44 protein-coding genes, 2 tRNA genes, 1 rRNA gene, 2 pseudogenes and 1 other annotated feature (1 of these 50 running past the window's edge) are annotated in these 57,671 nt (G+C 44.8%); of the genes and pseudogenes, 10 read left to right on the top strand and 39 right to left on the bottom strand.

Annotation, left to right across the window (positions count from 1 at the left end; all coding sequences use genetic code 11):
• Positions 1–147: 147 nt before the first annotated feature.
• The 4 genes from NQ489_RS07030 to NQ489_RS07015 all read right to left on the bottom strand — a co-directional run bounded on the left by NQ489_RS07030 (position 148) and on the right by NQ489_RS07015 (position 6,393).
• The gene (locus NQ489_RS07030) at positions 148–981 is read right to left on the bottom strand and encodes a cell wall hydrolase (RefSeq protein ID WP_021652924.1); all 834 of its coding nucleotides are present in this window, start codon (positions 979–981) and stop codon (positions 148–150) included.
• 486 nt (positions 982–1,467) lie between these two features.
• Positions 1,468–3,414, bottom strand: a complete 1,947-nt coding sequence (locus NQ489_RS07025) for a DUF2142 domain-containing protein (RefSeq protein ID WP_021652925.1) — start codon at positions 3,412–3,414, stop codon at positions 1,468–1,470.
• Between the two features lie 124 nt (positions 3,415–3,538).
• Entirely contained in the window at positions 3,539–5,194 is a 1,656-nt protein-coding gene (locus NQ489_RS07020; RefSeq protein WP_173776119.1) for a 2-isopropylmalate synthase, read from the bottom strand.
• Positions 5,195–5,290: 96 nt separating this feature from the next.
• Positions 5,291–5,564: a binding site (T-box leader), on the bottom strand.
• Between the two features lie 148 nt (positions 5,565–5,712).
• Complete coding sequence (locus tag NQ489_RS07015) at positions 5,713–6,393, bottom strand: VanZ family protein (RefSeq protein WP_021652927.1); 681 nt, start codon at positions 6,391–6,393, stop codon at positions 5,713–5,715.
• Positions 6,394–6,649: 256 nt separating this feature from the next.
• On the opposite strand from NQ489_RS07015, the gene NQ489_RS07010 reads away from it, so the two are divergent.
• The 4 genes from NQ489_RS07010 (at position 6,650) to NQ489_RS06995 (ending at position 11,140) form a co-directional block, all read left to right on the top strand.
• A complete protein-coding gene (locus tag NQ489_RS07010) occupies positions 6,650–8,920 on the top strand; it encodes a glycoside hydrolase family 3 C-terminal domain-containing protein (RefSeq protein WP_021652928.1) in 2,271 nt (756 codons plus the stop codon).
• Between the two features lie 569 nt (positions 8,921–9,489).
• Positions 9,490–9,930 carry a hypothetical protein gene (locus NQ489_RS07005; RefSeq protein ID WP_021652930.1) on the top strand — a complete coding sequence of 147 codons (441 nt, stop codon included), beginning with the start codon at positions 9,490–9,492 and terminating at the stop codon, positions 9,928–9,930.
• Between the two features lie 134 nt (positions 9,931–10,064).
• Positions 10,065–10,138, top strand: a tRNA-Pro gene (locus NQ489_RS07000).
• A gap of 105 nt (positions 10,139–10,243) precedes the next feature.
• The gene (locus NQ489_RS06995) at positions 10,244–11,140 is read left to right on the top strand and encodes a LysR family transcriptional regulator (protein ID WP_021652931.1); all 897 of its coding nucleotides are present in this window, start codon (positions 10,244–10,246) and stop codon (positions 11,138–11,140) included.
• 163 nt (positions 11,141–11,303) lie between these two features.
• Here the strand turns inward: NQ489_RS06995 and ilvC are convergent, their stop codons facing one another.
• From ilvC to NQ489_RS06980, 3 genes are all read right to left on the bottom strand, one after another.
• The gene (gene ilvC / locus NQ489_RS06990) at positions 11,304–12,323 is read right to left on the bottom strand and encodes a ketol-acid reductoisomerase (protein WP_021652932.1); all 1,020 of its coding nucleotides are present in this window, start codon (positions 12,321–12,323) and stop codon (positions 11,304–11,306) included.
• A gap of 96 nt (positions 12,324–12,419) precedes the next feature.
• Positions 12,420–12,917 carry an acetolactate synthase small subunit gene (gene ilvN / locus NQ489_RS06985; RefSeq protein ID WP_021652933.1) on the bottom strand — a complete coding sequence of 166 codons (498 nt, stop codon included), beginning with the start codon at positions 12,915–12,917 and terminating at the stop codon, positions 12,420–12,422.
• 164 nt (positions 12,918–13,081) lie between these two features.
• A complete protein-coding gene (locus NQ489_RS06980) occupies positions 13,082–14,122 on the bottom strand; it encodes a tyrosine-protein phosphatase (RefSeq protein ID WP_021652934.1) in 1,041 nt (346 codons plus the stop codon).
• A 153-nt stretch (positions 14,123–14,275) separates the two neighbouring features.
• On the opposite strand from NQ489_RS06980, the gene NQ489_RS06975 reads away from it, so the two are divergent.
• Positions 14,276–15,220, top strand: coding sequence for an AEC family transporter (locus NQ489_RS06975; protein WP_021652936.1), 945 nt, complete (start codon positions 14,276–14,278; stop codon positions 15,218–15,220).
• Between the two features lie 182 nt (positions 15,221–15,402).
• On the opposite strand, the gene NQ489_RS06970 is transcribed toward NQ489_RS06975, so the two are convergent.
• The 22 genes from NQ489_RS06970 to eno all read right to left on the bottom strand — a co-directional run bounded on the left by NQ489_RS06970 (position 15,403) and on the right by eno (position 38,552).
• On the bottom strand, positions 15,403–16,212 hold the full coding sequence (locus NQ489_RS06970) for a Cof-type HAD-IIB family hydrolase (protein ID WP_015526778.1): 810 nt from the start codon (positions 16,210–16,212) through the stop codon (positions 15,403–15,405).
• 17 nt (positions 16,213–16,229) lie between these two features.
• Positions 16,230–17,498, bottom strand: a complete 1,269-nt coding sequence (locus tag NQ489_RS06965) for a M18 family aminopeptidase (RefSeq protein ID WP_021652938.1) — start codon at positions 17,496–17,498, stop codon at positions 16,230–16,232.
• Between the two features lie 84 nt (positions 17,499–17,582).
• Positions 17,583–18,641, bottom strand: coding sequence for an FUSC family protein (locus tag NQ489_RS06960; protein WP_044962378.1), 1,059 nt, complete (start codon positions 18,639–18,641; stop codon positions 17,583–17,585).
• Positions 18,642–18,865: 224 nt separating this feature from the next.
• Positions 18,866–20,140 carry a peptidoglycan-binding protein gene (locus tag NQ489_RS06955; protein WP_044962381.1) on the bottom strand — a complete coding sequence of 425 codons (1,275 nt, stop codon included), beginning with the start codon at positions 20,138–20,140 and terminating at the stop codon, positions 18,866–18,868.
• A gap of 138 nt (positions 20,141–20,278) precedes the next feature.
• Positions 20,279–21,190: a carbohydrate kinase family protein gene (locus NQ489_RS06950; RefSeq protein WP_021652941.1), complete on the bottom strand. Its 912-nt coding sequence runs from the start codon at positions 21,188–21,190 to the stop codon at positions 20,279–20,281.
• 1 nt (position 21,191) lies between these two features.
• Positions 21,192–22,559, bottom strand: a complete 1,368-nt coding sequence (locus tag NQ489_RS06945) for a family 4 glycosyl hydrolase (RefSeq protein ID WP_021652942.1) — start codon at positions 22,557–22,559, stop codon at positions 21,192–21,194.
• Between the two features lie 26 nt (positions 22,560–22,585).
• Positions 22,586–23,458, bottom strand: coding sequence for a carbohydrate ABC transporter permease (locus NQ489_RS06940; protein ID WP_021652943.1), 873 nt, complete (start codon positions 23,456–23,458; stop codon positions 22,586–22,588).
• A gap of 90 nt (positions 23,459–23,548) precedes the next feature.
• Positions 23,549–24,811 (bottom strand): ABC transporter substrate-binding protein, encoded by a 1,263-nt coding sequence (locus NQ489_RS06935; RefSeq protein ID WP_021652944.1) that lies wholly within the window; start codon positions 24,809–24,811, stop codon positions 23,549–23,551.
• A 40-nt stretch (positions 24,812–24,851) separates the two neighbouring features.
• Positions 24,852–25,691 carry a carbohydrate ABC transporter permease gene (locus tag NQ489_RS06930; RefSeq protein ID WP_021652945.1) on the bottom strand — a complete coding sequence of 280 codons (840 nt, stop codon included), beginning with the start codon at positions 25,689–25,691 and terminating at the stop codon, positions 24,852–24,854.
• Position 25,692: 1 nt separating this feature from the next.
• Positions 25,693–26,682, bottom strand: a complete 990-nt coding sequence (locus NQ489_RS06925) for a LacI family DNA-binding transcriptional regulator (RefSeq protein ID WP_021652946.1) — start codon at positions 26,680–26,682, stop codon at positions 25,693–25,695.
• 241 nt (positions 26,683–26,923) lie between these two features.
• A complete protein-coding gene (gene rseP, locus NQ489_RS06920; RefSeq protein ID WP_021652947.1) occupies positions 26,924–28,201 on the bottom strand; it encodes an RIP metalloprotease RseP in 1,278 nt (425 codons plus the stop codon).
• Between the two features lie 10 nt (positions 28,202–28,211).
• Positions 28,212–29,354, bottom strand: a complete 1,143-nt coding sequence (gene dxr / locus NQ489_RS06915) for a 1-deoxy-D-xylulose-5-phosphate reductoisomerase (protein WP_021652948.1) — start codon at positions 29,352–29,354, stop codon at positions 28,212–28,214.
• A gap of 12 nt (positions 29,355–29,366) precedes the next feature.
• A complete protein-coding gene (locus NQ489_RS06910) occupies positions 29,367–30,161 on the bottom strand; it encodes a phosphatidate cytidylyltransferase (protein ID WP_021652949.1) in 795 nt (264 codons plus the stop codon).
• Positions 30,162–30,164: 3 nt separating this feature from the next.
• Complete coding sequence (locus NQ489_RS06905; RefSeq protein WP_021652950.1) at positions 30,165–30,872, bottom strand: isoprenyl transferase; 708 nt, start codon at positions 30,870–30,872, stop codon at positions 30,165–30,167.
• A gap of 66 nt (positions 30,873–30,938) precedes the next feature.
• Positions 30,939–31,490: a ribosome recycling factor gene (frr, locus tag NQ489_RS06900; RefSeq protein WP_015526785.1), complete on the bottom strand. Its 552-nt coding sequence runs from the start codon at positions 31,488–31,490 to the stop codon at positions 30,939–30,941.
• A gap of 44 nt (positions 31,491–31,534) precedes the next feature.
• The gene (gene pyrH, locus NQ489_RS06895; RefSeq protein ID WP_021976283.1) at positions 31,535–32,230 is read right to left on the bottom strand and encodes a UMP kinase; all 696 of its coding nucleotides are present in this window, start codon (positions 32,228–32,230) and stop codon (positions 31,535–31,537) included.
• 14 nt (positions 32,231–32,244) lie between these two features.
• Positions 32,245–33,273 carry a hypothetical protein gene (locus NQ489_RS06890; protein ID WP_021652952.1) on the bottom strand — a complete coding sequence of 343 codons (1,029 nt, stop codon included), beginning with the start codon at positions 33,271–33,273 and terminating at the stop codon, positions 32,245–32,247.
• A gap of 150 nt (positions 33,274–33,423) precedes the next feature.
• Positions 33,424–33,915, bottom strand: coding sequence for an acyl-CoA thioesterase (locus tag NQ489_RS06885; RefSeq protein ID WP_021652953.1), 492 nt, complete (start codon positions 33,913–33,915; stop codon positions 33,424–33,426).
• 54 nt (positions 33,916–33,969) lie between these two features.
• Entirely contained in the window at positions 33,970–34,440 is a 471-nt protein-coding gene (smpB, locus tag NQ489_RS06880; protein ID WP_021652954.1) for an SsrA-binding protein SmpB, read from the bottom strand.
• Positions 34,441–34,451: 11 nt separating this feature from the next.
• Entirely contained in the window at positions 34,452–36,743 is a 2,292-nt protein-coding gene (rnr, locus tag NQ489_RS06875; protein ID WP_021652955.1) for a ribonuclease R, read from the bottom strand.
• A 155-nt stretch (positions 36,744–36,898) separates the two neighbouring features.
• Positions 36,899–37,132, bottom strand: coding sequence for a preprotein translocase subunit SecG (gene secG / locus NQ489_RS06870; RefSeq protein ID WP_021652956.1), 234 nt, complete (start codon positions 37,130–37,132; stop codon positions 36,899–36,901).
• 70 nt (positions 37,133–37,202) lie between these two features.
• A complete protein-coding gene (eno, locus tag NQ489_RS06865) occupies positions 37,203–38,552 on the bottom strand; it encodes a phosphopyruvate hydratase (protein ID WP_021652957.1) in 1,350 nt (449 codons plus the stop codon).
• Positions 38,553–39,183: 631 nt separating this feature from the next.
• Here eno and NQ489_RS17820 point away from each other — a divergent pair.
• Positions 39,184–40,040: pseudogene (locus NQ489_RS17820) on the top strand (polysaccharide deacetylase family protein).
• Between the two features lie 177 nt (positions 40,041–40,217).
• On the opposite strand, the gene NQ489_RS06855 reads toward NQ489_RS17820, so the two are convergent.
• The gene (locus NQ489_RS06855; RefSeq protein WP_015526804.1) at positions 40,218–41,525 is read right to left on the bottom strand and encodes an O-acetylhomoserine aminocarboxypropyltransferase/cysteine synthase family protein; all 1,308 of its coding nucleotides are present in this window, start codon (positions 41,523–41,525) and stop codon (positions 40,218–40,220) included.
• 261 nt (positions 41,526–41,786) lie between these two features.
• The gene (mnmA, locus tag NQ489_RS06850) at positions 41,787–42,875 is read right to left on the bottom strand and encodes a tRNA 2-thiouridine(34) synthase MnmA (RefSeq protein ID WP_021652961.1); all 1,089 of its coding nucleotides are present in this window, start codon (positions 42,873–42,875) and stop codon (positions 41,787–41,789) included.
• Positions 42,876–43,079: 204 nt separating this feature from the next.
• On the opposite strand from mnmA, the gene NQ489_RS06845 reads away from it, so the two are divergent.
• Positions 43,080–45,239, top strand: coding sequence for a SulP family inorganic anion transporter (locus tag NQ489_RS06845; protein ID WP_021652962.1), 2,160 nt, complete (start codon positions 43,080–43,082; stop codon positions 45,237–45,239).
• Between the two features lie 32 nt (positions 45,240–45,271).
• Here NQ489_RS06845 and NQ489_RS06840 read toward each other — a convergent pair whose 3' ends face one another.
• The gene (locus NQ489_RS06840; RefSeq protein WP_021652963.1) at positions 45,272–46,147 is read right to left on the bottom strand and encodes a LysR family transcriptional regulator; all 876 of its coding nucleotides are present in this window, start codon (positions 46,145–46,147) and stop codon (positions 45,272–45,274) included.
• A gap of 320 nt (positions 46,148–46,467) precedes the next feature.
• On the opposite strand from NQ489_RS06840, the gene NQ489_RS06835 reads away from it, so the two are divergent.
• Both NQ489_RS06835 and NQ489_RS06830 read left to right on the top strand, forming a co-directional pair.
• Positions 46,468–48,234: an ABC transporter ATP-binding protein gene (locus NQ489_RS06835; protein WP_021652965.1), complete on the top strand. Its 1,767-nt coding sequence runs from the start codon at positions 46,468–46,470 to the stop codon at positions 48,232–48,234.
• Positions 48,231–49,988, top strand: a complete 1,758-nt coding sequence (locus NQ489_RS06830; RefSeq protein WP_021652966.1) for an ABC transporter ATP-binding protein — start codon at positions 48,231–48,233, stop codon at positions 49,986–49,988. Before NQ489_RS06835 ends, NQ489_RS06830 begins: the two co-directional genes overlap by 4 nt.
• A 199-nt stretch (positions 49,989–50,187) precedes the next feature.
• Here NQ489_RS06830 and NQ489_RS06825 read toward each other — a convergent pair whose 3' ends face one another.
• The 3 genes and pseudogenes from NQ489_RS06825 to NQ489_RS17815 all read right to left on the bottom strand — a co-directional run.
• On the bottom strand, positions 50,188–50,880 hold the full coding sequence (locus NQ489_RS06825; protein WP_021652967.1) for a hypothetical protein: 693 nt from the start codon (positions 50,878–50,880) through the stop codon (positions 50,188–50,190).
• A gap of 98 nt (positions 50,881–50,978) precedes the next feature.
• Complete coding sequence (hydF, locus tag NQ489_RS06820; RefSeq protein ID WP_021652968.1) at positions 50,979–52,280, bottom strand: [FeFe] hydrogenase H-cluster maturation GTPase HydF; 1,302 nt, start codon at positions 52,278–52,280, stop codon at positions 50,979–50,981.
• 107 nt (positions 52,281–52,387) lie between these two features.
• A pseudogene (locus NQ489_RS17815) lies at positions 52,388–52,492 on the bottom strand (sugar O-acetyltransferase); the annotation flags it as partial.
• Positions 52,493–52,764: 272 nt separating this feature from the next.
• Here NQ489_RS17815 and NQ489_RS06810 point away from each other — a divergent pair.
• Positions 52,765–53,586: a Cof-type HAD-IIB family hydrolase gene (locus NQ489_RS06810; protein WP_021652970.1), complete on the top strand. Its 822-nt coding sequence runs from the start codon at positions 52,765–52,767 to the stop codon at positions 53,584–53,586.
• Positions 53,587–53,678: 92 nt separating this feature from the next.
• Here the strand turns inward: NQ489_RS06810 and NQ489_RS06805 are convergent, their stop codons facing one another.
• The 4 genes from NQ489_RS06805 to NQ489_RS06790 form a co-directional block, all read right to left on the bottom strand.
• Complete coding sequence (locus tag NQ489_RS06805; RefSeq protein ID WP_015526817.1) at positions 53,679–54,239, bottom strand: flavin reductase family protein; 561 nt, start codon at positions 54,237–54,239, stop codon at positions 53,679–53,681.
• 6 nt (positions 54,240–54,245) lie between these two features.
• Positions 54,246–54,815 carry an NUDIX hydrolase gene (locus NQ489_RS06800; protein ID WP_021652971.1) on the bottom strand — a complete coding sequence of 190 codons (570 nt, stop codon included), beginning with the start codon at positions 54,813–54,815 and terminating at the stop codon, positions 54,246–54,248.
• A 208-nt stretch (positions 54,816–55,023) separates the two neighbouring features.
• Positions 55,024–55,096 (bottom strand) — tRNA-Asn (locus NQ489_RS06795).
• A gap of 240 nt (positions 55,097–55,336) precedes the next feature.
• A 23S ribosomal RNA gene (locus tag NQ489_RS06790) occupies positions 55,337–57,671 on the bottom strand; it runs 552 nt beyond the window's last position.

Genomic DNA, 57,671 nt, shown 5'->3' with positions numbered 1-57,671 from the left:
ATGGAAAATGCCACCACTTTTAAAAAAGAATCTGTCTTGCCCAATCCCACCCTGAGATCAGACAGATATTCACAGCTTTCGGATAAAAAGAAACCGCCGGTCTGTTTCTGCCGGCGGTTGGTTCCTTCTGTACTGCATCAGTTCTTCCTATTTATATGTATAAAATTCATGGACCCCGTATTTAAAGAGCCTCTTCAGGTCCTTTTCAAACCATTTCACATTATGTTCCTCTGCTGCAGATTTCTGGATAAAGAACAGTGCACCTTCAGAATAATCCGTACCCTTCAGCGCCTGCTTGACCGCTTCCCTTGTTTCATCGGAAACTGCAACTTCATTGATCCTGCCATCATAGGTCGGTGAAAACTGCGGAACGCCGTCACTGTTATCCCAGACAACCTCTGTCACCGTATTCGGAAAATCTTCGCTTTTTACACGGTTCATGATGACGTTGGCCACCAGAACACGGCCCTTGATATCTTCACTTCCTGCTTCTGCCTCCACGATCCTCAGAAGTGTATCATAGTCTTCATCTGACATCAGTGTGGGATTTTCTGCCAGTGTGATCGACCTTGCATCAAGTTCATTTACTTTGTTTTCCATAGAGGAGCTTACATTAAGATCTGCAGCAGTATTGGTTACTTTCTGTACTCTCTGGCCTACGATCACCTGCTCACAGGAGCTTCCGATCCTTGTAACCGTGCTTCCGGATAATGGTGTATCCGTAACTCCTGAAACCACACCTGCGATCCCGGTAGGAACAGCAACCTCTTCATAGGGAGAGCCCTCTCCTCCATCCGAAGCTGCATAAACCCTGCCTCCCTCACTTTCTGCAAATGTCCTTGTCCCCAGAGAAATAACCATCGCCAAAACTGCACATAATGTCAGCACTGCAAAACTGCGCGCGGAATTTCCTCCGGTTTTTCCATTTCTACGTTCATCCTGGACTCCGTCAGTCTCACGTAAATCTTTCTCAACTTTCATAATCTCATTCCTTGCGTTTCATTTTCTGTAACAGCCCATAATCCTCCGATGCGACATCACAGCCCCCATTATCATCGCTTCCCGGATAAATACGGATCATTACGATTTCCTTTACATGTTTGTAACATTTTTGTAATGTATGGGAAAATTATATTTAATAATATTGAATATGTCAAGCTTTTTCCCGTATTTAACGCTTCAACGGCGGTATTTGTGTTTTATCCACACCTTATCCACATGTATTCCACATAAAATCCACATAAAATCGCAGAGTTATCCACACTCATGCCATATTTCATTTCAGAAAAAAAGGCAGATAGCGTCTCCATCTCCGTCCAATGTTGTACACCCACTTTCCGGAAATCGTACTTCTATCTGCCTGTTTATCCTTTTTCAGAACAGTTTTTTCCTCTGTTATTTACAGATTTGATTATAATATTTTGTTTTCAGCCAGTCAAGGATTTTTGCTCGACCAGATCCGACACCTTATGCAAAACGGCACAATGCCTGCACGAAAAGTGTCGCATAAACACACAAATCGATACTCCAGGCTCCCAGAAACAGTCCCCATGGTGTTTCCCCGGCTCCTTCGGCAAACCGTTTGGGCTTCAGCGCAAGGATCAGCGGAAAAAGAAGCGGCAGAAAATACCGTCCCTGCACGCCCAGGATCTTATCGTAGCCATAGGCTGTCCACTGTCCGTATAACGTTACAAAGATCAGCGCAAATACCAGGAGACTGACTCCTCCCAGAATGCTCTTTACCGGAAGATCCAGACGGATTCCCGACATATCATCATTCCCGGAAACCTGAAGGACCAGGATCAAAAGATATCCCATTGCCAGCAGGGCACAGACAGGAATGTTCAGCCATCCAAGATTACTTCCTATCATTTCTGTAAGATAGGTCACACCAAAATTATCCAGGCTCCGCACAAAAGTCAGGACAAAGGCAGCCGGATCCTTCAGGATCCCCACAAGCTGTGCAGCTGTATCCACACCTGGCTGTGACTCACAGAGATATCGGGATGCAATGGCCAGCCAGCCGAAACTTAAGATCAGGATCACAGCTCCTGCACAGACCACATGAAACCAGTAATTTTTCCTGCTTTTAAACCGTTCTTTCGGGATCAGGAACAGGAGCAGGCAAAACGGCATGTAAACCACTTTGCAAAGACACAGGAATCCGGTCAGCACGTACATCCATATCAGCTGTCTTCTACTCATCACTTCTTTTTGTTTATATCGCATAGCCAGTACAAAGGCAGCCAGAGCAACCGTCAGAGCCAGGGCCAGGGCATCTGCTGACATGGAATTTGCTGACTGGATATTCACAGGTACCAGCCCCAGAAGTACGAGGAAATTTTTCCCAACAGGCGTCAGACGAATGGCAAAGAAAAAGAACAGTCCAAACATAAGCATATTGGCGATCCTTCCCGCATAGGCAAGAACCATCGGCCGGTCCGTAAACAGATCTGCAATGCGGATCCCTACTGCCTGGGGAAGATACGAAGTAGGTGCATACAAGGCTGTATTTCCAAATCCGTAAAACTGTGTTTTTTCCCGGTCGATACGCCGATCTGCATTCTCTCCGATATCCCATAATGATACATGATCCTTGGCGGAAAATTCCGGAACCAGACCACTGTTAAACGTCCTTCCATATGAGAATAAGTCGTTTCCTCCGTTGCCTTCCGACGTCAGATATCCTCTGGAAACCTCATAGCTTCTCAGATAATGGCTGTACTCATCCGGCGAATTAAAGGCCGGAACCGCCGCCAGCGTACAGATACTCATAAAAATATAAACAACGGCAAACACCACTTCTGCCCGGAGCTGTCTGCGTTTCAGAAATGCAAAGATCACCAGCATCACAGCTGCCGCCGCTCCAATCACCAGAAACACCAGTGATTTTGGAAATGGCCTGGAAATGATCCGATAGGCAAGTGTCTGTGTATCATCCTTCTGGCTCACCAACCCTGCAGCCACTCCGGTATCCCCTTTTGCGCCATCTAAAACGATCCGGAATTTCTGCCCCTTACATTCCGTAAGCTTCTGGTCAAGCCGGAAATACGTGGTATCCCCCGACGATATGGTCAGTCTGCTGGCCTGCCAGCTCTGGATCTCCCTTTCATTCTGATACAGCGTTATCTGAAACGTTCCAGCAACCGATGCACTCTCTATAGAAAGAAAAAGCTCCACACCGGACAGACGGTTCGTTTTGCAGGTAAACTCCTCTTCAAAGCTTCCTCCCGCACCGATCATAGACCAGGTATCCGGTCTTGCCTGCTGCTTTACATTTCCGAGGATCTCCGAATCACTAAGCAGATATGCGGAAAAGATCAAGATCATTCCCCATATCAGCAGATATTTCAGAACGTTTTTCAGCTCTGCAGACAGGCTGTATGAGCTCCTGTTTTTTTTCTTATTTTTCATAATATCCCTCTTACTCACTGTTATTTTCACATTCCGCACTATTATAGCATCTGCACGGCAAAAAAAGAAGCTGCGTTTTATGGCAGCTTCTCATTTTTTTGTAAACCTATCCGGAACCGGATGCTTATCGATTGTTGATCGCAGTTACCAGTGCATCAATAGAGGCACGGATGATATCCTGATCAACACCCGCTCCCCAGGCAAGCGTTCCATCCGGTTTACGGATTCCCACATAAGCGATAGCCTTGGAGGAAGAACTCTGCTCCAGAGCATGCTCCTGATAAGTCTCCAGTGTGTATTTCAGTTCGTAAGCTTTCTTCAGTGCATTGCTTACCGCATCCAGACGACCATTTCCGGAAGCCTCTGTAACGATGGTTTTTCCACGGAATGTAGAAATAACCCGTGTTACGATGCCGTCTTCCTTCTGCTGGAAATGAACCTCATTGATGCTGTATGGTTCAACCACATTTTCGAAGGTAGATTTGAACAGACTGAAGATCTCGTCCGGATGAAGCTCTTTGTGCTTGTGATCGGACACTGCTTTGGCTGCATAGCCCATAGCCTCGCGCATTTTCGGAGGAAGGTTCAGGCCAAACTTTGTCTCCAGTATATAGCCTACACCGCCCTTTCCGGACTGGCTGTTGATACGGATAACATCTGCGTCGTAGTTTCTTCCCACATCTGTCGGATCGATCGGCAGATACGGAACAGTCCAGTGCTCCAGATCTCCGTTCTCTCTCCAGTGCATACCCTTTGCGATGGCATCCTGATGCGATCCGGAAAATGCAGCAAATACAAGAGCTCCACTGTACGGACTTCTTTCATAGATCTGCATTCCGGTACATTTCTCATAAACCTCACAAATATGCGGCATATCAGAAAAATCGATCTTCGGGTCCACACCCTGGGAATACATATTCATACCAAGCGTTACAATATCCACATTACCGGTACGCTCACCATTTCCGAACAAAGTTCCCTCAATTCGGTCAGCACCTGCAAGAAGACCCATCTCGGAGTCTGCAACGCCACATCCACGATCATTGTGCGGATGAAGAGAAACGATCACGTTTTCACGGTATTTCAGATTATCACACATGTATTCCACCTGACTTGCATACACATGCGGCATAGAATGCTCAACCGTAACAGGCAGGTTGATGATCGCTTTGTTATCTGCAGTGGGCTGCCATACATCCAGAACCGCATTGCACACCTCCAGTGCATACTCCGGCTCTGTTCCCGTAAAGCTCTCCGGGCTGTACTCAAACTGAAAATTGCCTTCTGTCTCATCAGCCAGCTTTTTCAGAAGTGCAGCGCCATCTACTGCGATCTTCAGAATCTCCTCTTTTGATTTTTTGAATACCTGCTCTCTCTGAGATACGGATGTGGAATTGTATACATGAACGATCGCTTTTGGGGCGCCTTTAACAGCTTCAAAAGTCTTACGGATAATATGCTCTCTTGCCTGAGTCAGCACCTGGATCGTTACATCCTTCGGGATCAGATCCTGCTCGATCAGCGTACGGAGAAACTCATACTCTGTCTCAGAAGCAGCCGGAAATCCAACCTCGATCTCTTTAAAACCAATCTTTACAAGAAGCTTGAAAAATTCCACTTTCTGCTCCAGGCTCATCGGGATCACAAGTGCCTGATTTCCGTCACGAAGGTCTACAGAGCACCAGATCGGGGCCTTATCCACATATTCTTTCTCCGCCCATTTCATACATTTCACCGGCGGCATGTAATACTGACGTTTGTACTTGGATGGTGTCATCATTTTGTTTTCCTCCACTTTCTGTTTCCATTAAAATTTCTCTTTGGTTTCTGTTTTTGATATAAAGACATAAAAAAATCTTCCGACTCTGCAGATTCTGCAAGAGACGAAAGACAACTGCTGTCCTACGCGGTACCACTCTTATTTCATGAATAAAAATTCACACACTTGACAGATACGGAATGTATATACATCCTTATATCCTCTCCGGATAACGGCGGACACCGTCTGCGTCTACTCTCTTATATAATATATAAAGATTTCAGGCAGATGCTCCGAGGCGAGTTCCACAAATCCCTTCCGCTGCTTCTCACCGGCCAGCAACTCTCTGTGCTCCGTTCTCTTGTGTACTATTCCTCATCTACGCATTTTCTTTTTGAAACTGGTATTAGGTTAACACGTTATGGAAGATTTGTCAACGAAATTTTAGCGATGCACCGTGCAAAAATTTCAGTGCATCACTCACGAACAGCAATCCGGGCTGATTCTTTTCTCTGTCTTCCTGCTATCTACGGCAGACATTATTCGGCTCCCCGCCTGACTGAAAGCTGATGACCAATCCAGTACACAGCCCCGCCAATACCTCCTCCAAGAGTATTATATGTCAGATCAGAAACCTGGAACGTCCCAAGCCTCAGGAAAAGCTGCAGAAGTTCAATGGACAGTGAGAATACAAAGGTAATCTTAAGTCCGGTCCACACAATATTCAAGAATGTTGTTTTTTTCAATATTTTCTTTCCTGCGGTCCAGAACAGCAGGATCGTGAACGGAATGAACAGCATCAGATTCTCAATACACTCAGTTGTGAGATATCTGGTACCATCCTCTCCATATTTCCAGATCCACCAGTTCGCCATCACATCCGAAAGGGGATTCATCCACATATCCCGGTTCAGCAGCGTGCGAAACAAAATCATGGTTGTATAAAAGGTCAGAAAAAACAGCTTCCGAAAAAAAGCATTTCCTCTGAAATACTGCCACCACACGGAAAAAGCTCCCCTGATTCCCCTTCCACCTGTCTCATTATGGTAGGCAAAGAGATAAAAAAACAGTACCATCACAGACAGAATCACAGAAAACCAAAATGGCTGGTACAAAGCTGTCAGTACACTTGTAATAATACTTGATATGATGTCTTTCATTATAAGTCCTTTCACATAAGCCAGACAGTCGACCATTCTTCTGTCCAGCAGCTCTGTCATTATTCCTACCTATATTACTACACTCTTCCCACAAAAGCCAGAAAAAGATATCTCTCACCGCTCTGTCAATCAACCTGTATATCGTTTTTATATTTCTGAAAATGTGAGAGGCAAGGGATATTCGCAATTGAAGCAGGGGACTTACTTGATTCGGCTAAACTGCAATATTTTTTTATTTTTAACAAATTTTTGTTATATTTTATCAGCAAAACATGCTATAGTTCATAGTAAGAAAAACATTTCGGAGGTATTTTTAATGAAACGTGATCTGAAAAAAATCGTAAGCCAGATGACACTGGAAGAAAAAGCCGGCATGTGCTCAGGTCTTGATTTCTGGCATCTGAAACATGTGGAACGCTTGGGGATCCCGGAAGTAATGGTCAGCGACGGCCCTCACGGACTTCGTAAGCAGGATGACAAGGGCGATCATCTTGGAATGAATGACAGCATCAAGGCCGTCTGCTTCCCGCCGGCCGCTTTAAGCGCCTGCTCCTTTGACCGCAAGCTGGTGGAAGAAATGGGCAAAACCATCGGAAAAGAAGCTCAGGCCAACGATGTATCCATAGTTCTCGGACCGGCCGTAAACATCAAACGTTCTCCTCTCTGCGGAAGAAACTTCGAATATTATTCCGAGGATCCATATCTCGCAGGTGAGATCGCAGCCGCTTTTATAAACGGAGTACAGTCCCAGCATGTAGGAACCTCTATCAAGCACTTTGCAGCAAACAACCAGGAATATCACCGCATGAGCAATTCTTCCGAGGCTGATGAGCGCACTTTACGTGAGATCTATTTCCCTGCATTCGAAACCGCAGTAAAAAAAGCTCAGCCATACACCTTCATGTGCTCCTACAACCAGATCAACGGCACTTTCGCATCTGAGAATAAATGGCTTCTCACAGATGTTCTCCGCGGTGACTGGGGCTTCAAGGGCTATGTAATGTCCGACTGGGGTGCAGTCAATGACCGCGTCAAAGGTCTTGAGGCAGGTCTTGAGCTGGAAATGCCTTCCTCCAATGGGGTCAACGATGCCCTCATCGTACACGCCGTAAAAGACGGCTCCCTCAAGGAAGACATTCTTGACCAGGCTGTTGAACGCATTCTACGCATAATTTTTGAATATGCAGACAACCGGGCACCGCAGGAATTCACCATGGAAAAAGACCATGAAGAAGCACGCCACATTGCCGAAGAATCTATGGTTCTTCTGAAAAACGATGAGCAGATCCTCCCTCTGAAAGCATCCGAGAAAATTGCTTTCATCGGTGGTTTTGCAAAGAAGCCTCGTTTCCAGGGCGGCGGAAGCTCTCATATCAACTGCTTCAAGATCACAAACGCACTGGATTCCGTTCCTTCCGATGCACAGGTTACTTATGCAGAAGGTTTTCCTGCAGACAAAGATCTCTACGATGACGCACTTGCAGCTGAAGCGATCAAAACTGCTACCGCCGCTGACAAGGTTGTGATCTTCGCCGGACTTCCGGACAGCTTTGAATCTGAAGGATACGACCGTTCCCACATGAGGCTTCCTGAATGCCAGAACCGTCTCATTGCTGAGATCCTTAAAGTACAGCCGAATACCGTGATCGTCCTCCACAACGGTTCCCCCGTGGAGCTGCCATGGCTCAATGATATAAAAGGCCTTCTGGAAGCATACCTCGGCGGTCAGGCAGGCGGTACCGCTGTCGCAAACATCCTTTACGGAAAAGTAAATCCCAGCGGCAAGCTTGCCGAGACAATGCCGCTCAAGCTCTCCGACAATCCATCTTACCTGAACTTCGGCGGTGGTGAAAAGGTTGAATACCATGAAGGCGTATTCGTAGGCTATCGCTACTACGATACAAAAGAGATGGGTGTAGCATATCCGTTTGGCTATGGACTCTCCTACACTACCTTTGCCTGCAGCGACCTGAAGATCTCCAATGAAAATCCTACAGACAAAGACACCATCACCGTTTCGGTTGATGTAACAAACACAGGAAATATGGCAGGAAAAGAAGTCGTACAGCTCTATGTCAAAGACTGTACCAGTTCCGCGATCCGCCCAGAAAAAGAGCTCAAGGGCTTCGAAAAGGTTTTCCTAAATCCAGGCGAAACCAAAACAGTAACCATGGAGCTGGACAAGAGAAGCTTCGCATGGTACAATACAGAACTTCATGACTGGTTCGCAGCCAGCGGCGAATATAAGCTCCTTGTCGGTACCTCTTCCAGAGATATCCATCTTGAAGGCAGGATCCATCTGAACAGCAGCCAGGAGCTTCCGATGCATGTTCATATGAACACCACCCTGGGCGAACTGTTCCGCAACCCAAAAACAAGCGAAACAGCAAAAGAACTGACAGCAAAATATATCTCAGCCATGAACGTTGGTGAAGAGTCCTCTTCTGAAGCCGCTTCCGAAGCTATCACTGAAGAAATGACAGAAGCCATGACCGACTCCATGCCATTACGTGCGCTGGTAAGCTTCGGCGGATATTCCAGAGAAGAACTTACAGAAATTATTGAAAAATTAAATAAACTGGTATAATTTCACAGGACATCATCCGCCGAACGAATTATACTTACATAAAAAGCTGCATAAAACGGCACAAAAAGCGACATAATTGGACAGCTATGGCAGTTTCAGATCGCTTGACAAGCATTAAAGCAGATGTTATCATTACATATGGTTCAAAATCTTGGATCAAACAACAGAATAATCCGAAAAAATTACTGTCGCTTAATCTAACATTAAGCGGCAGTTTTCACATTCTCTTCATTTTCCTTTCACACAATGCACACATTTTTTTACTATATTATTAACTGTAGATAGCAAATGCTAAACAATCTTTTTCTTTTTCATACTTTTTTGCCGGGAGTCCGCACAACTCCCGGCCTCCTTTTTTTATTCTTCAGGTAGTTCGCCTGCATTTTCTATTATTATTAAAGATATAAAAATATGTCTTGTTTTTTCTTATTATATATATTATACTAGTTAAGAACTTATTGTTCCTGTCCATTTTGTTCTTTGATAATTTCATAGACTTCACACTCGAAACATGATACAATATCCGCACAGAGAAATATGCGGTACAATTTTTGTAGGAGGATGCGCATATGCTAGATCAGAAAGATTTGGAATTATTAGCCGGTATGATAAACCCGATCAATGTCCAGCTGGGCAATATAAATAACCGATTAGATGGTATCGACGCCAGACTGGATGCAGTGGATACTCGTCTCGACGGTATCGATGCTCGTCTTGATGCTATGGATGTTCGTTTTGACGGTATCGACGCTCGTCTTGATGCTATGGATGTTCGTTTTGATGAAATAGATGCCCGCTTCAACCGGGTAGAAAACAGACTTGAAATGATCGATCTGAAATGTGATACCAACAGAAAACGCCTGGACGACCTTTCACTGGATGTTAAGCTTGCAGAACGGGATATCCGAAAAGATATCAAGAATTTACAGGACACAACAGAAACTCTTGTTGTTGTACTTCAGGGAAGAGGTATTTTACCTGACCCAGGTAACACAATACAGACAGCCTGATTATATCATGTAAAGAGTGTGAAGCCTATGAAAGTATCAAGGGATCACACTCTTTATTATCATCCATACAACCATCTTTCTCCTCAAAAAATGGTTGCATTTACAATTCGTTTATGTTATAGTTATATGCGTTGCGGGGTATGGCGTAGCTTGGTAGCGCGCACGGCTGGGGGCCGTGAGGTCGCAGGTTCAAATCCTGTTGCCCCGATTGAACATCATAAATATTATAACAGCTAAGGTTTCCGAGGTCTGATGACTTCGGATTTTTTTATTACCTTTATTACCTTACTATTTTTCGAAAGGAATGTTTTGCATGCAGGATAATCTGTCTCTTTATCATATTTTTTATACGGTAGCACGTACCGGCAGTATCTCCCACAGTTCCCGGGACCTTTATATCAGCCAGCCTGCTATCAGCAAAGCGATCCAGAAGCTGGAGCAGAATCTGGATACCGTTCTTTTTAAACGCAGTTCCCGGGGTGTCACTCTGACTCCGGACGGTGAGCTTCTTTTTGAAAAAGTAAAAGAAGCTCTTTCACTTCTGGATGAAGGAGAAAATTCCATTCGCCATAACCGTTCCCGGGACATTCCAAAGCTGCGTCTGGGCGCCAGTTCTACTCTTACCAGATATGTACTGCTCTCCCACCTGGAAAACTATATTGCACGTTTTCCTCATGTACGTATCACAATTTCCTGCCAGTCTACTTATCAGACGCTGCAGCTTCTGGATGAGGAAAAAATCGATCTGGGACTCATCGGACGGCCGCAGAAGCTTCGGGGATATTATTTTCAGCCTCTTTTGAAAATCCAGGATACCTTTGTCTGTACACAGCAGTATCTGGAAAATCAGAAAAAGCTCTATCCGGATGAACCTCTGATCCAGGCAGCAACTTTCATGATGCTGGATGAGGACAATATTACACGTCAGACCGTGAACACTCAGTTGAAAGAACATCATGTGGAATTAAGTCATATTCTGGAAGTAACAACTATGGATCTTCTGATCCAGTTTGCGGAAATTGGTCTTGGGATTGCATGTGTGATCCGTGATTTTGTAAAAAAAGAGCTGGAAGAAGGAACTCTGGTGGAAGTACCGGTAGGATTTTCTTTTCCGCTGCGTGAGATCGGGTTTGTATGCAGACAGAAAGATGCTGATTCGGCTTTGATCGCGCCATTTTTTGATGATGAAACAGAGCATCCGGATAAATAAAGGAATGTAAAAAAATTCCCATCTGATCATTGCGACCAGATGGGAATTCTAAATTTCAAAAAAGTTTCCTACCACTGTATTACGTGTGTGACTTTTTTGACTCAAACTTCGCTGCGCTTCGTTCGAGTAGCGCAAAATTTATTGCGCCTGCAATAAATTTTGCTTAGTTATTAATAAGCTTATCCTCGCCGTTCCAGCTGTAGAGTTTACGGATCTCCTCGCCGACTTTCTCAGACTGATGCTCAGCAGCTAATTTTCTCATAGCCTTGAAGTGTACCTGTGCACCTGCATCGGACATGTCGAGTAAGAACTCTTTTGCGAATGTACCATCCTGGATATCGGAAAGAACTTTCTTCATTGCTTTCTTTGTATCCTCTGTGATGATCTTCGGTCCTGTGATGTAATCGCCATACTCAGCTGTATTGGAGATAGAATATCTCATTCCGGCGAATCCTGACTGATAGATCAGGTCAACGATCAGTTTCATCTCATGGATACACTCGAAGTATGCGTTTCTTGGGTCATAACCAGCTTCAACAAGTGTCTCGAAACCAGCCTGCATAAGTGCGCAAACACCACCGCAAAGTACAGCCTGCTCACCGAAGAGGTCTGTCTCTGTCTCTGTACGGAATGTTGTCTCAAGAACACCAGCTCTTGCTCCGCCGATTCCAAGTGCATATGCAAGTGCGATATCCTGAGCTTTACCTGTAGCATCCTGCTCTACAGCGATCAGACAAGGAACACCTTTACCAGCCTGATACTCGCTTCTTACTGTGTGTCCAGGTCCTTTCGGAGCGATCATTGTAACATCAACATATGCTGGTGGTTTGATGCATCCGAAATGAATGTTGAAGCCATGAGCGAACATAAGCATGTTGCCTTCCTCAAGGTTCGGCTCGATATCGTTCTTGTAAAGTGCAGCCTGTTTCTCATCGTTGATCAGGATCATGATGATATCTGCTTTTTTAGCTGCTTCAGCAGATGTATATACCTCGAAGCCCTGCTCCTCAGCTTTTTTCCAAGATTTGCTTCCTTTGTAAAGACCGATGATTACATTACATCCGGACTCTTTAAGGTTCAGTGCATGTGCATGTCCCTGGCTTCCGTATCCAATAATCGCAATTGTCTTACCATCTAATAATCCAAGATTACAGTCTTCCTGGTAAAAAATCTTATTTGCCATTTTACTTTCCTCCTCTGATGTTTACAACATCTTCTTCATAAAAATTATTTATCGTTAAGAGAGTAGCTGCTCTCCTAGCAAACATATGTAAAAAATTTACAGGTAACGGACATCGTCACTGCCTCGTGACAGACCTGTGATTCCCGTTCTTGCAAGCTCAAGGATCTCATAGTCAGCCATCAGCTCCACAAACGCCTGCAGCTTGTTCTGGCTTCCGGTCATCTCCATAATAAGAGAATCCTTACTTACATCCACCACCTTGGCACGGAAGATATCTGCAACAGAAAGAGCTCCCTGTCTCTGTTCCGGCTTCACAGCAACCTTGACGAGCATCAGCTCACGGGCAACGCTGTCGTCCTGTTCAAGGACCTTAACATCCCGTACATCTTCCTGCTTCGCCAGCTGCTTAGTGATCTGCTGGAGCATCTGATCATCTCCCTCACATACAACTGTCATACGGGAATATCTCTGATCTGCAGTCACTCCTGCGGTAATGCTGTCAATATTATATCCACGGCGGCTGAAAAGACCAGCCACACGGCTAAGGACTCCGGAGGTATTATCCACAAGGATGGATAGTATTCTCTTTTCCATAATACACCTGCTTTCAACACTTTTATGTATAGAAAACCGACTTCGTCAGTTAACGCTTTAATCTAATAAACCCTTGCTTTCTTACCATTATAACAACTTCGAAAATTTTGTCAATCAAAATTTCCTGCAAAATTCCTTCAGGATGATAAGAAATGTTTTTATCCTCAGATCAGATATTTTTTCTTAAGCTCCTCGGATGCCTTTGGTGTCAGATAAAGTTTTTTCCGAAGGAATCTTTCAATTCCTCCGTTTTCTTTTTCGATGACATCAAAAACTGTATTGATATAGGACTCCTTCACCTGATAGAAGGCTTTCAGATCTGCAAGCTTCCGGCTGTTTTCCGGCCGGTCTGCCCGGTAAAGCCTGCGCATATATTTCAGTTCATCTTCCAGACATGGATTTGACCGCATATAATCCCTTCGTATCGTTTCCTTAGGTACACCCAAAGCAAAGAGCAAAAGTGCTGTTCCGACTCCTGTCCGGTCTTCTCCTGTGGCACTGTGAAAAACAACAGCTCCATTCTTTACATGAAGCAGGACATCTAGAAAACGTGCATACTGCTTCAGAGAATACTCATCCGTAACGAAATTCCGGTACCAGTCCTGCATATACCGGTCTACATCACCATAGCAGGACATCACATGTTCAAAAAAGCTGTTTCCACTGCTGTCCTCATCCCGGATTGGAATGTGATAATACTCCACTCCTGCCATGATATCATCCGGTTTTTTCTTTACTTCTGCAGCTGACCTGAAATCAATCACTGTTTTTACATTATATTCTTCTGAAAGGATCCGGTTGTCTGCAGCAGAAGCATGATAGATTTCTCCGCTGCGCAAAAGCTTTCTGGGAAGAATATGCGAACCGTCTACTGTCATCAATGCACCCAGATCTCTTGTATTCGGAAGATTCTGAAGCGGAAGCCTGCTTCCTTTTGGAAAACCAACCGCAAGATCCGGATTCAGTACTTTAAGAAGCTGAAGGCAATCCTGTACCTCCTGCTCTGTCATATCAAATTTATAACGCTTCTGACGTCTGGTTATGATCACCAGATAATTAATGATCAGCTGCTTTTCACCGGTTTTATCTGTTCCCTCACGGCGCATGTACGCCCAGAGAATATCTTTACACGGAAGACTGTTGAGCATCATATGTCTGGTAAACACAAAAAAGCCATCTTCGATCCGTATTTTTCCGTATCTCATTTTCTTTCCTTTCTCCTTCTCAACCCCTGTGCTGCTTTCTTCGCAACACTTTTTATCATACCAGAAATCTCAAGTCCCGTATACCTCGTTTGACAATTTTCGTAGTTTGGATATAATAAACAGAGAAATTTTACCACAGGGAGGCTTTCTTTTATGGACAATCTTATTTTCTGTCTGAATGTTACCGTGCCCATCTTTCTTACACTGCTCCTGGGATATTTTTTCCGGAGGATCGGACTGTTTGATGAAACATTTGTCAATCGTATGAACAAATTTGTGTTTGTCATCCCCCTGCCTGTGCTTCTGTTTCAGGACATCGCTAAAATCGATATCTATGAGGCCTGGGATCCCAAGATGGTTCTTTTCTGTTTTGCGATCACATCTCTCAGTATTATGATCTCCGTGCTCCTGTCCCGTTTTCTCCACCCTTCCGATATCCGGGGCGAGTTTATCCAGGCATCCTACCGCAGCAGCGCAGCGATCCTTGGTATCGCCATTATCCAGAACCTTTACGGAAATGCAGGTATGGCACCACTGATGATCATTGCCAGCGTCCCTCTTTACAATGTAATGGCTGTTGTAGTTCTCTCTGTCTTTAAACCAGGTCAGGGAAAAATAGATGGTACCGTTCTGAAGCGCACTTTAAAGGGAATTGTCACCAATCCCATCATTCTCGGCATTGCAGCCGGTACACTCTGGTCCCTTCTTCGTCTTCCATTTCCGAAGATCCTGGACTCTACGGCAGGCAATCTTGCAAAAACCGCCACTCCTCTTGGCCTCATGGCTATGGGCGGATCTCTGCACTTCGGAAAAGCCTTTTCCCGGCTGAAAGCATCTGTTGCCTGTACATTTATGAAACTTGTCGGTTATGAAGCACTTTTTCTTCCTCTTGCCATCCGTTGCGGTTTTACAAAGGACAAGCTGGTTTCCATCATTATCATGCTGGGGTCTGCCAGCACCGTTACCTGCTTTGTCATGGCAAAAAACATGGGACATGAGGGCTCTTTTTCTTCGGGAGTCGTGCTTCTTACCACATTATTCAGTGCCTTTACCCTGACACTCTGGCTGTTTATCTGCAAAGGTCTGGGACTGATCTGATATTGCAGCTTCTGCATATTATCTACCCGGAAAAATCTGTAACATAAAATGCTGTAAGAACTATGATTTCTGGTTCTTACAGCATTTTTTTATAAAAGCATATTCACATAAAGCTATCATTTCTGATGTGGATGTTTCTGTTCTTACAATCTCATAGCCTACAAAACAAACGAAGCATTCTCTCAGATCAGCTTCAGATATTTCAAGCCATCCCGAATGCCGTAGTGGAACATATCAGACGTAACATAATCTGCCAGTTCTTTGATCTTCGGAGAAGCATTTCCCATGGCAACCTTTGTTGCAGCGTATTCAAACATGGCAAGATCATTGTTGCTGTCTCCAAAAACAACGGTATTCTCCCACGGAATATCAAACAGGCGGATCACAGCTGCGATCCCAACAGCCTTGTTAAAGCCCTTTGGCACCAGTTCAATGGTATTTCCCACAAACGAACTGCTGCCTTCATGGCGGATGATATCATAGTATTCTGATAAAATGGATAACGCTGCCTCCGCATCACATCCCTCAGTCATTTTTGCACTGATCTTATTGATCCGCATACAATCCTCATTTCCACGGATAGGCCTCCATTTATCGCCCAGGGATTCTGTGATCAGACTGGCATACCAGTTCACTTCATCGGTATACTCCTCTTTGTCATAATACATAAAATCCGCGCCTTCCATTACCGGGATCAGTCCGTATTTTCTGAGAACCTCCACAGAAAGCTTTGCAACCTCCGGCGTCATCTCTTTATTAAAAAGTCTCTTCCCGTCCTTCTCAATGGTGGATCCGCAGGCACTGATCATTCCCGTAAAAGGGATCTGCTCCAGATACCAGGATACAAACGCACGACTTCTTCCTGTGCAGAGCCACGCTTCATGTCCGTTATCTACCAGCGCACGGATGGCTTCTATGGCACTGTCCGGCACTCCTTTTTTCATATCACAGACTGTTCCGTCCGCATCAAAAAATACTGCTTTTCTGCTCATTTTCCTGTCCTCCGATATCACCTGTAAAATACCTTTGCCGCACGGATCAGGCTTTCCGTATCTTTCACTCCGGCTGTTTCATAAGCGGAATGCATCGCCAGCTGCGGCAGACCGATGTCGACCGTATTCATGGCCGCCTGGGTATTGGAAATATTTCCCAGAGTGGAACCACCGGCAATATCGGAACGGTTCACAAATGTCTGATATGGCACATCTGCTTCTCTGCAGAGTTCCTTAAAGATTGCTGTAGAAATCCCATCAGTACAATATTTCTGATTGGCATTATATTTGATCACAATTCCACCATTCATCACCGGACGGTTTACAGGATCTGCCTTGTCTGTATAATTCGGATGTAATGCATGTGCATTGTCCGCAGAGATCATAAAGCTCTCTGCAAGGGCCATCAGATAACTTTCCTGGTCTCCGCCAAGGGCCAGATTGATACGAAACAGTACATCTTTAAGAAATGTGGATGCAGCTCCCTGCCTGGTAGTGCTTCCCACTTCTTCATTATCCAGTACACAGTGGACTGCAATGACCTTCTTCTTATCTGCCTGGAGAAAGCCTTCCAGTGAAGCGAAAGCACACTGCAGATCATCTAATCTTGGACTGGAAACAAACTCATTCCTGGACCCCCAGATCGTTCCGGGCATCCGGTTATAGAGAAACAGATCATGGCCCAGGATATCCTCCGGACGGATCTCTGCCTCTTCTGCCAGCATCCGCATGAAGTTTCCTTTTTCGCCACTGCCACTGTACAATGGAAGCATATCCTTCTGGACATTATAATGATAGCCTCCGTTAATATCTCGGTTCATATGGATCGCAAGGCTCGGGATCATGACCAGATCTCTATCAATATCTACAAGCTTTTCCAGAATTTTTCCGTTTTTGTGGACGATCATGCGGCCTGCCACAGAAAGGGGACGGTCAAACCAGGTAGAAAGGATCATTCCTCCGTACCGCTCCACATTCAGTTTCACATAAGCTCCGTTTACAGACATCTCCGGATTTTCTTTTATTTTAAAAGACGGAGAGTCACTGTGACTTGCAATGATATGATATCTCCTGCAGTCATTGACAGGAATGGAAAATCCGATGATCGCGGAATGATTTCTCATGACAAAATATTTTCCGCCCTTTTCCAGCTCCCAGCGCTCCTCTTCCTTCAATTCTGTAAAGCCTTCCTCCAAAAAACGTCTTCTTGTTTCCTCTGCCGCCTGAAAGGCTGTAGGACTTTTACTGATAAATTCCAGCAGTTTTTCTGTTGTTTCTTCGTACATAATCTTCTCCTCTGTCGGCCCGGTAATATCCAGGCTGTTATGCTATTACCCATTATACGGCAAAACTTTTTTCAGGGCAATATCTCAGATTTCTGCACTCTTTCGTACCCACATATGCTGCACAAGCTTATCCCCAAGCTTATTTGCGAGCATAGTATAAATTGAACTAAATACATTGGCTCCAATACGGAGCAGCACTGCTGCAGGCATTCCAAACAGTCCTGATGCAATGGACAGTGCTCCAAATGTATTAAATGCAGTCTGCCACGCATAACCTGCGGAATATCCCACACCGATTCCTCCGATCATTCCAATATAGGGATACATAGATTCCGGAAGTATCAGATAAAGCACTGCAAACAAAATACAGCCAACGATATTGAACATCCCCCTTTTTCCGGCTCTTTCCTTGCAGTCCTCGGTAAACGGCAAGCACACGGACATACAAGCAATTCCGGCCCACATTGCTCTTGGGAGTCCTAGAAGAGACATGATCAGCATAGCGCTGGAAACGATCAGCGTCAGTCTTAAATACCACCTGCCTCTTGCGGAATGCAGGTCAAATTCCCGGAACAGGTCCAGAAACGTCCTGCGATACGGGCGGTTTTTCTGGTTCTTATAAAAAACTACCATGCAGAGAACCATTCCGGCCAAAAGCCCCTCTACACGAAGCAGATACGCCTTTCCGGTTACGTCATATCCCATCAGAAGCAGATATCCGAGAACAAATGTGGAATGGTTATACATAATTACATTATGGCATCCCAGGATCATCAGTAACAGGATGCTTATCGCATTAACAAAAAATGCCGGTACCGGTGAAACCATATTGGACAATCTCGGTCCTGCGATCAGAATACAGAAAATCCCGGCAATGGACAACAATCCGTGGGACGTCCGGATCCCGAAATCCGCCTGTCTTAAAACCAGCACTGCCAGCAGTACGGTTACTCCTACAACACTGTTGTCATTGCCGGTTATCTTACTGTACAATGTCACAACCGCCACACAAAATGCCATGACAAGATACACTTTAAAATTATAGATCAGAATATGCCTTCTTTTCTCCTTTTTGTCTGTGGTATTTCTGATCAGCTGTTTTGATCCGGTTGAGCTTAACTGCAGTTCCTGATAAAATGTCATTTTCATCACTCCTTTTGTAAAGCAGACATTCTCATTTCGCTTTTTTCACATGCTCATAAACGCAATCTCTTTACAATTTACGTTCAAAGATACAAACAGCCATTATACTTGGTTTATTCTGAAACGTCAAATATTTTTTTCTGAAATCATATTCACACATTACACTCCCAGCCCCGATCAGATCACTCCGAAAATGGCCAGGAACATTTTTATTATTTTTATATTTACTGCAGCTCCGCTATCCTGGTCACTGCTACATAAATGTCCTGTATCTTATACCAGGTTGGATAATCCACCACTCCGGATGCAGGAAGCCCGAATATATTCTGGAATTTTTTTACAGATGCAGCAGTAGCCGGACCATAAATACCATCCACGATCACTGACGGGATGGCAGGATAGGCTTTTGCTATGGCATTAAGCTGTTCCTGGATCTGCTGTACCTTTTCTCCAGTAACACCGATAGTCAGGTCATATCCCGGCCAGGATGCGGGAATCCCGGAAACTGCTTCCGCCACATTGATATACATATCGTTTCCATAGAAGCTCCGCAGGATCTCAATGGCGGAATATCCCTGATCTCCCAGAGCTTTGCTTCCCCACTGGGTCATCCATCCCCGATTCCTGCACTGCACCTGGTGTCCGTCACAGTACTGGGTCAGGATCGGCTGACGTACATCCGGTCTGGAAAGGTAGTTTTCAAAAAGTTCATCCACGATCCGGTCTATACTCTCAAAAATATTCCTGCCATGGATCCATTTGTGGTCGTATGCTGTGGAGGATGTAATGGTGAAATCATAACCCTTATTCCGGTACCACTCTGTATAAACTCTGTTCAGAGTAAACGACATGATTGCCAGAACATTGGCACGTATCGTGTCCTCCGGCCAAGTTGCGTAGATCTCACTGCTGGCCACGTTTTTGATATAATCCTTATATCTTACATAATAATCCTGTGCAGAGGTATCCCCTATTGGCCCGTCGTGGACTACGATATACTCCGGGATCACCACTTTGTTTAATACGATCTCTCCGGTTTCATTTATCGGCTTGATCTCTGCTTCCGGATTTTTGGGAGGATATTCCCCAAAAAGCGTATGGGGTCCGATGACGATCCGCTGATAGTCCTCTCCACTACCCTGCTGTCTGCTAAGGGATGCTCCCTGCCTGGCAATGGAATGGGGAAGAACTTCTGTCCCGGCAACTTCTTTTGGTGTAAAACCCTCTGCACTGATCCGAACTGTATATTCTGCATAAGGCTGCTGCTCCACCGGTTTCATGCTGTATTCCAGTGGAGGAGCTGCCAGCTCCAGCATGGGCGTTTTTCCGGAGGAATCCGTACGGATTTCTTCGATCACATTATCCGGGACTCCTGTGTACGAGATCCGCACTGTAGCATTTTCCACAGGACGGTTACTGGCACTGTCCAGCACCGTCACCTGCAGCTGTCCCTGATCCGGCATATCCTGCTGCATGGAAATATAAGAATGATTTTTCATAAACAGAGGCTCCTTTTTGTGCCTGAAAGCACACTGGTTCTCTGCTAGTATATGTTTGCATAAAAAAAATGTCTCTTACCTGATATACAAATAAGAGACACCTTTTTCAGTTACAGATTATAAATTTTTTCCACCTCTTCAAAGTTCTCTGACTTCTAGCGTTCCCGCAATTTCCAAGAGCTGTTCTTCATTGACAAAATTGCTGATACAGCCCATTCCCTGAACACACGCACTTCCTGTTACATTTCCAAACTTAATGCACTGTTCAATTGGATAATGATGATAAAGTCCATAAATAAAGCCACTCATAAATGCATCTCCTGCTCCTGTTGCATCAATAGCTTTTACATTTTGTACAGAAGATATGATTTTTATTCCATCCTTATTTTTAAGCAGGCACCCTTCCTTGTCCATTTTGATCGTCACGTCAGAAAAAAATTCCGACAGAATGTCAGCAGCCTCTTCCACACTGGACGTTCCTGTAATCTTCATGGCCTCTTTCTGGTTGGGAATATAATAATCTGCAATTTCCAGATAATCCTTGTATTTTTCCAATGTCAGATCATCTTCCCATCCCGTATCAAAAATCTGGATACAACCATCTTTTTTCAGTCTTTTATACACATCTAAAAATCCAACATGCATATCTACCACATATGCACCTTTCAGATTTTCATAAACTTCATCCATAACAGCATCATTAAGATCCATTCCGTCTGTATATGAAATAAAACTTCTGTCACCACAATATAGCAAGGTGGAAGACAGCACCACCGGCATCTTGTTTCCTTTATAAAGATTCACAGTTTTTACCGGATAGCTATTCAGTGTTTTTTTCACAAATTCCGAAAAAAGATCATGCCCTGCAAAAGTAATAATTCTGGACTCAACTCCAAGCCTTGAAAGATTGATCATGGTAGCCGGAATCCCACCACCAAACTGCATGGAAAATCCTCTGGCGAAAATCTCCTCTCCCTTATCAGGCAGTCTATCAAGACCAGAATAGATCAGATCAATATTGGAATAGCCTACGCCACCTACAAAACTCATATCAGTTCCATTCCTCCATATAGTCTTTATTTGTGGCTAAATATGTTTCCACCAGTTTCTTGGCCAGTGAGTAGGAATTGACAAGAGGATGCACCATAAGGCAGTCAATTGCTTTACTAATGCTTCTTGTACGGATTGCTTCAGAAGCCAGCCTTTCGTAAATCTTCACCCTGCGAATAAGTTCCATCTGCAATTCCCCGGGATTTGGGACTTTATGCGGAATCATCTCACCATCTTTAAGATCACATGTAACTTCCACAATGTCTGTATTAAGGAGTCCCGGAATTGCTCCGTTATTCGGTACACAAAGGATCATCTCACTGTCTTTTCCACTTAATTTGGAACGGATATATTTCAGGGCAACACCTGCATAGCCTCCATCATCCTTTGCATAAACATCAAAATGATAGGGTTCTTTTGCTCTGGATACGCCGGTCTCATTTGCCATATAAGCATCTTCACGTTTGCCATACCACTTATCATAAACCTTCAGGCAGTTTTCAAAATCATTTTCGACATCCATGTGTGACAGTTCCTCCGTCATATGGATATTCACATCACGGATCACTTCTCCCCTGGTGATACCCGCATCCAAAATATGCTGAACTGCTTCTTCTCTGTAATAAAAATAATACAAATATTCATTAAGAATACATCCCATATGCTCTACCAGATCTTTTTTAAAGAAACGCATATCTGTATCCGTATACAATCTTTCATCTTTTAAAAGCTCCGGCAAAATCTCTTTTCCATCCAGCTTAATACTGTCAAAAAAAGAAAGATGATTCAATCCATAGCAGTCTCCCGTCACAGAATTTTGCGGAACCTTATACATTTTTGCAAAGGAATGGAGAAGACTACTTGGAGCATCGCAGATACCATAGGTAAAATCATATCCCATATCACGCAGAGTCTGAGATACTACTCCCGCTGGGTTGGTAAAGTTAAAGATCTTTACATCCGGAGAAGCGTATTTTTTTGCAAGCTCACAATATTTTACCAGAGCCGGCACAGAACGCATAGCAAAAGAAAACCCTGCCGCACCGGTAGTTTCCTGCCCCAGAACCCCCAGATTCAGAGCTACTCGTTCATCCTGGATACGCATATCATCCTCTCCAACACGAATCGTTGTTATGATATAATCTGCATCTTTAATGGCTTCTACAGGGTCGCCGGTAAGTTCCAGCTGCAAGTCTGGCTGCAGACGTTTTGCAACCTGCTGTGCCATTTTACCATAGATATTAAGCTTCTTTGGATCATTATCCATAAAAATCACTTGGTTGATCCCCAATTCCAAACTGCTCTGAGCAAGGCTTTTTGCCAAAAACATGGAACGTACTCCACCACCGCCGATTACTGCTATTTTCATCTGTAATTCCTCCTCTTTCTGTCTTTTTAGTAGTCTGCCTCATTCATCTTAAACAACCGATTAATGGCACTTACTACAATTACCCCTGCAATAATAAGAATTACTCCCATCATGTTGGCATAACCATAATTATTATCTGTCATAGATGTTTTGTACAGGTATAGTGGAAGATTCAGTGTTGTATCTCCCGGCCCTCCGTTGGTTGTCAGATAAATGAGTTCAAATTCTCTCAGCATACTGGTTGCCGCCAGAATCTCACAGGTTCCAATAATAGTACGGATCAGTGGGAGACGAATCTTCATATTGATCTGCATGTCTGTAGCACCATCGATCTTGGCCGCTTCCACAACATCCTCGGGAATGGACAGAACACCTGCAAGCACAAGAATGATGATCATTCCTGTATACAGAAGCCAGCTCCATGTAACTGTGATAAAGGCACTGTTCTGATCAAAGAACCAGTTTTTCATAAATGGTTTCCCGGTTACTGTTTTTACAAAAGAATTGATAATACCATACTGCGCATTAAATACATTCAGGAAAATAACAGCCAGTGCCGCTGCAGATACCACATTCGGGATCATATAGATAGTTCTGAGGACTTTCCAACCTTTTTTTCTTTTTGAAAGCATAAACGCGATCACAGTTCCTAGCATCACATGCACAACAGACTGAAGCACAACCCAGATTCCCGTATTCTTCAGTGCTGTAAGCATTCGTGCGTCGTTCCGGAAAGCATTGATATAATTATCCAGTCCAATAAATTTAAATACACCGCCTGCTTTCCATTCAAAAAATGAACTTCCAAACACCATACACATCGGAGCCAGGTAAAGCAATGCAAAAAGGAGCAGACACGGCAAAAGAAAGCTTGCCAGTTTCCATTTTTTAACTTTCATTTCTCATCTCTCCTGTTTCAGTCTGTTCTTAGCCTCCGGCGACTTCAGAAGAAGGTATGTCCTGCCGAAGCCGCGGAAATCATATAATTATCAGTTTTTCTGTGCAGCGTCTGTAAGAGCCTGTGCGAACTCTTCCGGAGTAATTTCACCCTGCGCAAGAAGCGGATACTGAATACTGATCTCATCCACTACATTTGCATACCAAAGGCTCTGGAAATCATTAATACTGTGCGCTGCTTTATCGCCGTTTGCGATGACTTCATTTACAAGTGGCTTTACATTATCAGATGTAAGACCCTCCATAGCCGGAATATCGCCTGTAATTTCAAGCATTTTAAGCTGGCTCTCCTCATTTGTGAGGAATTTTACAAATGTAAGAGTTGCATCCAGTGTTTTCTCATCCTTGGAAGCAACATTAAAGCCAATTTTTCCACTGTTATACATAACATCACCAGGATACATTGCAGTACCGACTTTATCTGCAAATCCATCTTCAACCATAGAAGTATCATAGAAATCGCTAATCATCCAAGGACCATTTGCAATGATAGCTGTCTGTCCCATAAAGAAGTTGCTTGCAGCATTCTCATATTTTCCACCAACTGCATCCGGAGTTGTATATTTCTGAAACATGGTCTGAATCCTGGTTGCTGCATCGATAAATTCTTTTGTATTATAATCTGTCGGGAGCATGGTATTCATAAACTGTTCTCCCTCATCGCTCTCACCAATCATAGCACCAAGCATCAGTGAAGTTACCCAACCGGAATCTGCAGTATCCATGGAAAGCGGTGTAATGCCTGCATCCAGAAGCTTGTCACACTGCTCAAAGAACTCGTCCCATGTCTTTGCCGGTTTCTCAATTCCTGCCTGAGCAAAGAGATCTTTGTTGTAGAAGTATCCTATTACCTGTCTGGTATAAGGAATTCCATAAATCTTACCATCGCGGGAGTTTACATCCCAGCATGCATCAGTTGCAAGTTTTTTCCAGTCATCATCTACATAATCAGTAAGGTCGACAAGTTGATCCTTCATTGAATCAATCAGATTATATCCACCTGTACTGAATGTATCCGGAAGAGAATTGGAAGAATACAGAACTTTCAGCTTATCCACATAGTTCTGATCACCTGCGATTTCTTCCACATTGACCTTGATACTGTCACCGTACTCCTCATTAAAAGCTTCCAGACGATCCTGGAACCATTCTGTATTAACACTGACACCAACCCAGGATGTAGGAAATGTGATTTCTGTCACATCATCCGCTTTTACTGTTGTGGCCATGCCTCCTGCCATGGATAATGCTGTCACTGCTGACAATACTGTGGCCATCACCTTTTTTGTTTTCATATTAATTGCCTCCTTTTATATAATTTATAAATTTTCATCTTCAACCTTTGACAGATCCTGCTACCATACTGGTAGTAACCTGTTCCTGCAGCAATACATAGATTACGATACTTGGTAGAATTACCATAGTCAATGCCGCAAACATCGCTGTATAGTTAAACGAAAACTGAGATGTAAAATAATTCAGAGCAAGAGGAAGGGTCCTTACTTCTGTGCTTTTGGTAAGAACGAGTCCGAACATGAACTCATTCCATGACGTCAGGAACTGTAAAATTGCCCCTGTTGCAAGTCCTGATTTAGCCAATGGAAATACAATTACAAAGAATGTCCGATAAAACCCGGCTCCGTCAATATAGGCAGCTTCTTCCAGTTCCTTGGGGATACCCTGAAAATAGCTTTTGAATACGAAAAGTGAAGTAGGAAGTCCCAGTGCCGCATACACAAGTACAAGCCCTGACCTTGTATCAAACATTCCGATTCCCATCATGATCTTATAGATTGGCATCAGAAGTGCTGAAGTAGGTACAAGAAGAGACGCAGATAAAAGCAATGTGATAAAGGTACTTCCCTTAAACGTATATCTGGCCAACACATAGGCAGCCATGGAAACAATCAGGATATTTAGCAGGGTACTTGTGAAAGAAATCACAACACTGTTTCCATAAAACTTAAAAATTGGAGCCAAATCCAATGCAGCCTTATACCCATTAAAGCTTAATGATGTAGGCAGTGCAAATGCAGATGATAGGATCTCCTTATTGGATTTAAAGGATGACATCACGATCCATACTAATGGTCCTACTGAAATCAGTGCCATAAATCCCAGGAAAACAAATCTAAATATTTTCCAAAGAATATCTTTAAAGCTCTTCCCCCCCATTTTATATTTCCTCCCTTCTGAGTACAGTTCCTCTTTCCAATAATTTATAGGGTAGTGTATACTCTATATTTTCTTCTCTGTTTCTACTTTTGTTACACAAAATCTCAAGAGTCCATTCCACCATCTTATCCAGTGGCTGATAAATCGTAGTAAGTTTAGGAACCACCCGCTCTGATATACTTAATCCATCAAATCCCAAAACGGATACATCTTCCGGAACCTTCAAACCATGTTCATTTAGCGCTGTAATTGCTCCTACCGCAGTCTCATCGGAAAAAGCAAACACTGCAGTGAACTTCTTTTTCTTTCGCAATGCACTGTTCATAGATCGATAGCCTTTTTCGAAGGTAAGCTGACCGTATTCTGCCATGTCATCACTGAACATAAGTCCATATTCCTCCATTGCCTTCTTACAGCCAACTAACCGCTGGAATCCTGAACTGATGCTTGTAGAAAGATCAGTCAGAATCAGTATCTCCCTGTGTCCCATTTCAAGAAGATATTTCATTCCCTCGTAAGCAGCCATCATATCGTTAATGTGTACCATATCGCATCTGCTGTCAAAAGCTGCGCCTCCCAGCATAACCACTTTGATATTCTTTGCCCGGATATATCGTATCACCTCACGGTCAATCTCCTCCTCCAGATAAATAACTCCCATCACATACAATTCCTTCAGGATACTCTTATAACTATCATCTCCCGGAAATGTAGGAAGAAATATCACTCTACATTTGTATTTTGGCATCTGCCGGATAATCTCCTTTATAGATTCACTGAAATATCCAAATTCCAGATTAGGAATCAGAACTACGATCACACCATCTGACTTACGTGTTGGATGATTTGGCACATAACCAACCGTATTAGCTGCCTCCTCAATTCTTCTGGATAATTCATCACTCACTACATTCTGTCCTGAAAAATATCTTGAAACAGTTGCTGGAGACACATGTGCCATTTGTGCAACCTTTCTGATTGTACCTGCCATTGTCTCATCTCCTTATGTGATTTTTTCTTATTATTTGAGATTTATTCCTTATTTCTTTTAGTATTTTGCACGATTTAATATCGCTATCTACATTTTTGATTGTACAAAGTTACAAATAGAATGTCAATCTTGTTTCATGTGTTTCATCTTGGTTTCATATGTTTCATTAAAAAAAGATGGAACAATCCGGACATCTTCCTGACCATTCCATCTTTTATATATCTTTACTTCATAATCCTCATCAGAATATCTTCAGAATATCATTATACATAACGATAACCATCAACGCCATCAAAAGCATCAGCCCTGCAAAATGGATCATGCCTTCTACCTGACGGTTTACCGGTTTTCTCCGGATCGCTTCTGCCACCAGAAATACCAGCCTTCCTCCATCCAGCGCAGGAAGAGGAAGAAGGTTCATCACTCCCAGGTTTGCAGAAAGAAGAACTGCCATATTCAGCAAATTCATCCAGATCATCAGCGTTCCCTCACTCTTGGACTGTTCGTAAGTGTCGCCAATGGCATCCGCAATACCCACAGGACCACTTAAGTCTTTCATTCCAAGGTGACCGGTCACAAGCTCTTTCAGGCTTAAGATCGTAGTACGGATCATGTATTTCACTTCCACAGCACCATATTTCAGAACATTAAAGCCGGAAGTCTTTTCACTGTATGTGTTATATCCGAAACCGGAAATTGGTGTTCTGTATTCCCTTGGTGTTATCTCTGCCTCATATTCCAGTCCGTTACGCTCATAGGTGAGCGTCACAGGTTCCTTGGATAACGGATGCTCCTCGATGTATTTTTCATATGCATTTCCGTCCGGAACCTCCACACCGTTGATCTTCGTGATCACATCGCCTGCTTCCAGACCTGCCTCTTCCAGTGGCATTCCCTTGATCAGTGATTCCACTGTCATGGAATTTACATCGGAACGGTTAAAGCCAAGAAGATACCGCACATTTACATCTGGTTTATAGGAAATCTCCTGTTCCTTTCCATCACGTTTTACTTTCAGCCGGATGGTATCTCCCTCTTTCAGTTCGTTGAGATACGAATATACATAAAGATCTTTCCCCAGATCAATATGGTAGCCCTGATATTCCGTGATCACATCGCCCTTTTTCAATCCGGCCTTTTCCGCAGCAGAATTTTGGGTTACTTCTAATACGGTTGCCGGATCATAGCCCATACAGCCTACAATGATCACAGACAAAACAAATGCCAGCAGAAAATTAAATATCGGACCGGCAGCAACCACTGCGATCCTGCCCCACACAGGAGCCGAATTAAAGGTTCCCGGACTGTCATCTTCCGCATCCTCTCCGGCCATGGCGCAGGAACCTCCAAGAGGAAACAGTTTCACGGAATAACGTGTGCCGCCCTTTACCGTACTTATGATCCTGGGTCCCATACCAAGAGAAAATTCCAATACCTCGATATGGTTCTTTTTTGCCAGAAGAAAATGTCCCAGCTCATGGATCAGTATCACAACACTGAAAATAATTACAGCAATCACAAATCTCAATTTACCACCTGCTTTCGATCCACTGATAAGTATCCTGCTCTACAGAAAGGATCTCATCCAGATCCGGATGTGCGATTTTTTTATGTCTTTCCATAGACTGTGCAATAATCTCATAAATATCCAGAAAGCCGATCTTTTCCTCCAGGAATTTCTTTACTGCAAGCTCATTGGCTGCATTAAAGACAGTCGGCATACTTCCGCCCTCCCGGGATGCCTGGATCGCCATAGGAAGTCCCCGGAATGTCTCCATATCCGGAACCTCAAATGTGATCTCATGAAGCTTCGTGAAATCAAGGCGGTCTCCGTCCAGATATCGTCTGTGCGGATAGTACAGAGCGTACTGGATCGGAAGTCTCATATCCGGAGTTCCAAGCTGTGCCATGATCGCACCATCCTTAAACTCCACCATGGAATGGATGATACTCTGCGGCTGCACCACCACCTGAATATGATCCAGATCCATGTCGAACAGCCATTTGGCTTCCATAACTTCCAGCCCTTTGTTTACCAGGGTTGCGGAATCTACGGTGATCTTTCGTCCCATTACCCAGTTTGGATGCTTCAGAGTATCTGCAACAGTGACCCTTCGCAGCTCTTCTGTGGTACGTCCGCGGAAGGGACCACCGGATGCCGTAATCAGAAGCTTGTGGATCTCTTTGTTTTCTTCTCCGTGGATAGCCTGGAAAATAGCGCTGTGTTCACTGTCTACCGGAAGGATAGATACGCCATATTTCTTTGCCATGGGCATGATCAGATGACCGGCTGTGACAAGGGTTTCCTTATTTGCCAGGGCAATGTCCTTTCCGGCACGGATTCCCTCCATGGTAGGACGGATCCCGATCATTCCCACGATCGCAGTGACAAGAATTTCTGATTCCGGCATGGACGCAAGCTCCAGAAGTCCTTCCATTCCGCTGACTACCTTTGTATCCGTGTCCGCAATACGTGTTTTCAGGTCCCGGGCTGCTTTTTCATCCCAGACTGCTGCCAGAAGCGGATGAAACTCACGGATCTGCTCTTCCAGCTTCTCCACACTTTTGCCTGCACTGACTGCAACAACACGAAGGTCTTCGTTTTTTCTTGCCACATCCAGTGTCTGGGTCCCGATGGAGCCGGTAGAACCTAAGATTGCAATATTCTTCATTTCTAATGTCTCCTAAATTCCAAGAATCGTTTTTGCAAGATAGTAAATAACAGGGGCTGTGATGATCACACTGTCAAAACGGTCCAGGATTCCTCCATGGCCCGGGATCAGCTTTCCATAGTCCTTGATGTTCTGGTTTCTTTTGATCGCAGATGCAGCCAGATCACCCACCATGGAGATCAGAGCTCCAACTGCGCAGATCAAGGCATACTCAGCCATTTTTCCCTGTGTTGCCGCTGCATAGATCACTCCAAGAAGCGCCGCTCCCGCAACGCCTCCTACAGCTCCCTCGATGGATTTCTTCGGGCTTAAAACCGGCGCCATTTTATGCTTTCCGATAAGCATTCCCACACAGTAAGCACAGGTGTCACATCCCCAGGAGCACAGGAATATCAGCCATACCAGGAATTTTCCGTCCGGAAGGCTTCTGGTAAGATAGATAAAGGAAAGCATCACAGCAACATATACAACTCCAAAAAATGCTGCCATCACCTGTTCTGCATGGTATTTCGGATAACCGAATACATAAACAAACAGGATCAGGATCATACTGATGATGATCGCCATTGTTCCGTAATTTCCAAAATCAGCTTTCATGGCAATATAATAAAGCACTGCTCCAAGATATCCTACAAGTTCCAGCACAGTAACATGCTCATCGCTTACCTTCATTACCTTGTAAAGCTCTCTCATTCCGATCAGTGAAACAGCCAGAAGTGTAAAAAATAAGATCCAGCTTCCGGAAATGATAGTTGCCAGGGCAATAATGACAAGGACGATACCACTTATCAGTCTTGTCTTAAACATGATCTACTCCTCCTTGACGCTACCGTAGCGTCTGTCTCTCTGATTGTATTTCTCGATGGCTTTGATCAGCTCTTCTTTATTGAAATCCGGCCATGCAACCGGTGTAAAATAAAACTCGGAATAGGCAAGCTGCCAAAGCAGGAAATTGGAAAGCCGCTGCTCACCGCTTGTGCGGATCAAAAGATCCGGATCCGGTACACCTGCAGTATCCAGATAGCTCTCAATCGTATCTTCTGTAATGCCATCCGGCTCAACTTTTCCGTCTTTTACATCCTGTGCCATCTTCTGCATTCCACGGCGGATCTCATCACGGCTTCCGTAATTTAATGCCAGCTGAAAATAAATACCGTCAAAATCTTTGGAATATTCCTCCAGTTCCCGGACACTCTGCTGGATATCCGGTGCAAAGGCAGTAACATCTCCGATGACTTTCATCTTCATATTATTTTTCTTGGAAATCTTGATACATTTCTTAAGATAACCGCGGAACAGTTTCATCAGTGCTTCCACTTCTTCTCTGGAGCGTTTCCAGTTTTCTGTGGAAAAAGCGTAAACCGTAAGATATTTCACCCCAAGGTCTTTGATATCATAACAAATGTTTTCAAGATTGGCGCATCCCTTTACATGTCCGTAGGTTCTCGGCATTCCTCGTTCCTTTGCCCAACGTCCGTTTCCGTCCAGAATGATCGCGATATGATTTGGTACGTTCATAAATCTCCTCCATACAGAAAGAGAGCTTCTTCAAAGAAGCCCTCTCTATCCTCGTATTTCTTACAATTATACAGTCAGAATCTCTTTAGACTTGTTCTCGATCGCCTTGTCAACTTCCTTGATGTACTTATCTGTAAGTTTCTGGATCTGATCCTCAAGCTCTTTGATCTCATCCTCAGAAACATCCTGTTTTGCAAGTTTCTTAAATGCATCGTTGGCATCACGACGGATATTTCTTACTGCAACCTTGGCACCCTCGCCTTTTTTCTTAACGTCCTTCACCAGCTCTTTACGACGCTCCTCGGTAAGCTCCGGGAAAACAAGACGGATCATTTTTCCATCGTTGCTCGGGTTTAATCCCAGATCAGAGCAAAGGATCGCTTTCTCGATTGCTTTGATCATGCTGGATTCCCACGGCTGGATCTGGATCATACGTGCCTCCGGTACAGAAATGTTTGCAACCTGCTGGAGCGGAGTCGGTGCTCCATAATAATCTACGGTAAGTTTGTCAAGAATATGCGGGTTTGCACGGCCGGCTCTGATGGTTGTCAGCTCACTCTCCAAAGCATTCAGTGTTTTTCCCATTTTTGTTTCGTATACCTGAATTCTCTCATCCATTTCACATATCTCCCTGTATGGTTTTTTTTATTATTCCCTTTTGATCACACGGTTACCTTTGTTCCGGAGAACTTGCCATGTACGGTATTGACGATGCTGTCCTTTTCATCAAGACCGAATACCAGCATCGGCATCTTCTGCTCCATACACATGATGGAAGCGGTAAGATCCATAGCTGCCAGCTTCTTTGCAACTACTTCATCGATGGAAATCTCATCATACTTCTTGGCATCCGGATTTACCTTCGGATCACTGTCATAGATTCCGTCAACAGCCTTGGCAAGAAGAATGGCATCTGCGCCGATCTCAACAGCACGAAGTACAGTAGCTGTATCTGTAGAGAAATACGGATGGCCGGTACCACCTGCAAAGAATACAACCTTTCCTTCTGCGAAGCTCTCTTCTACAGCATCCTTGGAATAAAGTGTGGTAAATGCACCACATACAAACGGGGTAAACACCTCTGTCTTAAGTCCCACATATCTGCAGATGTCAGACACATAGATACAGTTCATGATAGTAGCAAGCATGCCGATCTGATCCGCCTTGCTTCTGTCCATGGCTCCGCTGGTACGTCCTCTCCAGAAGTTTCCACCTCCGATCACGATACCAACCTGAAGTCCTTCATCCACGATCGTCTTGATCTGTTTGGCAACCTCTGTAACAGTTGCTTCATCAAAGCCTCTCTTCTGCTCTCCTGCAAGAGCCTCTCCGCTTAATTTCAGTAACACTCTTTTCATATGTTTATTCTCCTTTACCATACGCCGGATACAACTTCATTGCCGTCATTGTCAAAAGTTGTGGATACCGTAAACGTATCATAATAATAATAACCTGTCTTACCGGACTCCGGTTCGTCCTCATAATCACTGCCATTTGGGCTGCCGCATGCATTCTCAAGCTCAGACATGGACTGACCGATATATCTTGCTGCTACAGATGCCGGATCATCCTCGCCGGATGGTGCTTCCGTAGGATCCGGTGCATCGGAAGAATCAGAGGAAGCTGGTGCAGATGTTGGATCCGGTGTGGATGTGGAGTCCGAACTGCCGGACGAACTGCTGTCTGTACTGTCTCCATTATCATCAGAACTCTCCGGAGTCGGAGTCACAGCCGTACTGTCTGAAGAATCTGTACTGTCACTGTCACTTTCACTGTCATCCTCAATGCCAAGCCTTGCCTTTACATCCTTCAGGGTAGACACCTCCTTGGTGCTTCCGCTCGCCAGATATGTAGCATATGGAATTCCGTCTTCACCCTCACCATCCATACAAAGACTCAGCTGTGAGATCGTCAGAAGCGGCAGCTGGCGGAAGAAACATTCATTCTGCTCTTCGTCAGAAAATGTGATCCTTACATCAAAGCTTGTTGCTGTATCTCCGTTATCGTCCTTCTGGCTCTTCTCCATATAATAAACAGCCTTGTCGTTGGAAGCCAGTGTGAATTTACTATTTACAAGATCGCTTCCCCAGGTCTCATCACTGTCATCGCCATCATCTCTGGTAGGACGGACATAAATTGCAGAAATCGTGGAGTTCATCTTATTGGTAAATACAATACTGGTAGTGGTCTCACTCTTGGTTCCCATTACGTTCTTGATATTTGCTGTTTCATCCGTAGAGGTCTGCATCTCCACCACATCCGTTTTCGCAGCTTCCGTTACCGTCGGGGTTGCCGTTGCCTCCACCTTCTGCTCCGGTGCCACAGAGTTCTTCTTTCCGCAACCGGCTGCAAGCATGCTCGCTGCAAGAATTCCGGCAAGAATCAAATAACGTTTTTTCATTATATCTCCTCCATATAAAATGGTCCTATTCGCTGTCAGGTTTTCCTTTTCTATTATTACAGAGTATCACTTTCTTGTCAACCTGACCGTTCTGAATTTCACAGAATCTTTAGATATTTTAAACTATGTCAAAAATTGGAACAGCTGAGGTCAGAACCCGTTTTCCCTTCGCTGTCTGCGCATATCACGGCGCATTTTCGCAGCTTCATTCCGAGCTTTTTCCGCTTCTGTGGTAATGATCAGTTCCGGCACCTGGATTGGTTTCTGGTCTTCATCTACAGCCACCATCACAAAAAATGCCCGGTTTACAGTATGACGCATGCCATCCGGCTGTTCCACATACGTATCGATCTCGACCTCCATGGAAGTTCTTCCCACATAAGTCACATATCCCTTAAGTACTACGATCTCTCCCTCATAGATTGCATGCTTGAACTGAAGATTGTCCACTGCCGCAGTTACCACCCGATATGTCTCCGCATGACGCATAGCTACCACTCCGGCAACCTCATCCAGCCACTGCATCAGTGCTCCGCCAAAAAGTCTTCCGCCTCCGTTCAGATGCTGCTGCATGATCAGATGAACCTGCTCCGTCATCGATGCTTCTACCGTTTTTTTACGTCTTTCCTGTACCTCTGTCATTTCTCATTCCCCGCATTTTATCATACTTTTACTTTTTCAGTTGAAACCAGCCGATCAATAAAGATTTTTTACTTTAAAGTCTCGCTCCGCTTCTCTTCTCTGATCCTTCTTTGCAATATCCTGGCGCTTGTCATAAAGCTTTTTACCACGTGCCATGCCAATCTCTATTTTTACCAGGCTGTCCTTGAAATAAACCTTCAGTGGTACCAAAGTCAATCCTTTTTCCTTTAATTTGGCTTCGATCTTATTGATCTCGTAGCGATGCAGCAAAAGCTTACGCACACGAAGAGGATCTTTGTTAAAAATGTTTCCTTTCTCATAAGGAGTGATATGCATTCCATATACATAAACTTCTCCGTTTTCCACACGGACAAAGGCCTCCTTGATGCTGCATTTACCGGAACGTAAGGATTTCACCTCGGTTCCTGCAAGTGCGATCCCGGCCTCATAAGTATCCTCGATAAAATAATCATGAAAAGCCTTTTTATTATTTGCGATCAGTTTCATTCCTGTTTTTTTTGCCATTTCGCGCTCCCTCAGTCTTCCTCAGCCAGGACAAAATCCACGGTTTTCAGCATTTTATCCGCATCTGCCACACGGACACGGACCTTCTGCCCAAGACGGAAGATCTTTCCTGTCATGTCGCCCCGCAGTTCATATGCATCCTGGTCAAATACATAATAGTCATCTCGTAATGTATTGATATGGATCAGTCCTTCTACGGTATTCGGAAGCTCCACATAAAGTCCCCATCCTGTAACGCCGGAGATGATCCCCTCATACTCCTCTCCGAGATGATAGGACATATACTCTGCTTTCTTCAGCTTATCGGATTCTCTTTCTGCTTCGTCTGCGCGCCGTTCGCACACACTGGACTGGCGTGCTACTTCATCCAGGATCTCCTTGTAATGCTCGGTACGTCCTTCCCTTACCAGTCTGCCTCTCAGACGGTCATGGATGATCCTATGGATCTGAAGATCCGGATATCTTCGGATTGGAGAAGTAAAGTGGCAGTAATACTTCGCTGCAAGTCCGAAATGTCCGCTGCATTCCGTAGTATATTTTGCCTGTTTCATGGTACGCAAGGTCAGGCGGCTGATCTGTGCCTCATTGGGCATTCCCTCAATACTTTCCAGGATCTCCTGGATCTCACCAGGCGTGATCTCCTGTCCGGATTTCTGTATGTTGACTCCTTCATTATGAAGAAGCATCAGAAGACTTTCAATCTTTTCCGGATCCGGATTTTCATGCGTTCTGTATACAAAGGGATAATCTCCGGTGCAGTATTCCTGTGCCACGGTTTCATTGGCAAGAAGCATAAAATCTTCAATGATCCTGGTTGCCACATTGGCTTCATAAGGCTGCACATCAATAGCTCTTCCTGCCGCATTCAGGATGATCTTACTTTCCGGAAAATCAAAATCAATGGAACCTCTTGTATGACGGCGGCTGCGCAGGATCCCGGAAAGCTCTTTCATCAAGAAAAACATGGGGATCAGAGCTTCATAGCGTTTCTTCGCCACCTCATCAGTATCTTCCAGAATATTTTTCACATCTGTGTAACACATACGCTCATCTACACGGATCACGGTTTCTGCGATCTTATGAGAAATCACCTTTCCTTTTTCATTAACATCCATCAGACAGCTTAAGGTCAGACGGTCCTGTCCCTGGTTCAGAGAACAGATACCGTTGGAAAGCCGCTCCGGGAGCATGGGAATGACACGGTCTGCAAGATAGACGGAGGTTCCGCGCTTCAGTGCCTCTCTGTCAAGGGCACTGCCGCCCTGAACATAGTTGCTCACGTCTGCGATGTGCACACCCAGATGGTAGATTCCATCCTCCTTTGTCAGGGAAATGGCATCATCCAGGTCCTTTGCATCCTCACCGTCAATGGTAACTGTAACAAGATTTCTGAGATCCAGTCTTCCATCCAGATCCGCTTCCTGTACATGATCCGGCACACGGTCAGCCTGACGAAGTACTTTGTCAGGAAATACACTTGGTATATTAAAGCTCTTCACAATAGCAAGGATATCTGTTCCAGGTGAACGTAAGTTTCCCAGCACCTCTGTGATCTTTCCTTCCGGCTTCCGGTTTCTGGATCCGTAATCTGTGATCTCTGCAACTACCTTGTCTCCGTCCTTTGCTCCCATGGAGTTTTTTCTGGAAATAAAGATATCTTTGGAAAATTTGGGGTTATCACTGATCACAAAGCCATAATCACGGCTACTCTGGTATGTTCCCACGATCGAAGGCATTCCCCTTTCCAGAACCTTCAGCACAACGCCTTCCTGACGTTTTCCCTCTTTATGTCCGTTCCGTACAAGGATCTGCACCTTATCCTGATGCATGGCGCTTCCCGTGTCATTTTCCGGAATAAAAATATCCTGTTCCTGACCCTCCACTTCCACAAAGCCAAAGCCCTTGTAATGGCCAATAAAAGTTCCCTCCATGATGGTTCCGTCCTTCTCGGAGAAACGATATTCCTCATGATTCTTCTCTCTGCGTTCTCTTCCCTTACGGCCACGCTCCGGCTTTTCTGCCTTCAGAGCTTCTTTATTCTTTCGTCTGTCTCTGCGCTTGCCGGAAACTTTGCTGTATCTTCCTTTATTATCTACTTCAGCCTTGCCCTGGGCGCAAAGCTCGTCCAGCACGTCAAAAAGCTCTTTTTTCTCACTCTTATCCAGCTGAAGAAGAGATGCGATCTCACGCAGACGCATGGGCTTATACAGCGGATCTCCCAGAAGCTCCATTATAAACTTTTTTCTTTTTTCAAAATTTTTCGATCTTTTCACATTTTCTCCTGTTTCATATTTATATTTCATTTTTACCCTGTTATCCTTCCGGAGGAAGGCTCACCCGTGCCCCTGTATCAACGCAAAAACACTCCTGCTGATTAACAAAAGAAGTCCCCATCCGAGTTTCTTCTGCATGCTAACGCAGCAAGAGTGTTACCAACTTCTGTTCTGCCCCTGGCAGATCAGATAATGTTCAGTACGATTGACAGTACAAAGAAAATAACTCCCATGATAATGGTACCTCTTACAAGACCACCTTCCATGGAACGGCCCTTATTCTTACCCCAGTAAGTATCAGCTACTCCGGCGATAGAGCCAAGACCCTGCTGCTTGCCCTCCTGCATCAGTACGACAACAGTCAGAGCGATACAATCTATTGCATAAATTACAGTCAGAATAATCTTCAAAATGTTCACGCGGTTACACCTCCTAATCAACTAGAGGTTATTTTACCATAGCTAAACCGGGATTTCAACCATTTTCCGTTTATTTTATGCAGGGCTTTTTCTGAGATTTTTTTACAAAAGGATCTTTATATCTTCCAAGAGCTCCGAGCTGTTCGTGGATCCGCAGAAGCTGGTTATACTTGGCGTTCCGGTCCGAACGGCAGGGTGCGCCTGTTTTGATCTGTCCTGCCCCACAGGCAACTGCAAGATCTGCGATAAAGGAATCCTCTGTTTCCCCGGACCTGTGAGAGATCACTGCACGATACCCGGCATGCTGAGCCATCTCCACCGCATCCAGAGTTTCCGTGAGAGTTCCGATCTGGTTTACTTTAATAAGGATAGCATTGGCAACATCAAGTCCGATGCCACAGTGCAGCCGTTTGATATTGGTGACAAACAGATCGTCGCCTACCAGCTGGATCTTTTTCCCCAGGTGTTCCGTCAGATATTTCCAGCCTTCCCAGTCATCCTCCCAGAGACCGTCTTCAATGGAAACAATGGGAAATTTTTCCACCAATTTTTCATAATACGCTGTCATCTCACCGGCATCCCGGTAGATCTTTTCTCCTTTCATGCGGCTCTCCCCAGGGAAAAAGTACACACCCTTTTCCTCATCATAAAGCTCGCTGGAGGCTGCATCAATGGCAATGGTGATCTCTTCTCCTGGCTTATATCCTGCTTTTTCTATGGCATGAACGATCAGGGTAAGCACTTCCTCCGAATCAGAAAGATCCGGAGCAAAGCCGCCTTCATCTCCAACTGCTGTGGAGAGTCCTTTTTCCCGGAGAAGAAGCTTTAAGTGCTGGTAGACTTCCGCACACATGCGGATACCCTTTTCCAGACAGCAAGCTCCTGTTGGCATGATCATAAACTCCTGAAGATCTACCGTATTGTCCGCATGCTTTCCCCCGTTTAAAATATTCATCATCGGCACAGGGAGCTGCAGGGTATGACAGCCGCCCAGATACTGATAAAGAGGAAGCCGAAGGGCCCCGGCTGCTGCACGGGCTGCTGCCAGAGATACTGCCAGCGTGGCATTGGCTCCTGCGCTGCTTTTGTTCTCCGTTCCGTCGGTTTCGATCAGAAGATGATCGATCCATGCCTGGTTCAGGGCATTCTCTCCGATAATGGAATCTGCCAGACGTGTATTGATATTTTCCACTGCCTTTTTTACACTCTGGCCCAGATATTCCTCCCGGTTTCCGTCTCGCAGCTCCACAGCCTCAAATTTACCTGTGGATGCTCCGGACGGCACCATGGCTCTTCCTGTGTATCCGTTAATCCCCACGATTCCTTCACCTACCGTCACTTCCGCTTCCACCGTAGGATTCCCCCTGGAATCAAGGACCTGTCTTGCATGAACTTTTCGAACAGGCAGATAACGTAGCATAAGTTTTTCCCTCCTTGAAAATAATAATACTGTTTATGATCTCCTGCACTTTGTGATTCTCTTCTTATGTTCATAAAGGTATCTTGTCCGAAAAGGTTTTGGTCTATACCTTTTATCTGGTTTCGATATTATCTGATTTTTTTGTTGTTTTATTTTTATTATTTTTCTTTTAAATATATTTTTATTATTTTTAAAATTTAGTATTGACATTTTCTATTTTATCTGTTATAGTTTAACCATCAAATAAAACAAACGGAAAACAAAATACTAAATCAAAAAGGAGCGTGAACCCACCGAAAACATAACTTACTTCCCATAATCTAAGAAAGAGAGGTACAGTCCACCAGAAGATTTAAAGATTTTCCATCATAATTAAAACAAGGAGGTACGGACCACCGAGAACGTAAATTTTAATTCCGTATAAGTTTTAAATCTAAGAAATGAGAGGTATATTCCATTGGATAATGAAAATTAAAAGAGTCATCGGCAGAAGAAATCAATCGCTGATGACTCTTATTTTTTGCTTATTTTGACCTCTGTCTCACAGACATGATCTCATGATCTTCTGCTTTCATATCTTCTTCTTTGTGTTCATAAACATATTAATAACTCCACTTTCTCTGAGGTTCCCATGAAACAAAAACACATCTACCGTCTTATTTTTTTCTTTGTCATGGCTTTTGCTCTTGGTAGTCTTGTAGGAAAGATCTATTCTCATTTTACTTCCGACCCACAATCCTATCCGAATTCTGCCAAAAACAGCCAGACCTCTTCTGCTTCTATGACATTCCAAAATGAAAACTGGGGGCTCGGTTTTCAGGAAGAAGGCAAACGGCCCACAGGAAATGCTTCTATGGAAGAATTAAAAAAATACAATGCCTGGTATGCAGCCGATACCGATGAAAAAAAATCTATCTTACCTTCGACGCAGGCTATGACAATGGAAATATGCCTGCCATTCTGAATGCCTTACATAAGCATCAGGTACATGCCACATTTTTTGTTGTGGGGACTCTGATCCGTGAAAAACCGGAACTGATCCGTGAGATCGTAGATGCAGGCCATACCATAGGCAACCACACCATGACACACCCGGATATGTCCGGCATCTCCACAAAGGAAGCCTTTCAGAAGCAGCTTGAGGATGTGGAGGTTCTTTATAAGGAAGCCACCGGAAAAGAAATGACAAAATTTTACCGGCCGCCCCAGGGCATTTACAGCGTGGAAAATTTAGAGATGGCAAAAGAGATGGGATACCACACCTTTTTCTGGAGTCTGGCTTATGTGGACTGGTATCAGGATAAGCAGCCTTCGAAAGAAGAAGCTTTTGAAAAGCTTCTGGGACGGATCCATCCGGGTGCCATCGTGCTGTTGCATAGCACCTCTTCCACCAATGCTTCCATTCTGGATGAGCTGCTGACAAAATGGGAAGAGATGGGATATACCTTCGGAACATTAGAAGAACTTGTGGCATCGGGATCCGCCTGAAAAAAAGCGCACATGATCCATGCATCCTCAGTGCCATCGACACGGATCTTCCCACTTTTGGATTTTCCAGATAAGCACAAAAAAAATCTGCCCCGGGACTATGTTCTCATATGTCCCGGGACAGATTTTTCTGTGCTATTGATTTTAGAAGGTGTTCTTCTTATTTAATTGTCTTATTTACTGGACAGCCTTGAATGCCTCATCAAGATCCTGGATGATATCATCGATATTCTCAGTTCCGATGGAAAGACGGATCGTGTTTGGCTTGATTCCCTGATCAAGAAGCTCTTCCTCTGTGCACTGGCTGTGTGTTGTAGTAGCCGGATGGATAACAAGGGATTTCACATCTGCAACGTTTGCAAGAAGTGAGAACAGCTCAAGGTTATCAATGAAATCCTTTGCCTTCTGTGCGTCTCCCTTGATCTCAAATGTAAAGATGGAACCGCCGCCGTTAGGGAAATATTTCTTATAAAGCTCCTGCTGGCTTGGATCTGTGGATACAGACGGATGATGAACCTTCTCTACCTGCGGATGATCATTCAGATACTGTACAACCTTCAGTGCGTTCTCAACATGACGCTCTACACGGAGAGACAGTGTCTCAAGTCCCTGAAGGAAGATAAAGGAGCTCACCGGAGAAATTGTTGCTCCTGTGTCACGAAGAAGGATCGCACGGATCTTTGTAACAAATGCTGCCGGTCCGCATGCTTTTGTGAAGCTTACGCCATGATAGCTTGGGTTTGGCTCTGTAAGAGATGCAAATTTGCCGGATGCCTCCCAGTCAAACTTACCACTCTCTACGATCACACCACCGATAGTAGTTCCGTGGCCACCGATGAATTTTGTTGCGGAATGAACAACGATATCTGCGCCGTACTCAATTGGTCTTACGAGGTATGGTGTTGCAAATGTATTATCTACAACAAGCGGAATTTTATGTTTGTGAGCAATTTTTGCAAGAGCCTCAATATCTACAACATCAGAATTTGGGTTTCCAAGAGTCTCAATATAAACAGCTTTTGTGTTCTCCTGGATCGCATTCTCCACTTCCTCGAGATTAAATACATCAACAAATGTTGTTGTGATTCCGTATGCCGGAAGCGTATGCTCCAGAAGGTTTGTTGTACCGCCGTAAATATTTTTGGCTGCTACAATGTGATCTCCCTGCTGTGCAAGATTCTCGATCGTGTATGTGATAGCTGCTGCACCGGATGCTACTGCAAGTGCTGCGGAACCACCCTCAAGTGCTGCGATCCTCTTCTCAAATACGTCCTCTGTCGGGTTTGTAAGACGTCCGTAAATGTTACCGGCATCTGCAAGTCCGAAACGTGCTGCTGCATGATCGCAGTTGCGGAATACATAGGAAGATGTCTGGTAGATTGGTACTGCTCTTGCATCTGTAACCGGATCCGGCTGTTCCTGTCCTACGTGAAGCTGTAATGTCTCAAATTTGAATTTTCTCTGATCTCTTGTAATTTTGCTCATGTGTTTGTCCTCTTTTCTTTTATTCTTATATTCGGTAAAATAGTAATTGCTTATCTTATGATCATCTGCTTATCAGCGACAACAACACATTCGCTTTTCTTCGATAAACACCCTTGTTGACTTCTGTAAAACCTTCATGATTTCCTCCTGATCATCACGTTGCTCACCTTGTTTTGTGTGCTCCGTTTTTTGATGATGCAATCATATCACCCTTTTCCTAGTATGTCAATGGGGTTTATCTATTTATGTTCTCACCTTTATTTATGACTGGCTATAGATTTTATTTATAACGCCACCACCTACAACCTCATCTCCGTCATACATCACTACAGCCTGGCCTTTTGTGATGGCTCTCTGCGGTTCATCAAATTTCACATGAAGGATGCCATCCGGTGTCTGCCATGCAGTGGCAGGCTGCTCTTTGTGACGGTAACGGATCTTAGCAGTCACTCTTTTCGGCTCAGCTAAGCTGTCCACAGAGATCAGATTTACACTGTCTGCCTCAAGTTCACTGCTGAAAAGATCTGCGTTGTCCCCGAGAACTACCGTATTGGTCTTCGGAGAGATCTCACAGACATAAAGACGGCTGGCCGCCGGAATGCCAAGGCCGCGGCGCTGGCCGATCGTGTAATGGATGATTCCCTTATGGCGTCCGATATAGTTTCCCTCTTTATCTACAAAATCACCCTCCGGTGTTTTTTTGCCTGTGTACTTCTCAATAAATTTCGCATAGTCGCCGTCCGGCACAAAGCAGATATCCTGACTGTCATGCTTTCTGGCATTGATAAAGCCATGTTTTTCGGCAATGACACGAACCTGGTCCTTCCGGAGACCTCCAAGCGGAAGCTTTACATGTGCCAGCTGTTCCTGGGTCAGCATATAGAGAACGTATGACTGATCCTTTGTATCGTCCACTGCTTTTTTCAGAATGTAGCGGTCCCGTTTCTCATCGTACTCCACTCTTGCATAATGTCCGGTTACAATATAATCGTAGCCGATCTCCTGCATGCGGTGAAACATTTTATCAAATTTCAGATATCGGTTACAGTCGATACATGGATTAGGGGTGCAGCCGTTTTCGTAGGCATCTACAAACCTGTCCATAACCTCTGTATGGAAATCTGCGGTAAAATTAAACACGTAGTAAGGCATATCCATCTGATAGGCTACGCTTCTGGCATCCTCAACATCGTCCAGGGAACAGCAGGTCTTTTCCCTGTGGACACCGATATCTTCGTTGTTGTAAAGTTTCATGGTAGCGCCGATGCACTCGTCACCGGATTCCTTTGTCAAAAGAGCTGCCACGGAGCTGTCTACACCGCCGCTCATTGCTATGATCGCTTTTTTCATTTATATCTTAACCTTTCCTGATGATTGATGATTTCTCAGCTTTGCAGCCTGTATCTCTTACGGTTACTGCAATTTCGCATTTATTATAATATGGCAGTTATTCTTTGTCCACGATTTTTCACCCGGAACCTTTGCTTTGCTTCTTTCCTACAGGCTCTCTTTGGTATATAATAGAAAATATTTTTCAGAAAAGGATGTGACTATATGAAGCTTTCCCTGTTTTCCACGCTGCGAGGATATCGGAAGGAATACCTTCCCAAAGATATTTTCTCCGGCATCATCATAGCAGCTGTTTCCATCCCTATCTCCATGGGATATGCCCAGATTTCCGGGATCCCGGCGGTATACGGACTATACGGTTCTGTTCTGCCGATCCTTTTGTTTGCTCTATTTTCCACTTCAAGACAGTTTATCTTCGGAGTTGATGCGGCACCTGCTGCCATTGTAGGTGGTGCACTGTCTACTCTGGGCATTGCTGCAGAGTCAGAAGCTGCCATGGATTATGTTCCTGCCATCGCACTTTTTGCAGGTCTGTGGCTGTTTATCTTCTTTCTGCTTCACGCAGATAAGATCGTGGACTTTATCTCCACACCTGTTATGGGCGGTTTTATCAGCGGTATCGCAGTTACCATCATCCTGATGCAGATCCCGAAACTTATGGGAAGTCCTGCAGGATCCGGAGAGCTCCTGGAACTGGCAGAGCATATCTTTGCTGCTGCCAAAAATATCAGCTGGCTTTCCCTCTTCATGGGGCTTGGTGCTCTGGTGCTGATCCGCACATTTAAAAAGCTGGCGCCGAAATTCCCCATGGCTATCGTTATTATGGCTCTGGGTGTTCTTTCCACCATTATTTTTCATGTAGACGAAAAAGGCGTAGTCCTCCTGCAGTCTGTAGAACGTGGGCTTCCCTCCCTGGTGATCCCGGATTTCGGAAATGTTGATCTGACCCAGGCGGCAGGCCGCGGTCTTATGGTTGCTGTTGTCATTATGGCAGAAACTCTTCTTGCAGAGAATACCTTTGCGTTCCGCAATGATTATAAGCTGAACGACCGTCAGGAAATCCTGGCCTGTGCCGCCGGAAATATTGCTGCCGCCGCAGTAGGCTGCTGCCCAGTAAACGGCAGTATCTCCCGCACCTCCCTCAATGAACAGTACGGTGGAAAATCTCAGGCGGTTTCCATCACTGCCGGGATCACCATGGCTCTGATCCTTCTTTTCGGCACCGGTTTTATCGGATATCTTCCGGTTCCTGTACTGACAGCCATTGTGATCTCTGCTTTGATGGATGTGGTGGAAACCCATCTGGCTGTACGTCTTTTCAAAGTAAGCCGCACAGAATTCTACATCTTCATGGCTGCCGGTTTCAGTGTGCTCTGTCTTGGAACCATTTATGGGGTTATCATTGGTATCCTGCTCTCTTTCGTAGCTGTGATCCTGAAGGCCACCAACCCGCCGCGCTCCTTCCGTGGTATGATCCCTGGAAGAGATGCTTATTTTGATCTGTCCAAAAACCGTTTCGCCTACCCTATTAAGGGCGTTGTGATCTACCGTTTCAGTGAAAACCTGTTTTTTGCAAATATAAAGATTTTTCAGGAAGATATTGAGAACAGCATCCGAAAAGACACCAGGGTAGTGATCGTAGATGCCAGTGCTATCAACAGCATTGATATCACAGCAGCAGACCGTCTGGATGCCATCTCCGCAAGCCTGAAAAAACGTGGGATCCGTTTTTACCTCACAGAGCATTCCACCCAGATCAATGACCAGCTGCGTCAGTTCGGCATCGGTCATATGATCAAGGACGGTATGGTCCGCCGTACCATTCTTGCTGCTCTGCATGACGCAGGGATCGAAGCCCCTTATGAACTGGATGTTCCAAAGGAAGACGAGACAAAGCTTCTGCGCCGCAGTATCGCTTTTCTTCCGGCAGAGGAAGAAAATACCCTGGAAGAGTTCGCCTGGGCTTTTGGTGATGATGCAGTAAAAGAGATCGAAGAATCTGTCCATCACATTATTGAACAGCTGCATCAGATCCCGGATATCCAACGTCTCTCCGAAGAAGGTCTGGAAGAGCTTCTGGATAACTGGCATGGGCTGGGTGTTCTGGATGAGGATGAACTGCTTCGAAGAATTGAATTACATATGGATGAGCTGCCTGAGGAATTAACTTCCGACCGGAAACTGATCCTTCATCTTCTAGAAAAGCGCCGTGGCAAGCTGAAAGAAAAAATCCTTGCCGAGCATCCGGAAGTCCTAGAACGGCTGGAACAGCGCCGGAAAAAGCTGGAAGCACGGCTGGAAAAGCAGAATCCGGAAGCTGTTCAGAAATGGAAGCACTGGAAGGAAGAGCATCTCAAAGACTGATTTCTGCATACATCCCCTTTCCAGGTCCATGATCAGATTGCAGGGTTTCCTGCATATTTCTCACAGATATTGATAAAATCCTGCATCACGGCAGAAGGCCTGCGATCCTTTTTCCAGGCAAGAAGGATCCTGGTCTTCAGCTTCTCTTCTTCAATGATGCGGATCGGAAGATCTGTACAGAGATCTTCCATGGATCTTGGAAAAACGGCGGTTGCAAGACCTTCCTGCACCCAGAGCATGGCGTCTCTGGGATCATCGCAGACACAGAAAATATCCGGCTGGAGATTTTTTTCTCCAAAGGCTTTCATCAGAAATTCTTCGTACCGCCGGTAAATAATGAGAGGGCATCCAGTCAGCTCTTTAAGGCTGATGCCCTCTTTTTTTGTCTCATTTTCCGGGATCTCCGGAGGAAGGACCGCGATCATGGGTTCCTCATCCAGTTCCAGATAATTTAAACCTTCCAGCTTGATAGGTGTACGCACTACCGAAACATCAATGATCCCATCCATCAGATAATTCAGAAGTGTAAAGGTGATCGCATCCCTTACCTCAAAGTTTACATCACAATTTTCCCTGGAAAATCTGGAAATATAAGGCATAATGGTGGTCACTGTGGTTGGCGTGATCCCGATACGTAAAACCTGTTTTTTCCCTGCTTTGGATACTTCCAGTTCTGTGGAACGAACGTAGCTCAAAATGTTCTCTGTCCTGTCATAAAGAAGCTTTCCGGCTTCTGTCAGTGTCACGCCTGCCCTGGTCCGCTCAAAAAGCTTCACCTTCAGCTCTGCTTCCAGCTGCTTGATCTGATAGCTCAGCGGCGGCTGGGACATGTTCAGTCTCCTTGCGGCTTCATTGATGCTTCCTGTTGCTGCGATCTCATGAAAATATTCCAGCTGTCTGATTTCCATATATAAATCCTTCTTTCTTTATCTGGTATATAACACAGGCAAAACCCATCTACTGCTTATTGCTTTTCGCTATCCCACAAAGTACTTTCTTAATTCGGTTAAGAAATACTATATCTGCAATACTTTGTAAATACTATGAATATCTTTCCCACACAATTATCCGAAAAACCATACTTCTATCATCCCACAGATTTCCGTCCCAGGCAATAGCAAAATTATATTATCATACATTAAAAACAATATTATACGTATTATCTCCATAGGAGTATAATAACAGAGGTTTATTATAGAAAAATAAGGAAACGGAGGAAGAAAAAGAAATGCGAACACTTGCAAAATATCTTCAAAACTACAAAAAAGAAAGCGTTCTGGCTCCTTTTTTCAAGTTTCTGGAAGTTGTATTTGATCTGCTGGTGCCTGTCGTCATCGCCCAGATCATCGATGTGGGAATTGCAAATAATGACCACGGCTATATCGTTCAGAAGTTTTTTATCCTGATACTGATGGCTGCTGCAGGACTTGCAGTCAGCATTACTGCACAGTTTTTTGCTGCAAAAGCCAGCGTAGGCTTTGCCGCAGAAGTGCGTCAGGCTGTATTTGACCATATCCAGAAGCTTTCCTATACGGAGCTGGACACCCTTGGCACTGACACGCTGATCACCCGTCTTACAGACGATGTCAATCAGGTACAGAACGGAGTAAACATGGGACTCCGTCTTCTTCTTCGAAGCCCGTTTATTGTTCTAGGCTCTATGGTAATGGCTTTTACCATCAATGTGCGCTGTGCACTGATCTTCGCAGTTGCCATTCCGGTACTGTTCCTGGTTGTCTTTGTGATCATGTTTTTAAGTATCCCGCTTTTCAAAAAAGTACAGGGACGTCTGGATTCCGTCACCCGTCTTACCAGAGAAAACCTGACCGGTGTCCGTGTGATCCGTGCATTTTGCCGTGAAGCTGATGCCGTTGCGGAGTTTGACGAAAGCAATCTTGCACTTACCAGACTGAACGAATTTGTCGGAAAAATCTCTGCACTTTTAAATCCTGCAACTTATGTACTGATCAATATCGCAACAGTAATCCTGATCCGGACTGCAGGTGTACAAGTAAACCTCGGAAACATGCAGCAGGGTGAAATAGTTGCTCTTTACAACTATATGGCACAGATGATCGTAGAACTGGTCAAGCTTGCGTCCCTGATCATCACCCTGAATAAATCCATGGCCTGTGCGGATCGCATTGCCGGAATCCTGAAGGTCGATTCCACCATGACTTACCCGGACAAAGCTTCCTTACCGACTGCGGAAAACAGTGACTATGCAGTTGCCTTTGACCATGTAAGTTTCTCCTATGCAGGAACCGGCGCACCTAGCCTTTCTGATATCACTTTTTCCGCAAAAAAAGGCTCTACGATCGGAATCATCGGCGGTACCGGAAGCGGTAAATCCACTCTTGTGGATCTGATCGCCCGTTTCTACGACGCAACCTCCGGAGTCATTACCCTCGACGGTCAGAATGTACAGACCTATTCCAGGCAGGAACTCAGGGAAAAAATCGGCGTAGTTCCTCAAAAAGCAGCACTTTTCCAGGGAACCATCCGCGATAACTTAAGCTGGGGACGGGAAGATGCCACGGACGAAGAAATGTGGGAAGCACTTACCACCGCTCAGGCTCGTGAAATCGTAGAGAAAAAGGACGGTCAGCTGGATTTCCGTCTGGAACAGAACGGCCGGAATCTTTCCGGTGGCCAGCGTCAGAGACTTACCATTGCCCGCGCCCTTGTGAAAAAGCCAGAAATCCTGATCCTGGATGACAGTGCCAGTGCTCTTGACTTTGCCACAGATGCGGCACTTCGGAAATCCCTTCACCAGCTTGGTGGAAAAACAACCACCTTCCTGGTATCCCAGAGAGCCGCCAGCATCCGCCAGGCCGATCTGATCCTGGTACTGGATGACGGTCAGCTTTCCGGAAAAGGAACCCATCAGGAGCTGATCTCTACCTGTGAAACCTACCGTGAGATCTTTTTCTCACAGTTCCCGGAAGAGCGTACCAAATATGAAAAAGCGACTGGAAAGGAGGTCCTGGCATGAGTAAAACAGATACAACCGCCAAAAACAGCATGGCAACCTTCTTCAAGGTACTACGTTTCATTGGAAAATACCGTTTTCTTCTCGTATTAAGTGTGATCCTAGCAGCAGTCACTGTAATTTTGCAGCTGTATGTTCCCGTACTTTTTGGTTATGCCATTGATGAGGTCGTTGCTGCCCACGAAGTTGATTTTACAAGAATGGGATTCTATCTTTCCCGTATTCTTGTCATGATCGTATTTTCCGGCATTGCCACCTGGATCATGAGTGTCATCAACAACCGTATGACCTACCGCACAGTACAGGATATCCGTGCAAGATCCATCCGCCATATCCAGAAGCTTCCTCTGTCCTACCTGGACGGACACAGCACCGGTGATATCATCAGCCGTGTCATCGCAGATACGGATATTCTTTCCGATGGTATGCTCCTTGGATTTACACAGCTGTTTTCCGGTGTCATCACCATCATCGGAACCCTGCTCTTCATGTTCTCCAAAAATGTGTGGATCACTCTGATGATCATTGTCCTGACACCTGTAAGCTTTTTTGTGGCGAAATTCATCTCCTCCCATTCCTTCCAGATGTTCCGTGCGCAGAGTGATGCCCGTGGACGTCAGACTGCACTGATTGAGGAAATGATCGGAAATCAAAAAGTGGTTCAGGCCTTTGGTTACGAAAATCGTTCTTCCGAACGTTTTGCTGCGATCAATGAAGAACTCCGTGATGCCAGCCAGAAGGCTGTTTTTTACAGTAGCCTCACCAACCCGTCCACACGATGTGTCAACAACATCATTTACGCAGGTGTAGCTCTTGCAGGTGCCTTTCTGATCCCGGGCGGTCATCTGACTGTCGGTGGACTTTCCGTACTGCTGGCTTATGCAAACCAGTATATGAAGCCCTTCAACGATATCAGCTCCGTGATCACAGAGCTTCAGAACGCTCTGGCCTGCGCTACCAGGATCTTTGATCTTCTGGAGGAAGAGCCGGAAAGCCCGGATCCATCCGGAACTCTTGTCGATGTAAAAGGTGCAGTGGATATCCGGAATGTTTCCTTCCGCTACGAAGCGAACAAACCTCTCATTAAAAACTTTAATCTTCATACAGAACCAGGCAGACGTATTGCCATCGTAGGCCCTACCGGTTGTGGCAAGACAACTTTTATCAACTTGCTGATGCGGTTCTATGACGTCACCGGTGGAAGTATTTCCGTAGACGGAACCCCCATCACCGATATTTCCAGACATGCCCTCCGCGGAAGCTATGGCATGGTTCTCCAGGATACCTGGATCAAGCATGGAACTGTCCGGGACAACATTTGTATCGGAAAGCCGGATTCTTCTGATGAGGACGTGATCCAGGCAGCTAAAATGTCCCACAGCTGGGAATTTATCCGCCGTCTTCCAAATGGCCTGGATACCATTCTTTATGAAGACAGCTTAAGCCAGGGACAAAAGCAGCTTCTCTGCATCACCCGTGTCATGCTGTGTCTGCCGCCGATGCTGATCCTTGACGAGGCAACCTCCAGTATTGATACCCGAACAGAAATGCTGATCCAGGAGGCCTTTGACCGGATGATGCAGGGACGAACAAGCTTTATCGTTGCACACCGTCTTTCTACCATCCGCAATGCAGATGAGATTCTTGTCATGAAAGACGGAAGCATCATCGAACAGGGAAGCCATGAAGAGCTTATGGCAAAAGGCGGATTCTATCAGAATCTTTATAACAGCCAGTTTGTGAAGGTTTCTGAATAATATAAGCTGATTTTAACCGAATCAGGCAACTGGCTAAATGCGGATTGCAAATATCCGCCTGACTTAAAATTCTCCGGAACACAGATTTTCTGTACCGGAGAATTTTTTTATACTGTATCAATGATATAAAAAAAATAAACATCTCCATATGATATCTATTTTGATATCCAGGATGATGTCTATTTTTATAAAACTATATTCAGCTCTTTTTATATTTTGTCCGAAGAAGCCATTTCTGATCGATCACTTTCAGCTCTTCTCCAAAACGGATGTGAAGCCTTACAGAACCCGGAAGCTGCTCTACATGCTCAATATTTCCGGTTCCGAATTTCGGATGACTGACATCCTCTCCGATCTCATAGCGTACAATACTGTTCTGAGTATTCCTGTGCTGCTGCTCTCTTCTGTAAGTATCCCGCACCGTTACAGTACGGTCATGGATCGGGCTTCGGAGTTTTTTCTCATAGTTGTGTTTCATTAGAGCTTCCCCTGCCTTATAATATGGCGTTGGTGCCGCACCAGTCAAGGAACAGCAGTATTTCCAGGCACTTCCGTGGGTTCCGTGCTGCCACTGATACTCTGAGGGAATGTGAAAATTATACTGCATATAGTGAGCATATTCATGTTTGTAAAGATCCAGTCGGTCTTCTTTTTTCAGAGGATTTTTTACCGCATAGCCGATAAACAGCAGAGAAAAATGGAAATGCTCTTTTTCGTGGCAGCTGCCTCTTGTATAAGATCCCAACAGATCCGGCTCCATGCCAAAAGTTATAGGGATCTTTGCTCCGTTAAGATGAAATTTTTTATCGAATTCTGCATAGAGACTTCGGATCTGAGCTGTAAGTATTGGAATTTCTTTCTGCAGGGCCTGTGAAAGTGTCTGATCGATCATTGTATCTGCAACTCCTTATCGTCACCTTTTGCAAATTTATAAAATGAACAATCGCTACTATATCATTTTTCGAAAAAAATGTAAACACCTGAAAAAAATTACTGATCCAGTTCTTTCCTCACATCCGGGAACATTTCCACACAACGTTTCAGGATTCCCTGCATGTAGGCAATGGCAATTCCGTAATTGGTGATAGGAATCTCCTGATCCAATGCACATTTCTGACGGTAACGCATTTCTCTCTCATTAAGCATACATCCGCCACAATGCACGATCAGACTGTACTTCGTCACATCCTCCGGGAAATCTCTTCCGGAGGAATACTCAAATTCCAGCTTTTTCCCCGTATAATTACGGATCCAGCGTGGAAGCTTGACTGTTCCGATATCATCACACTGCCTGTGGTGGGTACATCCCTCTGAGATCAGGATCTTGTCACCGTCTTTCAGCCGGTCCAGTGCTGCTGCCCCAGCTGCCGCTGTCTTTAGATTTCCTTTAAATCTGGCAAACAGAATAGAGAATGAAGTAAGCCAGATGTCTTCTGGAGTTTCTTCACTGACTCTGGCAAAGACCTGGCTGTCTGTGATCACAAGCTTTGGTTTTTTCCCCAGGGTTTCCAGTGTATTGGAAAGCTCATCCTCTTTAATCACGATGGCTGCTGCTCCGGCTTCCAGCACATCACGGATCGTCTGCTGCTGCGGAAGGATCAGACGCCCTTTTGGTGCAGCTTTATCTATGGGAACTACAAGAATCGCAAAATCTGATGGTTCAAGGAGATCCCCTACCAGACGCAATTTCAGTTCATCCGTTACTGCCAGCGAAGCGATCTTTTCTTTCAATTCGTAGATATTCTGACCGGTGGCGGCGCTGGCATAAATAGATTGCTCTGTGTTCTGGTTTTCATGATCCTGTTTCTGGCTGACACTGCTCTCTTTGACCGCACCCACATGGGTATTCCGGTTTAAGTTATTATCTGAAGAAAGCCGGTTCCCATCTTTTGTTTTCAGCAGATCTGCCTTGTTATAAACAACCAGATATGGAATCTCCTTCTCTTTAAAAATATGGATCAATTCTTCATCCACTCTGGTTTTTCCCACAGTGGCATCTACTACAAGAACTGCTACATCCACTCTGTTCAACACCTGTTTCGCCTTGCGGACGCGAAGTTCTCCAAGATGTCCTTCATCATCAATACCTGGTGTATCTATGATTACCACCGGGCCCATAGGAAGTAGTTCCATGGCCTTACTTACCGGATCTGTAGTAGTTCCCTTTACATCGGATACCACAGCCAGCTCCTGGCCTGTCACCTTATTTACAATACTGGATTTTCCTGCATTTCTTCTGCCAAAAAAACCGATATGTACACGGTCTGCTGACGGTGTTTCATTCATTCCCATAATTTATCCTCTTTTCTTTCAGCATCAGACAGGTCCTCATCCATTCCTGTTCCTATCAACCTGCTTCTTTTTGATTTTTCAAAAGCCGGACATTCCTTCCACTCTTATATCATAGTGTAGTCTCCTACGTAGATATGGCTGTCATCTACCAGTGTCAGGTTAAAGTTGGCATAGACATTTTTTCCAAAATGGACATAAGTCCCTGCCATATTTTAAGGATCTGTTCCCGTCTTTTTATGGAAGAAAGTTCTTTTTCCTGTTTTTTCATTGTTTTATCCCTCTTTCTGTCTAATAAAACGGATATCCGCATTCCACTTTGCGATTTATTCATAGATATATTAACCAGATAATTATGTTTAATTAAACACTATTTTCTTTATTATATCATGAACAAAACATAAACAAACATTTTTATTTTGTTATTTATGTGCTATTTTATATACAGAAACACCGATACTCATCTTTTGCAGAAAGGATCTCGAATATGAAACCATTATCTTCATTTAAGCCACAGGCTGTTTTCAGCGATATTGACGGCACTTTACTAACCTCAGAACATGTGGTATCTCCGCTGACCAGTTCCGCCATTCATACTTTGACAGATCAGGGCGTTCTGTTTACTATTTCTTCAGCACGAAGCCCTTCCGGCATCCGTCCTATTATTAAAAAAAATGATTTCCATTGTTGTACCATTGCATTCAGTGGTGCACTAATCCTGGATGAAGATCAAAATATCCTTTACGAAAAAGGAATAAGCATTTCCGACGCTTCCAAAATCATTGATGTGATCGAAAAAAAATGTCCTCACGTGACCTGGAATGTTTTTACCTCAGAAGACTGGATCGTAAAAGACCGGACAGACCCTCATGTGATCCATGAAGAAACGATTGTGGAAACTACCTCTATAGAGAGATCCCTTCAGTCTCTCTCAGATACGCTTATGGTAGATAAAATCCTGTGTATGTGCGATTCTGAATATATGTCACCGTCAGAAACACTTCTTCGCAAATATTTTCCGGAATTATCTATTGCAAGATCTTCCGATTCTCTTCTGGAGATCATGGCTGGCGGCATAAACAAAGCGGAAGCTGTAAAATATCTTTGTGATCTTCGAAAAATCCCTCTTACCAGTACTATTGCATTCGGAGATAATTATAATGATCTGGAAATGCTGGAGGCAGTAGGATGTGGAGTTTTGATGGGAAATGCACCTTCTGAACTGCAAAAACATTTCTCTTTTGTAACAAAGAGTAATGATCAGGACGGGATTTTTCAGGCCTTTAAAGAATTGGGAGTTCTGAATTAAAGAATATTTATAACAAATAGAAAGTCTCTTCCAGAAGATAATTTTTTATCTGTACCTATGAAAGAGACTTTCTGTATTTCAGTAGATATTATTTATTTCAGTGCCGTTCCGGCTTTAAAAGCATCGCCGACTTTTTCGCCAAGACGGATATATGCATTGTTGAACGGATCAAAAGTGATCGGTGCTGCTTTTGCAACATCTACGTTTCCATTTTCATCCAGAACGCTCTCATCCACGCTGACATTTACGATCTCACCGATCAGCCGACAGGTGTCTTTGTCATAGCTTTTCAACTTACATTCTATACAGATTGGAAGCTCTTTGATAATAGGTGCATCTACTTTTTCAGATTTTTCTGCTGTAAATCCGGCTTTTACAAATTTATCCGGCTCTTTGTTTCCGGAAACAATTCCTACATAGTCGCAGGCTGTCATATGCTCCACATCTGCCATACTTACTGTAAAAGCGCCTTTTTTCAGGATATTTTCAGTTGTTTTATGATTTTCACTGACACAGATGGAAATTTCCTTATCATCGCTGATTCCTCCCCAGGCTGCATTCATAACATCCGGTTTTCCATCCTCACCATATGTAGCGATCATTAATACCGGCTGTGGATAAGTGTAAGGCTTTGCTCCGAAATCTTTTCTCATGATCTTTCACTCCTTTATTGTATTGCCGTTACTTTTTATAAATTGACGTACAAGCTGCAGACCTCCCAGCGGAACACAGAATTTATCTCTGTGCTGACTGCATTGCTGATACGTTTCTTCCAGATCAAACCACTGTACCTCTTCTACTTCTTCCTTTTGAAGTGTAAGATGATCGATCTCTACCGGGTGATCGTAAATATAAACAAAAGCGATTTCTTCATCCCGGAATATTTTTCCATGAAATTCTCTGGCAAAAGATATGGGGAATTTTCCTGCAAACTGCAGATCAGCTGATTCTGCATGGATTCCCAGTTCTTCTTCCAGTTCCCGTAATGCCGATTCCATTGGTTCATCTCCCGCCTGTATGTGACCTGCAGATGAAGTATCAAATTTTCCAGGAAAGGAGTCCTTGTTTCTGGATCTTTTCTGAAGAAGGATCTCTGTTTTTTCATTCCTCCGACGGATGATCCAGATATGAGCAGTACGATGAGGGATTCCTTCTGCGTGAGCAATACTCCGTTCTACGATCTTTCCAGTGGGATTTCCGTTTTCATCTATGATATCAAATAATTCCATTTTTCTGCTTCTTTCTCATAAATTATTCTTTCTTAACCAAACCAATTTCATTCTAGCATGATTTCGAAATAGTTTCCAGTCTGTTATCAGAAAACATTCTATAGGGGATTACTTGATTCGGTCAAATATTACGATATATATAACGGATATTTATACAAACATATAAAAAGTGCCTGTAAACAATTCCTTGTTTACAGGCATAAAAAAACTCCCCCTGTTGGACTCGAACCAACGACACTGCGGTTAACAGCCGCATGCTCTACCGACTGAGCTAAGGAGGATTACTTAAATATTTAATTAAGGTTTGTACCTTAAAAACTACATACATGCTTGTTGATCGTTAATCAAACTCTTTGAATCAATTCTAACCTGCGTACCGATACTCCAGCGGTGGTCATCTCACGACTCCGTCGTTCGATGTCATTTGCTTCGCAAATGTTCAGTCTGTACCATAAATGGTTCTCCACAAACAAGCTTGTTCCGCCCCATTTCTGTTACATCCTGCCCGCTTCCTCGGCTGGTTGGTCAAGCCCTCACCCGATTAGTAACAGTCAGCTCCATGTGTTACCACACTTCCACCTCTGCCCTATCTACCTCGTCGTCTTCAAGGGGGTTTACTTCACTAAGAATGGGATATCTCATCTTGAGGGGGCTTCACGCTTAGATGCCTTCAGCGTTTATCCCTTCCGGACTTGGCTACCCGGCCATGGCTTTGGCAAGCCAACCGGTCCACCAGCGGTCCGTCCATCCCGGTCCTCTCGTACTAAGGACAGCTCCTCTCAGATATCCTACGCCCACGCCGGATAGGGACCGAACTGTCTCACGACGTTCTGAACCCAGCTCGCGTACCGCTTTAATGGGCGAACAGCCCAACCCTTGGGACCTACTACAGCCCCAGGATGCGATGAGCCGACATCGAGGTGCCAAACCACTCCGTCGATGTGAACTCTTGGGAGTGATAAGCCTGTTATCCCCAGGGTAGCTTTTATCCGTTGAGCGATGGCATTCCCACTTAATACCACCGGATCACTAAGCCCTACTTTCGTACCTGCTCCACCCGTCGGTGTCGCAGTCAAGCTCCCTTCTGCCTTTGCACTCTTCGAATGGTTTCCGTCCATTCTGAGGGAACCTTTGGGCGCCTCCGATACCCTTTCGGAGGCGACCGCCCCAGTCAAACTCCCCGCCTGGCATTGTCCCACCGCCGGATTACGGCGGCTGGTTAGAAGCCCAATATCACAAGGGTGGTATCCCAACAGCGGCTCCGCGGCAACTGACGTTACCGTTTCTCAGCCTCCCACCTATCCTGTACATGCAACACCGGACCCCAGTGCCAAACTGGAGTAAAGCTCCATGGGGTCTTTCCGTCCTGGCGCGGGTAGCCAGCATCTTCACTGGCACTTCAATTTCACCGGATGTATTGCCGAGACAGCGCTCAAATCATTACGCCTTTCGTGCGGGTCGGAACTTACCCGACAAGGAATTTCGCTACCTTAGGACCGTTATAGTTACGGCCGCCGTTTACTGGGGCTTAAATTCAAAGCTTCGACTTACGTCTAACCTCTCCTCTTAACCTTCCAGCACCGGGCAGGCGTCAGCCCATATACCTCACCTTTCGGTTTCGCATAGACCTGTGTTTTTGCTAAACAGTTGCTTGAGCCTATTCTCTGCGGCCTGCTCTCGCAGGCACCCCTTCTCCCTAAGTTACGGGGCCATTTTGCCGAGTTCCTTGGCAATACTTCTTCCGCCGGCCTTAGGATTCTCTCCTCATCCACCTGTGTCGGTTTACGGTACGGGTACAATATGAACGATAGCGGCTTTTCTTGACGCATGGCTCACGGGCTTCGTTACTAAAATTCACTCCACATCACGTCTTCCCATTGCATGGCGGATTTTCCTACCATACTGGTACCTCGCTTGTACCGGGCTTTCCATTCCCGGCTCCCGCTCTCCTTACGTGTCCCCACAGTTCTGTCATACTGCAGTACAGGAATATCAACCTGTTGTCCATCGGCTACGGCTCTCGCCCTCACCTTAGGTCCCGACTCACCCAGGGCAGATCAGCTTTACCCTGGAAACCTTGGATATTCGGCCTAGAGGATTCCCACCTCTATCTCGCTACTCATTCCGGCATTCTCTCTTCCATGCAGTCCACAGCTCCTTCCGGTACTGCTTCTTCCCGCATGCAATGCTCCTCTACCAATCTTTTCAGATTCCTTAGTTTCGGTGGCGCGTTTCAGCCCCGGACATTTTCGGCGCAGGACCTCTCGACCAGTGAGCTATTACGCACTCTTTGAATGTATGGCTGCTTCTGAGCCAACATCCTGGTTGTCTTCGAAATCCCACATCCTTTTCCACTTAACGCGCACTTTGGGACCTTAACTGTAGGTCTGGGCTCTTTCCCTTTTGACCGCCCAACTTATCTCGTGCAGTCTGACTCCCGGTGATATCTACACGGCATTCGGAGTTTGATATTCTTCGGTAGGCTTTGACGCCCCCTAGGAAATTCAGTGCTCTACCTCCGCAAGACTCACACCGAGGCTAGCCCTAAAGCTATTTCGAGGAGAACCAGCTATCTCCGGGTTCGATTGGAATTTCTCCCCTATCCACACCTCATCCCCACCCTTTTCAACGGATGTGGGTTCGGTCCTCCACTACCTCTTACGGCAGCTTCAACCTGGACATGGATAGATCACCCGGTTTCGGGTCTACTCCTACTGACTCTGGCCCTATTAAGACTTGGTTTCCCTACGGCTCCACACCTGAAGTGCTTAACCTTGCCAGTAAGCGTAACTCGCCGGACCGTTCTACAAAAAGTACGCGGTCGTACATATAAAGTACTTCCACAGCTTGTAGACA

Source organism: Blautia sp. KLE_1732_HM_1032 (assembly GCF_025147905.1).
Taxonomy (GTDB): Bacteria; Bacillota; Clostridia; order Lachnospirales; family Lachnospiraceae; genus Blautia_A; species Blautia_A fusiformis.
This window is presented reverse-complemented; position numbering and strand designations above follow the sequence as displayed.

What these genes read in the sequence shown, in the direction of transcription:
- NQ489_RS06980 (WP_021652934.1), bottom strand. Translation starts at nt 14,122, where the DNA reads ATGAGATACGGAAAAATACGGATCGAAGATGGCTTTTTTGTGTTTACC.
- NQ489_RS06805 (WP_015526817.1), bottom strand. Translation starts at nt 54,239, where the DNA reads ATGAGAAAAGATTTCGGAGCAAAGCCTTACACTTATCCACAGCCGGTA.
- NQ489_RS06930 (WP_021652945.1), bottom strand. Translation starts at nt 25,691, where the DNA reads ATGGGGGGGAAGAGCTTTAAAGATATTCTTTGGAAAATATTTAGATTT.
- NQ489_RS06960 (WP_044962378.1), bottom strand. Translation starts at nt 18,641, where the DNA reads ATGACATTTTATCAGGAACTGCAGTTAAGCTCAACCGGATCAAAACAG.
- NQ489_RS06940 (WP_021652943.1), bottom strand. Translation starts at nt 23,458, where the DNA reads ATGAAAGTTAAAAAATGGAAACTGGCAAGCTTTCTTTTGCCGTGTCTG.
- hydF (WP_021652968.1), bottom strand. Translation starts at nt 52,280, where the DNA reads ATGGGAATGAATGAAACACCGTCAGCAGACCGTGTACATATCGGTTTT.
- NQ489_RS06945 (WP_021652942.1), bottom strand. Translation starts at nt 22,559, where the DNA reads ATGAAAATAGCAGTAATCGGCGGTGGTGGAGTACGTTCCATGTTTTTG.
- NQ489_RS06800 (WP_021652971.1), bottom strand. Translation starts at nt 54,815, where the DNA reads ATGGAATTATTTGATATCATAGATGAAAACGGAAATCCCACTGGAAAG.
- dxr (WP_021652948.1), bottom strand. Translation starts at nt 29,354, where the DNA reads ATGAAGAATATTGCAATCTTAGGTTCTACCGGCTCCATCGGGACCCAG.
- NQ489_RS07030 (WP_021652924.1), bottom strand. Translation starts at nt 981, where the DNA reads ATGAAAGTTGAGAAAGATTTACGTGAGACTGACGGAGTCCAGGATGAA.
- NQ489_RS06975 (WP_021652936.1), top strand. Translation starts at nt 14,276, where the DNA reads ATGGACAATCTTATTTTCTGTCTGAATGTTACCGTGCCCATCTTTCTT.
- NQ489_RS06970 (WP_015526778.1), bottom strand. Translation starts at nt 16,212, where the DNA reads ATGAGCAGAAAAGCAGTATTTTTTGATGCGGACGGAACAGTCTGTGAT.
- NQ489_RS06965 (WP_021652938.1), bottom strand. Translation starts at nt 17,498, where the DNA reads ATGTACGAAGAAACAACAGAAAAACTGCTGGAATTTATCAGTAAAAGT.
- NQ489_RS06810 (WP_021652970.1), top strand. Translation starts at nt 52,765, where the DNA reads ATGAAACCATTATCTTCATTTAAGCCACAGGCTGTTTTCAGCGATATT.
- smpB (WP_021652954.1), bottom strand. Translation starts at nt 34,440, where the DNA reads ATGGCAAAAAAAACAGGAATGAAACTGATCGCAAATAATAAAAAGGCT.
- NQ489_RS06830 (WP_021652966.1), top strand. Translation starts at nt 48,231, where the DNA reads ATGAGTAAAACAGATACAACCGCCAAAAACAGCATGGCAACCTTCTTC.
- ilvN (WP_021652933.1), bottom strand. Translation starts at nt 12,917, where the DNA reads ATGGAAAAGAGAATACTATCCATCCTTGTGGATAATACCTCCGGAGTC.
- frr (WP_015526785.1), bottom strand. Translation starts at nt 31,490, where the DNA reads ATGGATGAGAGAATTCAGGTATACGAAACAAAAATGGGAAAAACACTG.
- NQ489_RS06905 (WP_021652950.1), bottom strand. Translation starts at nt 30,872, where the DNA reads ATGAACGTACCAAATCATATCGCGATCATTCTGGACGGAAACGGACGT.
- NQ489_RS06955 (WP_044962381.1), bottom strand. Translation starts at nt 20,140, where the DNA reads ATGAAAAATCATTCTTATATTTCCATGCAGCAGGATATGCCGGATCAG.
- pyrH (WP_021976283.1), bottom strand. Translation starts at nt 32,230, where the DNA reads ATGAAAAGAGTGTTACTGAAATTAAGCGGAGAGGCTCTTGCAGGAGAG.
- NQ489_RS06910 (WP_021652949.1), bottom strand. Translation starts at nt 30,161, where the DNA reads ATGTTTAAGACAAGACTGATAAGTGGTATCGTCCTTGTCATTATTGCC.
- eno (WP_021652957.1), bottom strand. Translation starts at nt 38,552, where the DNA reads ATGCTACGTTATCTGCCTGTTCGAAAAGTTCATGCAAGACAGGTCCTT.
- NQ489_RS06890 (WP_021652952.1), bottom strand. Translation starts at nt 33,273, where the DNA reads ATGAAAAAACGTTATTTGATTCTTGCCGGAATTCTTGCAGCGAGCATG.
- NQ489_RS06840 (WP_021652963.1), bottom strand. Translation starts at nt 46,147, where the DNA reads ATGGAAATCAGACAGCTGGAATATTTTCATGAGATCGCAGCAACAGGA.
- NQ489_RS06835 (WP_021652965.1), top strand. Translation starts at nt 46,468, where the DNA reads ATGCGAACACTTGCAAAATATCTTCAAAACTACAAAAAAGAAAGCGTT.
- NQ489_RS06825 (WP_021652967.1), bottom strand. Translation starts at nt 50,880, where the DNA reads ATGATCGATCAGACACTTTCACAGGCCCTGCAGAAAGAAATTCCAATA.
- NQ489_RS07005 (WP_021652930.1), top strand. Translation starts at nt 9,490, where the DNA reads ATGCTAGATCAGAAAGATTTGGAATTATTAGCCGGTATGATAAACCCG.
- NQ489_RS07025 (WP_021652925.1), bottom strand. Translation starts at nt 3,414, where the DNA reads ATGAAAAATAAGAAAAAAAACAGGAGCTCATACAGCCTGTCTGCAGAG.
- NQ489_RS07020 (WP_173776119.1), bottom strand. Translation starts at nt 5,194, where the DNA reads ATGATGACACCATCCAAGTACAAACGTCAGTATTACATGCCGCCGGTG.
- NQ489_RS07015 (WP_021652927.1), bottom strand. Translation starts at nt 6,393, where the DNA reads ATGACAGAGCTGCTGGACAGAAGAATGGTCGACTGTCTGGCTTATGTG.
- NQ489_RS06855 (WP_015526804.1), bottom strand. Translation starts at nt 41,525, where the DNA reads ATGAGCAAAATTACAAGAGATCAGAGAAAATTCAAATTTGAGACATTA.
- ilvC (WP_021652932.1), bottom strand. Translation starts at nt 12,323, where the DNA reads ATGGCAAATAAGATTTTTTACCAGGAAGACTGTAATCTTGGATTATTA.
- NQ489_RS06885 (WP_021652953.1), bottom strand. Translation starts at nt 33,915, where the DNA reads ATGACAGAGGTACAGGAAAGACGTAAAAAAACGGTAGAAGCATCGATG.
- NQ489_RS06845 (WP_021652962.1), top strand. Translation starts at nt 43,080, where the DNA reads ATGAAGCTTTCCCTGTTTTCCACGCTGCGAGGATATCGGAAGGAATAC.
- NQ489_RS06925 (WP_021652946.1), bottom strand. Translation starts at nt 26,682, where the DNA reads ATGGCAGGTACAATCAGAAAGGTTGCACAAATGGCACATGTGTCTCCA.
- NQ489_RS06935 (WP_021652944.1), bottom strand. Translation starts at nt 24,811, where the DNA reads ATGAAAACAAAAAAGGTGATGGCCACAGTATTGTCAGCAGTGACAGCA.
- NQ489_RS06950 (WP_021652941.1), bottom strand. Translation starts at nt 21,190, where the DNA reads ATGAGTTTTGTAGGTGGCGTAGGCTATTCCAATATTGATCTGATCTAT.
- NQ489_RS07010 (WP_021652928.1), top strand. Translation starts at nt 6,650, where the DNA reads ATGAAACGTGATCTGAAAAAAATCGTAAGCCAGATGACACTGGAAGAA.
- NQ489_RS06995 (WP_021652931.1), top strand. Translation starts at nt 10,244, where the DNA reads ATGCAGGATAATCTGTCTCTTTATCATATTTTTTATACGGTAGCACGT.
- rnr (WP_021652955.1), bottom strand. Translation starts at nt 36,743, where the DNA reads ATGAAATATAAATATGAAACAGGAGAAAATGTGAAAAGATCGAAAAAT.
- mnmA (WP_021652961.1), bottom strand. Translation starts at nt 42,875, where the DNA reads ATGAAAAAAGCGATCATAGCAATGAGCGGCGGTGTAGACAGCTCCGTG.